Origin of the sequence: Gordonia sp. UBA7860, from assembly GCF_002500165.1 — a bacterium.
Classification (GTDB): Bacteria; Actinomycetota; Actinomycetes; order Mycobacteriales; family Mycobacteriaceae; genus Gordonia; species Gordonia sputi.
In genome coordinates this window covers 1-52,260 of the sequence record NZ_DLSO01000126.1, presented here as the reverse complement: position 1 = coordinate 52,260, position 52,260 = coordinate 1, and the positions used below count along the sequence as shown (strand labels likewise).

61 protein-coding genes are annotated in these 52,260 nt (G+C 66.4%); 20 read left to right on the top strand and 41 right to left on the bottom strand.

The annotated features are described in order from the left end of the window. Nucleotides 1-37: 37 nt before the first annotated feature. The gene (locus B3T59_RS15930; protein ID WP_287004253.1) at nt 38-1,483 is read right to left on the bottom strand and encodes a type IV secretory system conjugative DNA transfer family protein; all 1,446 of its coding nucleotides are present in this window, start codon (nt 1,481-1,483) and stop codon (nt 38-40) included. Then, on the bottom strand, nt 1,483-1,725 hold the full coding sequence (locus B3T59_RS15925) for a hypothetical protein (protein WP_287004251.1): 243 nt from the start codon (nt 1,723-1,725) through the stop codon (nt 1,483-1,485). The genes B3T59_RS15930 and B3T59_RS15925 overlap by 1 nt, the downstream gene beginning before the upstream one ends. 125 nt (nt 1,726-1,850) lie before the next feature. On the opposite strand from B3T59_RS15925, the gene B3T59_RS15920 reads away from it, so the two are divergent. The 9 genes from B3T59_RS15920 to B3T59_RS15880 all read left to right on the top strand — a co-directional run bounded on the left by B3T59_RS15920 (nt 1,851) and on the right by B3T59_RS15880 (nt 7,522). Further along, nucleotides 1,851-2,039 (top strand): hypothetical protein, encoded by a 189-nt coding sequence (locus tag B3T59_RS15920; protein WP_287004249.1) that lies wholly within the window; start codon nt 1,851-1,853, stop codon nt 2,037-2,039. Then, a complete protein-coding gene (locus B3T59_RS15915; RefSeq protein WP_287004247.1) occupies nt 2,039-2,953 on the top strand; it encodes a hypothetical protein in 915 nt (304 codons plus the stop codon). The genes B3T59_RS15920 and B3T59_RS15915 overlap by 1 nt, the downstream gene beginning before the upstream one ends. Continuing rightward, on the top strand, nt 2,950-3,138 hold the full coding sequence (locus B3T59_RS15910) for a hypothetical protein (protein WP_287004245.1): 189 nt from the start codon (nt 2,950-2,952) through the stop codon (nt 3,136-3,138). The genes B3T59_RS15915 and B3T59_RS15910 overlap by 4 nt, the downstream gene beginning before the upstream one ends. 1 nt (nt 3,139) lies before the next feature. Next, on the top strand, nt 3,140-4,117 hold the full coding sequence (locus B3T59_RS15905) for a hypothetical protein (protein WP_287004243.1): 978 nt from the start codon (nt 3,140-3,142) through the stop codon (nt 4,115-4,117). After that, nucleotides 4,110-5,114 carry a hypothetical protein gene (locus tag B3T59_RS15900; protein WP_287004241.1) on the top strand — a complete coding sequence of 335 codons (1,005 nt, stop codon included), beginning with the start codon at nt 4,110-4,112 and terminating at the stop codon, nt 5,112-5,114. The genes B3T59_RS15905 and B3T59_RS15900 overlap by 8 nt, the downstream gene beginning before the upstream one ends. Before the next feature lie 16 nt (nt 5,115-5,130). Beyond that, nucleotides 5,131-5,469, top strand: a complete 339-nt coding sequence (locus B3T59_RS15895) for a hypothetical protein (protein ID WP_287004239.1) — start codon at nt 5,131-5,133, stop codon at nt 5,467-5,469. A 65-nt stretch (nt 5,470-5,534) separates the two neighbouring features. Next, entirely contained in the window at nt 5,535-5,909 is a 375-nt protein-coding gene (locus B3T59_RS15890) for a hypothetical protein (protein WP_287004238.1), read from the top strand. 231 nt (nt 5,910-6,140) lie between these two features. Further along, a complete protein-coding gene (locus B3T59_RS15885; protein WP_287004237.1) occupies nt 6,141-6,431 on the top strand; it encodes a helix-turn-helix domain-containing protein in 291 nt (96 codons plus the stop codon). A 98-nt stretch (nt 6,432-6,529) separates the two neighbouring features. Then, a complete protein-coding gene (locus B3T59_RS15880; RefSeq protein ID WP_287004235.1) occupies nt 6,530-7,522 on the top strand; it encodes a hypothetical protein in 993 nt (330 codons plus the stop codon). A 290-nt stretch (nt 7,523-7,812) separates the two neighbouring features. Here B3T59_RS15880 and B3T59_RS15875 read toward each other — a convergent pair whose 3' ends face one another. From B3T59_RS15875 to B3T59_RS15850, 6 genes are all read right to left on the bottom strand, one after another. Beyond that, the gene (locus B3T59_RS15875) at nt 7,813-8,901 is read right to left on the bottom strand and encodes a hypothetical protein (RefSeq protein ID WP_287004233.1); all 1,089 of its coding nucleotides are present in this window, start codon (nt 8,899-8,901) and stop codon (nt 7,813-7,815) included. Between the two features lie 146 nt (nt 8,902-9,047). Beyond that, nucleotides 9,048-9,617 (bottom strand): recombinase family protein, encoded by a 570-nt coding sequence (locus B3T59_RS15870; RefSeq protein WP_287004232.1) that lies wholly within the window; start codon nt 9,615-9,617, stop codon nt 9,048-9,050. Between the two features lie 151 nt (nt 9,618-9,768). Further along, a complete protein-coding gene (locus B3T59_RS15865) occupies nt 9,769-10,491 on the bottom strand; it encodes a hypothetical protein (RefSeq protein WP_287004230.1) in 723 nt (240 codons plus the stop codon). A gap of 337 nt (nt 10,492-10,828) precedes the next feature. Further along, on the bottom strand, nt 10,829-11,815 hold the full coding sequence (locus tag B3T59_RS15860) for a DUF4928 family protein (protein WP_287004228.1): 987 nt from the start codon (nt 11,813-11,815) through the stop codon (nt 10,829-10,831). After that, nucleotides 11,808-12,590 (bottom strand): GIY-YIG nuclease family protein, encoded by a 783-nt coding sequence (locus tag B3T59_RS15855; protein WP_287004226.1) that lies wholly within the window; start codon nt 12,588-12,590, stop codon nt 11,808-11,810. Before B3T59_RS15855 ends, B3T59_RS15860 begins: the two co-directional genes overlap by 8 nt. Then, complete coding sequence (locus B3T59_RS15850) at nt 12,583-13,731, bottom strand: DNA cytosine methyltransferase (protein WP_287004223.1); 1,149 nt, start codon at nt 13,729-13,731, stop codon at nt 12,583-12,585. Before B3T59_RS15850 ends, B3T59_RS15855 begins: the two co-directional genes overlap by 8 nt. 96 nt (nt 13,732-13,827) lie before the next feature. On the opposite strand from B3T59_RS15850, the gene B3T59_RS15845 reads away from it, so the two are divergent. The 6 genes from B3T59_RS15845 to B3T59_RS15820 all read left to right on the top strand — a co-directional run bounded on the left by B3T59_RS15845 (nt 13,828) and on the right by B3T59_RS15820 (nt 16,567). Further along, a complete protein-coding gene (locus B3T59_RS15845) occupies nt 13,828-14,088 on the top strand; it encodes a hypothetical protein (protein WP_287004222.1) in 261 nt (86 codons plus the stop codon). Then, nucleotides 14,025-14,558: a very short patch repair endonuclease gene (locus tag B3T59_RS15840; RefSeq protein WP_387316166.1), complete on the top strand. Its 534-nt coding sequence runs from the start codon at nt 14,025-14,027 to the stop codon at nt 14,556-14,558. The genes B3T59_RS15845 and B3T59_RS15840 overlap by 64 nt, the downstream gene beginning before the upstream one ends. Next, entirely contained in the window at nt 14,555-14,848 is a 294-nt protein-coding gene (locus B3T59_RS15835; RefSeq protein ID WP_287004218.1) for a Smr/MutS family protein, read from the top strand. Before B3T59_RS15840 ends, B3T59_RS15835 begins: the two co-directional genes overlap by 4 nt. A gap of 77 nt (nt 14,849-14,925) precedes the next feature. Then, nucleotides 14,926-15,078 carry a hypothetical protein gene (locus tag B3T59_RS15830; protein WP_287004216.1) on the top strand — a complete coding sequence of 51 codons (153 nt, stop codon included), beginning with the start codon at nt 14,926-14,928 and terminating at the stop codon, nt 15,076-15,078. Between the two features lie 18 nt (nt 15,079-15,096). Continuing rightward, a complete protein-coding gene (locus B3T59_RS15825; RefSeq protein WP_287004214.1) occupies nt 15,097-15,960 on the top strand; it encodes a hypothetical protein in 864 nt (287 codons plus the stop codon). Nucleotides 15,961-16,018: 58 nt separating this feature from the next. Continuing rightward, a complete protein-coding gene (locus tag B3T59_RS15820; RefSeq protein ID WP_251723401.1) occupies nt 16,019-16,567 on the top strand; it encodes a hypothetical protein in 549 nt (182 codons plus the stop codon). A 1-nt stretch (nt 16,568) separates the two neighbouring features. Here B3T59_RS15820 and B3T59_RS15815 read toward each other — a convergent pair whose 3' ends face one another. Further along, complete coding sequence (locus B3T59_RS15815) at nt 16,569-17,156, bottom strand: hypothetical protein (RefSeq protein WP_287004212.1); 588 nt, start codon at nt 17,154-17,156, stop codon at nt 16,569-16,571. 92 nt (nt 17,157-17,248) lie between these two features. Between B3T59_RS15815 and B3T59_RS15810 the strand changes: the two genes are divergently transcribed. Further along, a complete protein-coding gene (locus B3T59_RS15810; RefSeq protein WP_287004210.1) occupies nt 17,249-17,578 on the top strand; it encodes a hypothetical protein in 330 nt (109 codons plus the stop codon). Here the strand turns inward: B3T59_RS15810 and B3T59_RS15805 are convergent. From B3T59_RS15805 to rsmD, 27 genes are all read right to left on the bottom strand, one after another. Next, nucleotides 17,565-17,909 (bottom strand): hypothetical protein, encoded by a 345-nt coding sequence (locus tag B3T59_RS15805; protein WP_287004208.1) that lies wholly within the window; start codon nt 17,907-17,909, stop codon nt 17,565-17,567. The genes B3T59_RS15810 and B3T59_RS15805 overlap by 14 nt on opposite strands. 130 nt (nt 17,910-18,039) lie before the next feature. Next, nucleotides 18,040-18,603 carry a hypothetical protein gene (locus B3T59_RS15800; RefSeq protein ID WP_287004207.1) on the bottom strand — a complete coding sequence of 188 codons (564 nt, stop codon included), beginning with the start codon at nt 18,601-18,603 and terminating at the stop codon, nt 18,040-18,042. 89 nt (nt 18,604-18,692) lie between these two features. Beyond that, nucleotides 18,693-19,088: a VRR-NUC domain-containing protein gene (locus tag B3T59_RS15795; protein WP_287004206.1), complete on the bottom strand. Its 396-nt coding sequence runs from the start codon at nt 19,086-19,088 to the stop codon at nt 18,693-18,695. Then, nucleotides 19,088-19,336 (bottom strand): glutaredoxin family protein, encoded by a 249-nt coding sequence (locus tag B3T59_RS15790; protein ID WP_287004205.1) that lies wholly within the window; start codon nt 19,334-19,336, stop codon nt 19,088-19,090. Before B3T59_RS15790 ends, B3T59_RS15795 begins: the two co-directional genes overlap by 1 nt. An 837-nt stretch (nt 19,337-20,173) precedes the next feature. After that, nucleotides 20,174-20,515 carry a 50S ribosomal protein L19 gene (gene rplS, locus B3T59_RS15785; RefSeq protein ID WP_005204995.1) on the bottom strand — a complete coding sequence of 114 codons (342 nt, stop codon included), beginning with the start codon at nt 20,513-20,515 and terminating at the stop codon, nt 20,174-20,176. Nucleotides 20,516-20,745: 230 nt separating this feature from the next. Then, nucleotides 20,746-21,774, bottom strand: a complete 1,029-nt coding sequence (locus B3T59_RS15780; protein WP_287004204.1) for a hypothetical protein — start codon at nt 21,772-21,774, stop codon at nt 20,746-20,748. A gap of 8 nt (nt 21,775-21,782) precedes the next feature. Continuing rightward, on the bottom strand, nt 21,783-22,157 hold the full coding sequence (locus tag B3T59_RS15775) for a hypothetical protein (RefSeq protein WP_064862217.1): 375 nt from the start codon (nt 22,155-22,157) through the stop codon (nt 21,783-21,785). Further along, nucleotides 22,154-22,495, bottom strand: a complete 342-nt coding sequence (locus B3T59_RS15770; protein WP_287004203.1) for a YbaB/EbfC family nucleoid-associated protein — start codon at nt 22,493-22,495, stop codon at nt 22,154-22,156. The genes B3T59_RS15775 and B3T59_RS15770 overlap by 4 nt, the downstream gene beginning before the upstream one ends. 182 nt (nt 22,496-22,677) lie before the next feature. After that, on the bottom strand, nt 22,678-23,358 hold the full coding sequence (gene trmD, locus B3T59_RS15765; protein WP_064862226.1) for a tRNA (guanosine(37)-N1)-methyltransferase TrmD: 681 nt from the start codon (nt 23,356-23,358) through the stop codon (nt 22,678-22,680). A 53-nt stretch (nt 23,359-23,411) separates the two neighbouring features. Continuing rightward, entirely contained in the window at nt 23,412-23,933 is a 522-nt protein-coding gene (gene rimM / locus B3T59_RS15760; RefSeq protein ID WP_287004202.1) for a ribosome maturation factor RimM, read from the bottom strand. A gap of 14 nt (nt 23,934-23,947) precedes the next feature. Beyond that, nucleotides 23,948-24,190, bottom strand: coding sequence for an RNA-binding protein (locus B3T59_RS15755; RefSeq protein WP_005176668.1), 243 nt, complete (start codon nt 24,188-24,190; stop codon nt 23,948-23,950). Beyond that, a complete protein-coding gene (gene rpsP / locus B3T59_RS15750; RefSeq protein WP_005205007.1) occupies nt 24,187-24,651 on the bottom strand; it encodes a 30S ribosomal protein S16 in 465 nt (154 codons plus the stop codon). The genes B3T59_RS15755 and rpsP overlap by 4 nt, the downstream gene beginning before the upstream one ends. Nucleotides 24,652-25,085: 434 nt before the next feature. Beyond that, nucleotides 25,086-26,174: an amidohydrolase family protein gene (locus tag B3T59_RS15745; protein ID WP_005205009.1), complete on the bottom strand. Its 1,089-nt coding sequence runs from the start codon at nt 26,172-26,174 to the stop codon at nt 25,086-25,088. A gap of 2 nt (nt 26,175-26,176) precedes the next feature. Continuing rightward, nucleotides 26,177-27,733 carry a signal recognition particle protein gene (gene ffh, locus B3T59_RS15740; RefSeq protein ID WP_064903458.1) on the bottom strand — a complete coding sequence of 519 codons (1,557 nt, stop codon included), beginning with the start codon at nt 27,731-27,733 and terminating at the stop codon, nt 26,177-26,179. 90 nt (nt 27,734-27,823) lie between these two features. Beyond that, on the bottom strand, nt 27,824-30,457 hold the full coding sequence (locus B3T59_RS15735; protein WP_064903460.1) for a [protein-PII] uridylyltransferase: 2,634 nt from the start codon (nt 30,455-30,457) through the stop codon (nt 27,824-27,826). A gap of 5 nt (nt 30,458-30,462) precedes the next feature. Further along, a complete protein-coding gene (locus B3T59_RS15730; protein ID WP_005176661.1) occupies nt 30,463-30,801 on the bottom strand; it encodes a P-II family nitrogen regulator in 339 nt (112 codons plus the stop codon). A 49-nt stretch (nt 30,802-30,850) separates the two neighbouring features. Then, the gene (locus B3T59_RS15725; RefSeq protein WP_005205015.1) at nt 30,851-32,194 is read right to left on the bottom strand and encodes an ammonium transporter; all 1,344 of its coding nucleotides are present in this window, start codon (nt 32,192-32,194) and stop codon (nt 30,851-30,853) included. Nucleotides 32,195-32,369: 175 nt separating this feature from the next. Continuing rightward, a complete protein-coding gene (gene ftsY, locus B3T59_RS15720) occupies nt 32,370-33,971 on the bottom strand; it encodes a signal recognition particle-docking protein FtsY (protein WP_005205023.1) in 1,602 nt (533 codons plus the stop codon). Nucleotides 33,972-34,070: 99 nt separating this feature from the next. Continuing rightward, nucleotides 34,071-37,781 carry a chromosome segregation protein SMC gene (gene smc / locus B3T59_RS15715; RefSeq protein ID WP_287004200.1) on the bottom strand — a complete coding sequence of 1,237 codons (3,711 nt, stop codon included), beginning with the start codon at nt 37,779-37,781 and terminating at the stop codon, nt 34,071-34,073. A gap of 65 nt (nt 37,782-37,846) precedes the next feature. After that, nucleotides 37,847-38,107: an acylphosphatase gene (locus B3T59_RS15710; RefSeq protein WP_005205027.1), complete on the bottom strand. Its 261-nt coding sequence runs from the start codon at nt 38,105-38,107 to the stop codon at nt 37,847-37,849. A 34-nt stretch (nt 38,108-38,141) separates the two neighbouring features. Beyond that, complete coding sequence (locus B3T59_RS15705) at nt 38,142-38,612, bottom strand: OsmC family protein (RefSeq protein ID WP_005205029.1); 471 nt, start codon at nt 38,610-38,612, stop codon at nt 38,142-38,144. A gap of 121 nt (nt 38,613-38,733) precedes the next feature. After that, nucleotides 38,734-39,621, bottom strand: coding sequence for a bifunctional DNA-formamidopyrimidine glycosylase/DNA-(apurinic or apyrimidinic site) lyase (mutM, locus tag B3T59_RS15700; protein WP_005205031.1), 888 nt, complete (start codon nt 39,619-39,621; stop codon nt 38,734-38,736). Beyond that, nucleotides 39,614-40,333, bottom strand: coding sequence for a ribonuclease III (gene rnc, locus B3T59_RS15695; protein WP_039855218.1), 720 nt, complete (start codon nt 40,331-40,333; stop codon nt 39,614-39,616). The genes mutM and rnc overlap by 8 nt, the downstream gene beginning before the upstream one ends. Nucleotides 40,334-40,395: 62 nt before the next feature. Next, nucleotides 40,396-41,010 (bottom strand): YceD family protein, encoded by a 615-nt coding sequence (locus tag B3T59_RS15690; RefSeq protein ID WP_005205036.1) that lies wholly within the window; start codon nt 41,008-41,010, stop codon nt 40,396-40,398. A gap of 52 nt (nt 41,011-41,062) precedes the next feature. Then, nucleotides 41,063-41,899 carry a DivIVA domain-containing protein gene (locus B3T59_RS15685; RefSeq protein WP_372495407.1) on the bottom strand — a complete coding sequence of 279 codons (837 nt, stop codon included), beginning with the start codon at nt 41,897-41,899 and terminating at the stop codon, nt 41,063-41,065. A 174-nt stretch (nt 41,900-42,073) separates the two neighbouring features. Continuing rightward, complete coding sequence (gene coaD, locus B3T59_RS15680) at nt 42,074-42,562, bottom strand: pantetheine-phosphate adenylyltransferase (protein ID WP_005205039.1); 489 nt, start codon at nt 42,560-42,562, stop codon at nt 42,074-42,076. Continuing rightward, nucleotides 42,559-43,122, bottom strand: coding sequence for a 16S rRNA (guanine(966)-N(2))-methyltransferase RsmD (gene rsmD / locus B3T59_RS15675; RefSeq protein WP_005205041.1), 564 nt, complete (start codon nt 43,120-43,122; stop codon nt 42,559-42,561). The genes coaD and rsmD overlap by 4 nt, the downstream gene beginning before the upstream one ends. Before the next feature lie 187 nt (nt 43,123-43,309). On the opposite strand from rsmD, the gene ectA reads away from it, so the two are divergent. The 4 genes from ectA to B3T59_RS15655 all read left to right on the top strand — a co-directional run bounded on the left by ectA (nt 43,310) and on the right by B3T59_RS15655 (nt 46,825). Next, entirely contained in the window at nt 43,310-43,837 is a 528-nt protein-coding gene (ectA, locus tag B3T59_RS15670; protein ID WP_039855190.1) for a diaminobutyrate acetyltransferase, read from the top strand. A gap of 267 nt (nt 43,838-44,104) precedes the next feature. Further along, complete coding sequence (ectB, locus tag B3T59_RS15665) at nt 44,105-45,376, top strand: diaminobutyrate--2-oxoglutarate transaminase (protein ID WP_005205046.1); 1,272 nt, start codon at nt 44,105-44,107, stop codon at nt 45,374-45,376. After that, complete coding sequence (locus B3T59_RS15660; RefSeq protein WP_005205047.1) at nt 45,373-45,798, top strand: ectoine synthase; 426 nt, start codon at nt 45,373-45,375, stop codon at nt 45,796-45,798. Before ectB ends, B3T59_RS15660 begins: the two co-directional genes overlap by 4 nt. 139 nt (nt 45,799-45,937) lie before the next feature. Further along, entirely contained in the window at nt 45,938-46,825 is an 888-nt protein-coding gene (locus B3T59_RS15655; protein ID WP_005205049.1) for a Sir2 family NAD-dependent protein deacetylase, read from the top strand. Between the two features lie 97 nt (nt 46,826-46,922). Here B3T59_RS15655 and proB read toward each other — a convergent pair whose 3' ends face one another. The 5 genes from proB to B3T59_RS15630 form a co-directional block, all read right to left on the bottom strand. Then, on the bottom strand, nt 46,923-48,038 hold the full coding sequence (gene proB / locus B3T59_RS15650; protein ID WP_005205051.1) for a glutamate 5-kinase: 1,116 nt from the start codon (nt 48,036-48,038) through the stop codon (nt 46,923-46,925). Next, entirely contained in the window at nt 48,031-49,488 is a 1,458-nt protein-coding gene (gene obgE / locus B3T59_RS15645) for a GTPase ObgE (RefSeq protein ID WP_005205052.1), read from the bottom strand. Before obgE ends, proB begins: the two co-directional genes overlap by 8 nt. A gap of 171 nt (nt 49,489-49,659) precedes the next feature. Continuing rightward, a complete protein-coding gene (gene rpmA, locus B3T59_RS15640; RefSeq protein WP_005205054.1) occupies nt 49,660-49,923 on the bottom strand; it encodes a 50S ribosomal protein L27 in 264 nt (87 codons plus the stop codon). 63 nt (nt 49,924-49,986) lie between these two features. Continuing rightward, entirely contained in the window at nt 49,987-50,298 is a 312-nt protein-coding gene (rplU, locus tag B3T59_RS15635; RefSeq protein ID WP_005176586.1) for a 50S ribosomal protein L21, read from the bottom strand. A 279-nt stretch (nt 50,299-50,577) separates the two neighbouring features. Then, nucleotides 50,578-52,260: Rne/Rng family ribonuclease (locus tag B3T59_RS15630; RefSeq protein ID WP_287004195.1), on the bottom strand; the 1,683-nt coding region annotated here is incomplete at its 5' end.

Below are 52,260 nucleotides of genomic sequence, written 5' to 3'. Positions count from 1 at the left end.
GCACCGGGGTCTACTGCGTTCTCTGGGCTGTCCGGCCTCAGGTCAGCCCCTTGATGTCGCTCATGTCCGGCACCCGGACGCGGACGCCGGCCATGCCGCCCAGAATCAGGCGGCCCTCGCCGCGCCGAGTCGGGCGCAGCTCGGCCTCGTCGACGGCGGCGGTGACCTCGCGGCCCTGGCTGGTGCGCGCGGTCGCGTCCAGCGAGCTGGTGCCGCGCTCGATCTTGCCGGCGGCCTTCGCAGCACGCTCGAAGAGCTCGTCCTCCGGTGCGCCGGGCAGCACCAGGATCGCGGGGAAGATGTCACGGAGAATCCGCATCCCCGCCTCGCCCCACCGGGGGGCCAGCTGGCTGGACGCTTGCACGGCAACACACATACGTATGAAAAGTCCCCTGGTTTCCCCCACCCAGTTGGCTAGGCGCGGCAGTGGCGTGGTGTTGGGCAGTTCGTCGATGACCAGCAGCAGCGAGGGGAGCTGACCGACTCGCTTGCGCCAGTGGTCGATCATGCTCGTGATGACGGCGACAGCCGGCGGGGCCGACGTGCCGTTGAGCGGTGCGACGACGAATAATGTTCCTCCGTGCTCCAGCATGCTCGGCTCGAAGGGCGGCACGAGCTCGCGGTCGTGATCGGCCACACGCCGGGACGCCCATGACGCGAATGCGTTGCGCATGTTGATGCCGATGCTGTCTCGCTGACGCGGGTCCATCGCGGCCGATGTCATCAGTGTGTCCGCGTGCCAGCTGTCCTGTAGCTTGCCGCGGCGGTAGGCGGTCTCCCACGACGGGGTGTCGAGGTCGTTGTTTTTGCGCTCGGCCTCCTCCTTGTCCTTGGGTTCGCTGATCGCTGAGTTCTCGCACGCGTTGGCAGCCCATCGGGCACCGCCACCCCACACCAGACCGCGTTGGGGGTGCTCGTACCAACCCGACGCCTGGATGATCGCGGCCAGCGATCGCCGGGCGAGGGTCTGCCAGGTCGCCTTGTCTCCTCCCCCACCGGTTCCGTCGCCGGCGCCGAGATCGCCGACCTCCATCAGGAGGCTGGCCATGTCAAGAGCGCTGTCGTCGTCGTAGACCAGTGCGCACGGATCAGCCTGCACGCGGGTGACGGGGACACCCTTGAGTTCGGACTCCCGAACCTCGCCGGACAAGTCCAACAGATAGACCGGACCGAAGCGGGCCCGCTGTCGGATCGTGAGTTCGGCGAGGTCGCCTTTCGAGCTGACGCAGACCACGGGCCGAGCTCCCCAGATGATCGTATTGACGCCCAAAATGGCGCGCGACTTTCCCTGACCCGTTCTAGCACTGACGAGCAAATGTGGCTGAGTGCAGGCTCTTTGGCCCTTTCGACGCCCGGCGTTGCGCTCATCGACGGCGCCCGGGTCGTCGGGGATGTCGTCGAGCAGCACGCCTGCGTACGGCTCGTCGGGTGGTGGTGGGGCCGGTGATGTTACCTGCTGCCTGTCACGGTTGCGGATGCCCATCACTTGTCCCATCGCTGCTGTGCCGCCGCGGCAGCAGCGTCGCTGGAACGCTTTGCGGCTGAGGTCTTTTCGTCGGTGATCGTCTGGGTCAGCGCCGGATCGCCCAGCAGCCGACGCGCGTGGAGGAGCAGGGCACGGGCGAATATGCCCGGCGAGATGCCATGCGCGGCAGCGGTTTCCCGCAGATCAGCACGCTCCCCCGGTGTCAGGGGCACCTGCTGGTGCTCGGTCAGTCGGGCCATGTCGATCGTCTCCTGTCGAAATCGGTGTAGCGGTGCATACCTCTTCAGGGTACTGTATAACTATCCGCATAGCCGCATAATGATGCGACACGAACAGCGGAAACGATCCGGAGGAGTGCATAGATATGGGGAGAATGGCTTTCAAGCTCGCGATCTGGCTGGTGCCGATCGTGCTGATCCTCGGCATCGGCTGGACGCTCGGCGGGACCACCGGAGTCAGAGACGGACGGACCGGCATGTACCACAGCGTCGTGCGGTGCCTACCTGTGACGGATCAGGCGGCACTCGACGCGTGCCTCAACGGTGGTCGGTGATGTTGTCGACGACATGGTGGCAGCCCGCGCACTGGTGGGCGTCGACGCGCTCGCACATCCGCAGCACCGCCGGTGTACTGGTTCACCCACCGGCCACCGATGTGTATCGGTGGGAGCGCGAACGCTCCGCACTGCTCCGGAAGCCCGGAGCCAGGCCGTCGCGGGTGCGCCGATCCGAGTTGCTCGACTACCGGGCGCTGGGCAGTCGACGAGCGGGCGTCGGTGCCGGCGAGTCTTCGATCACACATGAGATTACGCCTCGATGGATCAAACGCTTCCTCGCCGACGACGACTTCACGGAGCAACTCGCTCGGTTCGTCAGCCTGGTCGTGGTCGGCCCCATCGTCGCGGTGTTGGTCGGTCCGGGCCTGGGCATCGGCGCCGTTCTGTACCGCGGCCTCGAGCGGCTATCGCCACGTATCGGCCGACTGTGGGTCTGGCCATGGATCGTGCTCTCAGCTCTGGTGCTGCTGATCACCGGGGGCATCGGATGGTTGACCGGGCCGCGACTCGGCCTGATCCCGTGGTTCCCGATGGTGTGGACGACCCTGCCGCTCTACGACTTCATCGTCTCCTGGGTCTGCTGGCAGCTGGTGATCGCCTTCGCGGCGATCGCCTGGTGGATCTACGCCTGGGGCTGGCGAGCCGTGCCGCGCGACGCGGTCAAAGCACCCAAGCAACTCCCCGACGGTACCTGGCGCGAGACGCCTGAATCCGAGCGCATCGACATCGGCTTCGATCCGCAGCTGATCCCGGCGTACGAGGCACCGGTGACCTACAGCGACGACGGCGTCGACCACGACATCGAGGACGAGCTCGAAGACAGCGACGAAGAGGAGTTTGAGCCCCCCGCCGCCGACGACGACCTGGAGGCGATGGAGGCCGCCGACCTCGCTGAGCGGGGCCGGCCATGACCCGCGGTCACCTGATCGGCATCGCAGCCCTGCTCATCGCCCTCGGCCTCCTCGCTCTGATCATCACCGGTGCCGTGCTCGGTGGCTGGTGGCGATGGGCCGGGACGGGCGCAGGGGCTGTGTGTGCAGCGGTGATGGTCGCCGGGATGGTGTCGGACAAGCGAGATGAAAAGGGAGAGCAGTGAAATGAGCAACCAGCAGCCGATCAACGTGACCGTCCAGACGAGCGGCCGCGAGGGCCAGCGCATCGTGGCCACCATCCTGCTCTTCGGTGGCCTCGGGGCGGTGATGTGGGCGTTCGGCCAGGGTCCGATTGGTGAGTATGCCTCGATCGTGGCCAGCGCCGCGCTGATGTACTTCGCGCGCCGGCAGTGGCGCCGGGGAGTCGGCGCCGATGCGGCCGCTCCCGACACCTCTGGCGGCGCGACCCTGGCACAGTCACTGGCGGCCGGGCTGGCCTCGCAGCGGGGCGGCACGCCGGCGCTGCTGGGCCAGTCACTGCTTGTCGGCCTCGCGTTCCTGCTCGCACGAGAACTGATCTCGATCGTGATGCACCCCGTGATCGGTGCATCTGCTGTGTACGTGAGCATCGTGACCACCGCGGCGCTGTCGTTCCTAGGCCAGCACCTGGTACAGCGCCGATATGGCCGCGCACCGATCGACAGGGGCGGCGTGACCAGCTGGGTCTCGCTGCCGGGCGAGGATTGGCAGCAGCACCTGTGGCGGTTGGGGCGGGAGCTGACCGGCGGCGGCGACGGCTACCTCCGCCGATGCCACCCGGTGGTGCTGGCAGCTGCATCTGTGGCCTATGGCCTGGTGTCTCTGGGGGTCCGACAGGCGCTGGTGACCGCCATGCACCTGATGTCGAACCTGGTGCTGGCCGTCGGGGTGTCGGCGGTGCTCGGCAGCGTCCTGGTGCTGCCGACGCTGGTCCCCGAGATGATGCGCCGCCTGCGCGACCGGACACCGACCACGGACGCGGCGCAGACGCCCGTAACCGCTCAGGTGCTCCCGGTCCAGGCGGCACCCGCTCCGGTCGTCGAGCCTCCGGTTGCCCCCACGCCGCCCAAGAAAGTCGTTCGCCGGGTCGAGCAGCCGGCACCGACCCCTACACCGAAGAAGGTCGTCCGGGTTGTGAAGAAGAAGGAGAACACTGATGTCTGACACTGAGTACGTCGACGAGGACGGGAACGTCGTCGACCCTCGCGATCTCGACGACTACGAGGTGGTCGACGCGGCGATGTACGTCGACGAGGACGGGAACGCTGTCGATCCGGCCGAGCTCGATGCCGGTGGGTACCAGATCGTCGATAAGACCGACACTCCGGTGCCCGGATCACCTGCCGCGCAGGTGGAGAGAGCGTCGAAAGTGCCCAAGGCGCTGCTCGCGGTCGCCGCGGTCGCGGTGCTGGCCGTCGGCGGTGGCGCTGTGTACGCGCTGCACAGCATTGGCGACCAGCACACTGCCGCCGACATCAAGGCGGGGGCCGAGCGCAAGAAGGACGAGGTCGAGGCCGGCGTGCAGGACCGCGCCGCGGACGAGCGCGCCGAACTCATGCCGGTCACGGCATGCGGTGGGTACACAGGGTCGGGCCTGGCCGCAGCGCAATGGACCGGTGACGAGCGGCCGTCGATGCAGCTGGCCATCACGTCGGTCACCGACCTGCCGAGCGGTTTCAGGTCGCACGCTGGTGATCTGCTGACCGATGGCGCACAACCAGCCGCCCCGGTGACCACGTGGGCTGATCCGTCGCAGGGTGCGGGTACCGAGGGCGGCAGCGGCCCCCGGCTCGTATTGCTGCAGCTGTCGACGTCCCAGATCGGTGTGTACACCGGCAGCGGAGGCAGCGTCGAAGACGGTGGATCGTGGTGGAAGGCAACGTCATCCGTATCTCCCGTCCGCATCACCGGCGAGGGACCTGGCACCGGGACCGACATGGCGATGCGGGGGGCATGCCGGACTTCGTTCGAGGCTGGTGACTACCTCGTCACCGGCGACGGATCGACCGGCGATCGCACACGCCTGAGCGCTGTGATCGCCAGCGGTGAATCGAAATCCGCGACGGCCTGGGCCATCGTCGGCACCAGACTCGCCCAGCTGACCCTCGAGCGCGACAGCAACGCGGCGAACTCGAACTCCACCACGACCCCCGAGAACTGAAGGAGCACAACGAATCATGAAAACCCGAACTCGCGTCATCGCAAGTACCATCGCCGCTTCGGCAGCAGTCGGACTGGCCACCATCGGCGTCGGACAGGCATCGGCCGCGATCCCCGACGGGGCATACACGCTCACGAGCACGGCGGGAGCCCACGCACCGGCGAGCGTCTCACACGGCCGTTTGCACTACCTCGGCCAGGCGTTGCCGATGGTCCCAACGCCACGCGGCGCGACGGTCGAGGTGGCGGGCGACGCGATCACCTACAAGCTCGCCAAGCGCGGCCGTGGATACGTCGGCACGTCCACCATCCTCGGGATTCCGACGGGGGTGGTGATCAGCCTGACGCCACGCTAGCGAAAACGAACCCGACAGCCGCACAACGTAATCCGACGAAACAACATCAACAGAGGAGCCAGAGAGTGAACACCAACAAGATCAAGGCAGCCACCGTCGCGCTCGCCGGAGCCGCTGCCATCGCGGGCCTCGGCGCACTCGGCACGGGCACCGCCGCCGCGTCGCCGGTCCCCCACGACGGCTCGTACACGCTTGTGGTGCACAACCCGATCGTGCCGGTGGGTACACCGCCGATCGGCTCGGTGCCGGCCAGCATCCACGGCGGTGTCCTGACCATCGCCGGGCAGTCGGGCACCCTGCACGCGTCGGCCCCGGGCGACAACGATTTCGGGCCGACCGCGACCATCGCGGGCGTGTCGATCTCGCTGCTCGGTGATGGCAGCGACGGTTACGGCGTCGTCGCCAACGGATCGAGCTGGGGTCGGCTCGTGCCCCGCTGACGGGCTGAATCAAGAACCCCCGCACCTCGGTGCGGGGGTTCTTGTGTGTCTGCGACCTGCCGCACGGACCTCGGCGCGACGAAGTAGACCTCCCGAATGACCCGAGGCGGAGCGCTGCTTTCGTGCGCCTCGTGGGTAGGCTACGGTCAGCCGTGAATCACAAGTGATTCATACGAGGACGTACACGGACGGGGAGAGCGATGTGGACAAATGCCGTGACAAGATGTGCAAATGCCAGCGCCGTCGACCCACCTCACGCAGCACCAGCTGCGGGTGCGTGACGTGCGGCGCAAGGCCCTTGGGGCCGCACTGGCCGCTGCTCGCCAGCGAGCCGGCATCACCCAGGACGAGCTCGCCGACGCGAGCGGGGTCTCACGCCCGACGATCAGCCGTATCGAGCAGGGCACCAGCTCCATCTCCAGCGACCGCCTGTGGGACCTCGCCTACTGCTGCGGCACCACGCCCGCCGATCTCTTCATCGCCGCGCAGATCGACGCGGCGCGCAACACACCGAAGCAGTAGCTCGCCGTCGGGCAGACGCACATGTCGGCGTCGAGCCGTGTAGACGCCGACTCCATCTCGCGCACAGCGCAACTCAAACCATGACGGGAGTGATCCACATGCCCAAGCACATCGACCTCTACGCCATTTACAGCCTCGACCGCCGAGCACCCTCGCCGGTGCTGGCGCAGCACCTCTCCGACGAAATCAACGCGGTTGATCCGCGAGATGCTCTGACGCGCACCAGGATCGACACCGCGCGCGTCATTCTCGGCGATCCGCAGCGCCGTGCCCGCTACGACGCCCAGCTCGCCGATCCGTCCGCCCCGGTCATCGACGAGCGCACGCTGGCCGCCCTGTCCGGCCGCCCCGCGCCGTCCGCACGCCCGTCGGGCCAGCAAGCGAAAATCCTGACCGGGATCGCCGCTCTGGTGGCCGCCATCATCGTGATCGGCGTGGTGGCGGTCGCATGCAGCCGCGGTGGTGGTGATGACAACGGCGGTGGTGACAAGACCACGACTGCCGCCTCCCAGGCCCCCGAAGACGACATCCCGTCGGGACCGCTCCCGGTGAAAGCCAATCTCTACCACGCCGCGTGGGACGAAACCGTTTCCCGCACGCCGCTTTTCGCGGTGCGGTTGACCAAGGCCATCCAGCTGCCGGCCGAATTTCGCAACATCAACGGTGGTTCGAAGTGCCTCGACTCCGCCAACGCGGCCAACGGTGGTATCGCGCAGGTGCAAGGCGGCGACATCGCAGTGACCGCACTGGACGCCGAGGGCAAAGGCGTGCGGACCGATCTGTGGACGTATCCGCAGGTCAAGGTGTCGGCCGACGGAAAGGTCGGCCCGGTAGCGGTGTACGACAGCAGGACCATCGATGCGGCCACCGAGCCGTTCGACCTGGCCGAGGAGTCGCAGTGCGGCTACTACCGCATCGACACGACGACCGGCATCAGCATCCCGGCCGACGCGAAAGGCGTGGAACCCGAACAGGTTTTCGCCACCCTGGTTCTGCCTGATGCCTACAACAAGAAATCGGCGTGGGTGTCGCTGCGAGGTCATTCCGATGTGCTCTACCAGGCGGAAGTCATCTACCCGCCCAGGAACTGAGAGTGTGATCTCCATGGGACTGCGTGAGAGCAATGATCGAGCTAATGGGCGGGCGCTGCCGGTGAGGCCGCTGAGAATCAGCAGTCGGCGTTGGGCCAGGTGCCGAAGGACGAGATTAACGGGCGGCCGAGCCGGCGCCGACCGTCCAGGCACGGCTATCGCGAGATCGCCAGCGGGATTACGGCCACGGGGCTGATACGGAGGACGCGTGTGAGAGGGCTAGCGGAGAGCGCAACCCCGGCAACGGAATTCCGTTGCCGGGGTTGCTGTTCGTCGGGGCGATACCGGAGTCAGACAGACTGCTGACCAGCGTCGAAATCGGAGTTCGCCATGCGGGAATTCACAAACTCCCGCAACACCCACTCCGCTGCTGCGGTGGGAGTGGTTGCTTCGTATACGCCGATCGGGAGATTGCAACTCTCTGGAAGTGCGGACGCGTCCCCATGACCGAGACCGAATACGACTTCGACACCGAGTCCGGTGAAGTCCAGAGCGAGCTCCAGGAGCTCTGCGCGATCACGATCTTCGGACCGTTTGGACTTCTCGTACTTCACGCCGCCTCCTCGATAGACGAGTAGGACGTCGAACGGCGGGTCGTCTACCGAGTAGTCCTCTAACCAGCAGTCCATCGTCGCGATTTGCGGCTCGTAGGTCTTCCACTCCAGCCCCGGCGTACACAGTTTGTGCTTCACCTTCAGGAGGCCGCCAGCGCGATCAAGGACACGCTTCACATCGACTTTGGTGGACCCTCCAGTGGCAGGCCCTAGGGTTCTGATCCGGAGTGGATCTGTCCTGATGTCGATGTCGCCCCAGTCGTCGAACGACGCTGTTACGTCGTCGGTTTGAGTGGGAACACCTCCGACCACCGCAGATGCGATCGAGCCGAGAGCATCCTTGCGGAATCCCTTGAACGATGAGGGTAGATCGGTGGCTTTCAACCATTCGTCGACCACCGGTGTCCACCAGAACAACACGTCTCGGACTTTATCCATGTCAACGGGCTCGCCTTGATCTATGAGCCTTCGGACCTCAGCGTGGTCGACGCTAACGCGGCAACGAGTATGTCGGGCAAGGATGGTCAGCTGGCCCTCGTCCAGGGGCCCGGAGCCGTCTCCTGCGAAGCTATCGAGCCGACGCGTGGAGTCTGGCGGTACGTCGTATCGCCCCAGCAACCAGTTGTCGTCATCGGCTCGGATCTTTTGGGTGCTTACAGACACCGCCTTCGTGAAGCCGCCAAGACTCTTGCTCAGTTCCCTACAAAGGGTGCTAGCCTCTTTGCCGGTTTCCCTGTCGTGCTTTGCCCTGTCGTCGTCAATCAAACGGCGATCATCGTCGTCATAGACACCGAGATCGATGACGAGATCCTGCGTGTCCCACACATGATGCGGGGAACGACGTAGGCCGAGTGCTTCACATCCGTACAGTGCGCGGCCGAGCTTCCGACTTTCGACCGCATCCGCGTCGTCCCCAGTGGTCGCTATGAGTCGCGAAGCGGTTTCGGCTACCAGCGAGGCTAATGACCGTCTCATCGCGCAGCCCTCTCGACGGCGCGGTGCACGGTCGCGCGGGACACGCCGAAGTCTGCAGCCAGCTCGGTGATCGAGTGCTCACCGGTGGCGTGCAACTCGACCAGTCTGCGTTCCTGGTTCGGCGGCAGCTTGGGCTTCTTGCCCTTGAGCCGACCACGCGCCTTGGCCACGGCCATACCCTCCTTGGTTCGTTGGCGGATCAAGTCGGCCTCGAACTCGGCGAAGGTCGCCATGATGTTGAACATCATCTTTCCCATCGCGTCGTTCGGATCGTAGGCGCTGCGCCCGATCTGCAGGACGGCTCCGTTGGCGACGAGTTGGTCGGCTATGTCCTTGGCGTCGCGGATCGAGCGTGCCAAGCGATCGAGTTTGGTGACGACGAACTCGGCCCCGGGGTGGCTCGCCGCCGCGAGCGCTTGGTCGAGACCCGGCCGCTGGCGGTTGGTCCCGGTAAATCCGGGGTCGGAGTAGATGTTCTTCTCCTCGACGCCGAGGGACACCAGCTCGTTGATCTGGGCGGTGAGGTCCTGGCGGTCGGTGCTCACGCGGGCGTAGCCGATCTTCATACCCCAAGTGTACGTTAGAGGTACCTTGATTGCGACTCTCAAAGTACACCCCTTACGGACACGTTATCGGCCAGGTCGGGGTCGGCTGACGAAGGTGTCCGCTCACCGACCGGCTTACGGACGGGCGGTTTCGGAGGCGGTTCGCGACGCTTCAGTCGAATACCCAGATCACTTCTGTCGCGAGATACTCGCGAATCACCGAGCGCACCCGTGTCGCGGAGGGTTCATTGTCGATGGCGAAGCGGTAGCGTCCGCGCTGCACCACCACCCATCCGTCGACGACATCGGGCGTGAACGCTCGCACGAGCGCTCTCGTGCCGAGCTTTGGGAGCAGCGGCGGTGACGTGGCGTCGTGGGAGCCGCGCTCGAAGGCCTGCCGCTGGTCGTCGGTCAGAACGGACAGCGCGCTGAAGGCCACAGAATCAGGTGCCCGATGCAGCGGCGCGCCGGTCTTGAGCATGACGTGGCCCCGTGCGTTCTTCACGATCACGGTGTCAACGCGGGCGCTCTCGGGCTCCCACCACACCGTGTCGTCCTCGAACGGCAGCGTCAGAACCTGCTGATCGGCGATGCGGTTCGCGAGCTTCGGAGCCTGACGCAGCCGCTCGGCGGCGCGAGGGTCGGATTGCTCGCTCGCGTCCGCGCTGCCGCTGAGGACACAGTCGAGCAGCAGGAAGAGGTACCGCTCGTCATCGCTGAACCGGTTGTTGCACTCCGCGCAGATGCCCACCGTGGGCAGGTTCTCGGGATAAGGGCGTGTGAGCAGCCCGCGCGAGGGGACGTGGTCCCGTGTGGGTTTGGCGTCCAATTCTTGGTCGCAATGCAGGCACCGGTCGTAGCGGTCAGCGCCCGTGGGGTCGGCTATCTGCAGCATGAGCTGACACTACGAGGACGCGCCGGCAATGCGGGTTCAATCCCACCGGTCGGTCTCGATGAAACACCAGCCGATCTGGCCGAGGTCGTAGTTGCCGTCGGCGTCGGGGCGCAACTTGTCGCCGGAGATGACCGCGACGTCCTCGATGGGCGGCGGCGACCACTGACTCGAGCACTTCGCGGTTGACGACCGGCGTGACCCAGCCGTTCCAGCGACGGCCGTAGCGCACGGCTGTCCAGACGTGCTTGGGCGCGAAGCCGTCGATGGTGAAAGTGCTTGTCATGATTGAAGATACCTCTCTAGACCGACAATGGAGATCGGAGAATCTTCGGGTCGATCACAAATTGCCGGGAATGGCAATGAGCAGGGCTGGATCGGGCTCCACGGCTTCGACTCTCTCGTTGTACGTCTCCAGCAGCTTCTTCAGCTCGGCGCGCACCCCAGATGCGATGAGACCGCCGATCTCCTCGACGTTGTTGCCGATGTAGTCCTCGATCGCCTGCACTGACGTACGAGTGCCCAGGCCGGTGGTCTCCGCGATTTGCCGTCCCGCGTCGAGTCGGTTCTCCGGGACCAGGACCATCGGCCGGTACCCATCGGCCAGGTTCTGGCCACACTTGGCGAACAGTGCCTCAGTGGGCGACATCGTCACATGGATCGCCGTGTCGCCGATCGAGAAGTCCCCGGGCCTGCTGGTCTGGGCGTCCGCGGTCGTGTAGCCGTGGTTGGACACCGTCTCGTCGGGGAATCTCATCGCCAGCTTCGCTCCGACCAGGTGCTGGGCGACGGCGCCAGCGTTGTTGCCACCCTGGGTGCGTGCGGCTTCGAGCAGCGTGGCGACGTTCGTCCGAACCGGCAAAGCCGGGTCTATCGCTGCGCTGAGGCGCTGCCTGGCGAAATAGTCTGCCTGCACCTTGCCGACGAACCACGCCTGCAGGGCGTTACGGACACGGGCCTGGCCGTCGTCTGAGAGCTTGTCGTAGCCAGCGGCACCGGCTGCGTCAGAGATGATCGGGGCCAGGGCGTTGGCGAGGGGTAAGCTGCCGCGCGAGGTGCGCCCACCCTCTCTGAGGAACTGTCGAGTCTCGCCGTGGCGGGCCAGGATCTGGTGGATTCGGGCTGCTCCTATGTTCTTGACCTGCGATTCAGCGCGATAGGTGCTTTCAAGGATCGGCACGCCGTTGGCCATGTGGTCAGCGAGGATCAGCCCGACGCACATCACATTCGTGTTGACTCTCCCCTTTTTGCTCCGCCTCGACTCGTACCAGGGGTCCACCGCGTCCTCGATCGCGGCCCAAACAGACTTCCAGCTCGGCTTAGGCATTGTCGACATCCCCATCGGCGTACTCAGACATCACGTTGCCCACCAGCGCGGGCACGTCGATGGCGTCGTCGGGCGGCCGCTTGCGGCCCTCGGCGTACGCCAGCCGGGCGGCGGCGAGGTCGGCCAGTCGCACGGCCTGGATGACGATGACGCGGCGGAGTCCGGCAGAGACCTCGCCGCGCTCGTGGGCGACGGCAGCGACCCGAGCCAGCGTCTCGGCCCGCCGGGCGATGCGGACGTCGGGGTGCTCGCGGTCCTCGCGCAGATCGTCGGGGATCAGGTTGAAGCGGTAGGACTTCGGCAGCTCGACCGGTGGCGACACCGGCGGGATCTTCTCGTTGAGGATGGCCTTGTACTTGGAGTTCTGGATCGCGCTGACGTAGGCCGAGTACTCGATGGCATCGACTTGGGCGCGACGTTCCGCGGCTGTCTCCGCGCGCAGGTGCTCGACCGGGTAGAGCTCCATCTCCGCGACCTCGAAGGGGTCGAGGATGCGGTAGGCCAGGGTGTCCGAGCGCTGGCCGCGCAGGTGTCGGCCAATGCGGGTGCCGAAGTCCTCGGTCGTCTGGCCGACGTAGATCGGCTCGCCGTCGTAGTCGTAGAAGGCGTACGCCCCGATGCACTTGCCGAGCTTGACGCCGCTGGCCGGGTCCACGGTGTCGAGGGCCTGCGTGAGCAACTCTCGGAACTCGCGGACGAAGCGGGTGGGCATCGACTTCTTGGTCGGCGGCTTGCGGTCCGGGTCGTTGTGGCTGGCGATCCCTCGGCTACCCATGGGCCACCGCCGCGTCCGTAGCCCCGTTGGCGGCGAACTCACCGGCCACCAGCGGCTTGAGGTAGTGCTCTGCGAGCCAGCCCACGGCGGGCACGGCCACCGCGTCTCCAAAGGCGAACTGCACCTGGTTGTCGCGGAACCCCTCGATCTTGTACTTCTCGGCACCCATGAGCCTGGCGTACTCCGCGCCGGTCATCCAGCGCACGTCGACCTTGCCGTAGCCCATCCGCACGACGGCTTGCTTGGAGGAGCCGCCCCTGGCGGTGCGCAGGCAGCCAGCGATTTCGTCGGGCCGCATCTCCCACACGGCGACGCCGGCGCGGGTGCGCCGGTAGGCGGTGCGCCACTGGTATCGCCTCTTCTGGTCGCGCAGCTTGTTCAGCCGGTCGCGCTGCACTGTCGACATGGAGTCTATGAAGCTCTGGACCCGGTCGCCGTCCCACCAGCGCGGGTCGTCGTTGGCGAGCTTCTCCAGACTGTCGGCCAGGCCGTCGGCGCGGTAGTTGGGCGGGGTCGGCAGCGCGACCCGGTGCGTGTCGAGGGTGGGGTCGGCGAAGAACGGCTCAGCCCACGCCGGGCGCAGCGGGTGCTCGGCGTCGTCGGTCTCGACCGGCTCGCGCGAGCCCACCAGGAACATGCGGGGACGCGACTGCGGCACGAAGCGGCGGGCGTCGATGGCCAGCAGGTCCACCGAGTAGCCCAGCTCGTTGAACTCGCGGATCGCCGCGGTCAGGTCGTCGCCGCCGTGCGAGGTGGCCAGACCGACGACGTTCTCGAGCACGACGGCCGTGGGCCGGTCGTCCTCGTCGAGGGCGCGCAGGACCGCGGTGAAGGCGTAGAACGCCGACGACTCGCGGCCGGCGAGGCCGGTGCGGTTGCCCGCCAGCGACAGGTCGGTGCACGGCGAACTTGCCCACGCGAGGTCGGCCCGCGGCAAGGATGACGGATCGACGTCGTTGATGTCGCCGACCTCCATGACGTCGTCGTCGAACTGCGCGCGGTACATCGCGGCTTTGTCCGGCGAGATGTCGTTGGCCCAGGCGGTGTCGAATCCGCACTGGTCCAGGCCCATTCGGGCGAGCCCGACGCCGGCGAAGAACTCGAGGACGCACGGCCGTGGGCGCAGAGGAATCACAGGCATGTGGTTCAGCTTAGGGCGCCGGTGATCCGCTCAATACCACATCGGTGCGACAAGTCGCGGCTGTCACAGTCAAGACCTGTGGATAACATACGGGGCGTGGCGCTCTCAGACCCCGATGACCCCCGGCACGGGACGGTCAACGGATACGGCAACCACGGTTGCCGCTGCGAGGCCTGCCGCGACGCGCACCGCGTGAAGCACCACGAGTACATCGTCCGCAAACGCGCGGAGGGCCATGTGCTGGGCGAGCACGGCTCGACCCTGGCCTACGACACGGGATGCCGCTGTGATCTGTGCCGCGAGGCCCACAACAAGAAGTCGCGAGAATACAAGCGCCGCAGACGGGCCGCGGGGTGACCACGAGCTGGGCGTCAACGCCGGCGGCGCGTGCGTCGATGCGATCCAACCGGCGACGGGACACCAAGCCCGAGATCGAGGTCCGGAAGCTGCTGCACGCCAGCGGCCTTCGCTACAGGGTCGACTACGCGCCGGATCGCGGCCACCTGCGCAACCGCGCCGACGTTGTGTTCACCAGGAGGAAGGTCGCGGTGTTCATCGACGGCTGCTTCTGGCACGGCTGCGAGGCGCACCACCGGCTGCCCGCCGCGAACCGCGGCTACTGGGCGGCCAAGGTCGAGCGCAACCGCGAGCGCGACAATCGGGTCGACGCGATGCTGCGCGATGGAGGGTGGACCGTGCTGCGGTTCTGGGAGCACGAAGACTCGGCCATCGTGTCGGAGGCGATCATCGACGCGGTGCGTCAGTCTGTGTACGAGGCTGTGGCGAACACGGACCCCGCCGGCGATTGGCGGAGGGCCGGCGGATGACCGACCCTATCCCCGACCCGCCGCCCGGACTCTGGCAGCAGACCGAGCAACTGCTGCGCCACGAGCGCGAGCTGTGGGAGGCGGGAATCGACGCGCCGGCGTGGTATCCGGGGTCCAGGCGGTCTGAGACAAGGACGTACCGCGTCGGCGACCGGGTGCGGGTGATCGACATCGACGCCGCGGGCGTGGTGGCCGAGGTCATCGGCGATCAGGAGCTGGTGGTCGTCGACTTGCACGGACAGTCAGACAGGATCACGTCACGGCCAGCGAACCTCGAGCACCTGGACTAATCGCGGCATTAATTCGCTCGACCTGGCCGCTAGGGTAAGTGAACAGCCGACGGCCGAAAGATGCGGAGGTAAGCGCGGTGTCGCAAGCAGATGAGAACACGAGCGGGATCGAGCGTGCGACGCCGGCGCAGATCGCGGAGATGACGCCTGAGGAGCGGCGCGCCTACATCGAGGCGATCGCCCGCGAGGGAGCGAAGTGGTCGGCCGAGCTCAACCGCCGCTTGGCCTGATCGATCCGATCGGCTGTCGTGACGAACCCGGAGACAGGGATGCTGTCCGACGAGCACCGCGAACGGTGGGCTGCGGCGACCTACTGGGTACGCGGATGCGAACTGGCTCTCAAGGAGGCGGTAGACCCTCGCCCCGACAGCTGGCTGGCGCACGCCGACCGCCTTTACCGATGGGAAAAGGTGTCCGCGTGGTCGCGGAGCTACCTGACTGCCGCGATTGACCATCTGTTGCTCTGGGCTGACCTGGTGGCTCCGTACAAGTTCGCCGAGGACCACATCAACCACATCAGATTCCGTCCCTACGTGATGCTCGGTCGTGCCGGTTTGGAATCGAGCGCGCATGGCGTGTGGCTGTTGGCCGACGTCGACGATCCGCGCGATTGTGTGCGTCGGCACTTGCGGCTCATGCACCGGGATTTCGAGTACCAGCGGAAGGCGCAGGAAGCGGGTGGTTACGGCACGAATGCCGTCGTCGCGCGTATGGAAGCGACGGTCGAACGGGCCGAGCGACTGGGGGTCGGGGTTTCGCCGAAGGACAAGCCGCCCGGCTACGAGAACCTGGTGAGAGCGGCAGCAACGACGGTCGGTGGCGATGCGCAGCGGTGGGCGTTCCTATGGAACGCGGCGAGCGGTGCGGCGCACGGACAGAACTGGTTCGGCATGGTCGGTTACGACACCAAGATCGGCGAGGAATACGAGCCGGGGCACTACCGAAGCATCCAGACCCCCGATCCCGTATTCATCACGGAGATCGTAGAGGCCGCCGTCACCGTGCTCGGCTGGGGTGTCATCCGTTGGCTCCTGCTCGCTGGTTTCGACGGGAACTCATTGGTCACCGACGCGATGACAGCGATCCATCGGAACATGCCGAAGAAGGAGTGACGTTCATCCGTGTGGACGACACGGGTCGGCGAAGCAGCGAATAGTGAATGATGTCGGCATGAGGAAACTGGGCATTTGCGGCATCGTGGCCGCGACGGTAGCACTGGTCGCCGGTTGCGGCAGCGGTGAGAACTCGGCGGACAACGCAGCGGCACCGAGCAGCGTGGCTCCTAGTACTGCTGCTGGCGAGTGCCGGCCGATGGTGCCCTTCAGCGAGGGTGGGCGGGCCGCTGCTGGCCAGGCGGCCGCAGCCCAACAGGTCGCCGAGTCGGTGAGCTTGCCGACGGGAGTGTCGATCGTGACCGGACGGCTGAGCACCGACAGCGACCATCCCGACGAGTTCGCGGTGGCGATCGACCTGTGCGGCGGGGACATCGGCACCGCCGACGAGCTCAAGCCGCTGGCCACGAAGTTCGCCAAGGCGTACAAGGCCGCACCTGTCGGGGCTCGCATCTTCGCGCTCTACGTCGCGCACTACGCGAGCTACACCACGACCGGGACCACCGGGGGTGTCAAGATCAACGACCCCGACTTCCAGCTGCACCTGTGGAACGGCAAGCCGTCCGAACAGGCGGAACTGGACAACTGGGAAGTCGTGGGCCAGTAGGTCAGGCGACTGCGCCGCACGCACATGTGGGCACCAGTTCGCGCAGTACCTGTTCACACGCTGAGGCCGGGGTGATCGCCTCGTGGACTCCGAGCGGCAGCGCCTGCCATGGCGGCAGGCAGCTCTGGCCGGCGTGCCCCATGCCGAAGATGACGGTGATGCCGAGGTGGGTGAGCGCGGTCGCGCCCTCCAGCAGCGCCATCCGGTCCACGTCGATGGAGCGGGGCGACCCCGCGTAATCCACACCGCCGCCGCGGTACACGACGAGCACGTGTCGCCAGCCGGGCTCGGGCGGCGTGCGGCGCGCCGACCGCACGAGAGCCGCGAGCGTGACGACCTGGGGCTCGAAGGTGCGGTGGTCGAGCCCGGCGAGGCACACGAGATGCGCCTGCTGCAGTCGCCGCGGGTCCGCCCGGGCCAGGGTGTGCCGCACGTCGGCGAGGGTCGCCCCGCCGGTCGCGGGCCCGAGCGTCGTGACACGCAGCGGTAGCGGGCTGGGCACGGCGGACGGCAGTGGCGGCGGAACCGCCAGACGCGCGCGGTCCGGCGCAGCGGTCGTGAGTGTCGGGACTGTGGGGGTGGTCGGCATGGTGGCACCCTTGGGATGGGGATATGCGGGTTGAGGCCAGCATAACCGCAGCTCAGCGAATTGGGCGAGAGGCTGGGGTTAACCTCGTGCCCATGGCGAAGGTGTGGCACACGCAGGTGGGCACCTGCCACGGGGTCACGGTCGACGAAGGGATGGTGCGGATCATCGAGTCCTGCTGGGCGCTGGGCTGGCGCACGCGGTATTCGTGCCAGGGTGGGCCGACGTGGGGGCGAGGCGAGCGCCTGGCGTACGTCATGTTCACAGATCGGACGGCGATGACGAGGTTCATCGGCGCTGTGGCACAAGACCTTTCGGAAAACGCTCTCGTTGTTGATGAAGCTTGCGAGGCCGTCGTCCGCTTCGACCCGGTGCAGATACCGGAGATCGAGCGGGTGCTGCTAGCCAAGATCAGTCGCGCGTAGGTGGACCATGCTGGTCAAGCGGCGGTACGAGGCCGATTTTGTCGATCTCGTCGGCGTACTCCGTCGGCTCGCACGTGGCACAGGGGGCCGTGTGTGGCTCCCACGACCACTCCCAATTCGTCCGTCGCAGAATGTATTTCCCATCTGCGGTGACAAACTCGGCGTCCTCGTACGGGTCGGCGGGCAGCGCACCGTGCGGAGCGTCGAGGTCCACCCCGACCGTTGTGGCGAGGAGATCGGCGAGCGGCTGATAATGATGGCGCGCTCTATGGGCTGCGTCATAGTCCTCGAGCCGGCGGGTGAGCGTGTCCATCTGCTGAGCTGGAGTCATACGCGCCCACTTGCGCTTTGCCCGACAGGTGCGGCATCCGAAGCGGTCGTGGACTGTGCGGCGCTCGCACCTGGCGCACTCACGCAATTCCTGCGCTGGTGGGGGTGTCGGTGACCCGTCGGGCTCGATCTCAGGCAGCATCGTCGGCCTCCCCCACGCCCGCCGAGATGATCACGCGGTGATCGCCAGGGTGGGCGACGTCGTACAGCACGGCCAGGTGCTCGGCGGTGGTGCGGTCGTGAACGGCGAGCGACACGAGCAGTTCCTCTGAACTCATCGTGTAGATGCTTAGAACACGGCCGACGATGGAATCGCCAAGGTCGAGGAGCGTGTCGCCGGGGGCCAGTTCGTGTGCGAGTACCTGTATCGCGGTATAGGCATAACCAGCAGCGGTCGTCCTGTCAGCGGCGTCGCGGACGCACTGGATGACGGCGTCATCGGCGCCGAGGACGGCCAGCTCCGCGAGCAGCCCCTCGAGGTGGCGTGGTGCAAGTGGCCGGTGAAGAAGCACGTCCGCGAGTCGCTCCGGCTGGCTGGCAGTGACGAGTGTGGCGGCGGCGCTGGCGACGACCTTGGCTGACGCCTGGATGACGACGATGTTCAGATCAGTGTCGGGGTCAGGGTCGTGGTCAGCGAGGGCCTCGTGGACGGCGGCGGTGATGGACTCGGCGAGGGTGACGGTGGTGGAAGACATGAGGGCTCCATGTCGGGGTGATGGCGTGATGGTGTGATGGAAGACCCACACTAGCGCGCCCCGCCGACACCCACCGACGAGCCGTTCGGCTACGGCTGCAGGGCCACCAGCACATGCGGTCGCTGACCCGGTAGCGGTGCGTCGTGCGGATCGCGCTCGGCGATCGGCACTGACGGATGCGTGAAGTATTCGTCGAGCAGCGCGTCCACAGAGGCGCGGGAGTCAGCGACGACGGCGTGCGCACCGTGGTCGCGCATGGTGGTGATCATGCCGACCTGTGACGGACGAGGGCGCTCCCCCGGCCTCTTGACCTCCACGAACAACGTCACTGCTGCGCCGCTGGAGTCGTGGCCCAACAGCAGCCGGTCCGGCACCCCGGCGTGCCCGGGCGAGACGAATTTGAAGCACGCGACACCCAGCTCACGGCACCGGTCGACCAGATGCCGCTCGACAGTGCGCTCCAGCGGTCGGGGTCGGCCGGCCATCAGGCGGCGAGGTCGCGGAGTGCCTTGCGACCGTCGACACCGAAATGCGGCCGGTCACCGATGATCGTCACCGGCGTCGACGGGTGGTGGCCCGGCCGGTAGGCGCTGTAGATCGAGCGCAGCAGCGCCTCGGCGGCAGGGTCTGCACGCACATCGCGGACGTCGGCGGTCAGACCGGCCTGCTCGATGGTTCTTTCCACGAGGCGGCAGGCGGGGCACCCGGGCTGGGACAAGATTGTGATCGTCATGCTTCATTCTACCGCGAACTACGTTGTGGCACAACGGTTTTAGACACTATCACGAGCGTTTCCGGGCGCTAAGTGCGCTTCTGGCAACAGGCAACAGCACGGCGCGCTGCCAGGCGACAAGCCATCCCGCCGTGTCTGGTCCGCCGGGCCTTCGGCCCTTCGGACCGACCACGTCGGGTCAGGTTGCGCACCAGGTGCCTCAGATGACGCCTACCGGTGCGGTGAGTGGATGGCTCTGTGGCGGGCCGACGTCAGTCCCGGCTGTCTGTCAGTCCCGTCTCCCACCGCTGTGTCCACTGCCGTGAGCGCTGACGTGGGAGGCCTCGTGGTGCGGTGAGGGCGATAGCCATCGCTCAGCGGGGGGATCAAACCCGTTTCGGGGGGATCACGGGGGGATCAGAAAACACGATCCCCCCGCTGTTCACGCAGGTGAGAGGGCACGTTTAACCATCTGGGGGGATCGGGGGGATCAAACTGACATTCACGGCCTATAGCGATGTCGTCTGCACGCATACCTGTGTGTATGCGTTTACGCGCGTATAGGGAAGCGAGATGGCGTCTGATCCCCCCGATCCCCCCGGTGGCGTCAGCCAGATGGATTAACGCTGGTCAAGGCCAGTTTTCGAGTGGGGGGTTCACCTTCCGACGATCCCCCCGCCAACCCCCCCGACAGCTCCCCGATCCCCCCGGTGGCGTCGGCAAGCGCCGTCGTGATGCGCGAGGTAGTCACCACGACCGACTATTGACACAGCAAAGACCCGCTACCTGTGCGGCGGTAGCGGGTCTTAACCGTAGTCTATACCGTAGTTTCTGGCCTTACCGGCGAGAATTTGCAGGTCAGCGCTTTTCCTTGATCTTTGCAGCCTTGCCGCGCAGATCGCGCAGGTAGTAGAGCTTCGCGCGACGCACGTCGCCGCGAGTCAGGACGTCGATCTTGGCGATGTTGGGGCTGTGCACCGGGAAGGTACGCTCCACGCCGACGCCGAACGACACCTTGCGGACGGTGAAGGTCTCGCGGACACCGCCACCCTGGCGACGGATGACGACACCCTTGAAGACCTGGACGCGCTCCTTGGAGCCTTCGATGACCTTGACGTGAACGTCGAGGGTGTCACCGGGGCCGAACGCGGGGATGTCGTCGCGCAGCGACTGCTTGTCGAGGAAGTCGAGGGTGTTCATGATGTCGTTGTTCCTTAATGTGGCTACTGATGAACAGAGGAACCTGGCGACCCCCGCCATTGGCGTCGACGTTCCGACGATACGGCGTGAACGGTTCGAACCGGTTCGTGCTCCGAGTCATGCCCGAGACGTCGGTCGACGGCCTCAGGCAACCCGTCCATTGTGCCAGAGCACCACGGTGGAAGTGAAATCGCGCGTCCGCGGTACGAGCAGGCACCCCACACGTCGGCTCACGTTCGCGGCGACGGCGGCGATGCCACCGCAACACCCTCTGCCACCAGCACCGATGCAATTCCCTGCGGCATCGTCATGGCCGACGCCACGATGACAGGTGTCAGCCGCGCGCGTGCCATCTCGGCGACGATCGCGTATTCGGGCGGGCCTCCATCGCCCGCGAGCAACTCGCTGGGTGCGATCGCGAAACCCGGGCGCTGATACGGCTGCGGGTCGCTGGTCGCGACCACCCTGACCTGGCCTCCGTCCGCGTCGGTTCCGACGCCGATCGCCACACGCATCCACTCGGAGAAGGGCGACGGCAGCGACGTCTGCAGTATCGCCGCACGCTCGATCAGCCATGTCGGGTCGATGTCGGGGGTACTGGCCTGGCCTCCCACGGCGCGGGCGCCCTGCAGCGCACCACCCGCCGACGCCCCCAGCGCACCGAGCGCCCCGAAACCTCCCGCCGTCATCATGCCGCTGGTCGCAGTCGGCGGAGTCGATTCGGTTCGCTGTTCCGAATCGGCCACCTGTGCTGCGGAATCGCCCGCATCCCCGGCGCGCCCGGTGTACTCGTCACCCGCGGCGGACAGCGCGTATCGACCCGCGCTCGCCGCCGACACCCGAGCCGAGTCGTCGCCGAGTGCGTCGGCCACCGAGCCCGCCAACCGGTCGCGATCTGCGATGGACGCGAGCAGTGTCATCTCCGCACGCGCGTCGACGGTCGCCAGTGCAAAGGCGTCGAGCGACGTGGCGAATGCGGCGAATCTGTCGGCAACGCCGCGCATGCCGGTGACGTCCGACGTCACCTGCGTGAGGGCGTCGATCAGCCCGTCGCGGAAGCGTCCCGACCCGTCGTGATCGCGTCGTAGGGCGTCGATGACGTCGGCGAGGTCGCGCAGTTCGTCACCGATTCCGCGGAGGCGGCGGCCACAGTCGACGAGCGCGGTCTCGTCGGCGCTCGGCCAGCACCCGGGTGCGAGCGATTCGGCAAGACGTCGAAGCTCCTCCGTCGCGCCGGCCGCGGGGTACGTGGTGTTCACGCGTCCGTTCATGGCGCGCCCCTGTCTGATCCGGCGATCTGACCGGATGTGCGGAACTGAGCGTCGAGTTCGCGGTCGACCTCGACCACTTGCGTCGCCCCGGCGACGGCGTTGTCGGCGATGACCGTGAGCGCCTGCGACAGCCCCTCGACTCCACGCGAGCACCCCTGTTCCGCACGCAGCGCCCCCGGACGAAACGCCGCGGCGGGCGCGCCCTGACCCATCGCGTCACCGACGACGAGTCCGACGGCCATCACTTCGTCGCCCATCGCGTCGACGCGTCGGGCGATCTCGGACAGTCGGCGCCTCAGATCGGCGGTCGCCGTGCCGTCGACACGCATCGTCGACGCGTCGTCGTGAGGTGTGCGCGACGGCTCGTTCATCGGGGCACCTCGTCTCGACGCGTCGGCGCCTCGTCGTGGCTTCGCCGGACGTCGGAGTAGGTGGGTCCGAGCTCGGACACGGTGCGCAACAGGCGCTCTCGCTGGTCGTGGAGCTCCAAGTCTGCGCGCGTGGCTAGTTCGACAATGGTCGAGGAGAGCTGATCAGCACGGTAGTGGCGCAATGCGGCAGGGCGAATGTCGACGTCGCGCACGAGTCCCCGCGAACCGACGGTCACGCTCACCAACCGATCGGGAGTCGACGCCTGCGCGGTCAGCCGATCGAGTTCGCCTGCGACTCTTGCCAATTCGACGCGCTGATGGTTGACCTCGTCGAGCATGCGTGTCCATGGATCCCGCACAGCACTCCCCTCCCCACCCCGGCCAACCGCTTCGCTGTCACTGCCCGGTTTGCGGAGATCATAACCGGACGCCGACCGGCACATGCCGTCTCGACGCACACCTGTGGAAATCGCGGACCGCCGAGGAGGCCCCGGAGAGCCCGCCATGGAAGCCAGGAGAGTCAGTCGTCGAGCAGGTCGGGTCTGCGCTCGCGAGTTCGTTCCAGCGACTGCTCGTGACGCCAGGCGGCGACTTTGGCGTGGTCGCCACTGAGCAAGACCGGCGGGACGTCGAGTCCGCGCCACTGCACGGGGCGGGTGTAGCTCGGACCTTCGAGCAGCCCGTCTGAGAACGAATCCTCCTCGTGCGAGCGCGGGTTGCCGAGGACACCGTCGATGAGCCGCACGGTCGCCTCGATCATCGCCATCGCGGCCACTTCGCCACCGATCAGCACGAAATCGCCGAGGGAGACCTCTTCGACGCGGACGCGCCGGGCGGCGTCGTCGAAGACTCGCTGGTCGATTCCCTCGTACCTGCCGCACGCGAACACGAGATGCTTTTCGCGGCTGTAGCGTTGCGCGGTTTCTTGTCGGAATGGAACGCCGGCGGGCGTCGGGACCACGAGGAGGGCGTCGTCTGGGCACACCTCATCGAGACACGGCCCCCAGACGTCGGGTTTCATCACCATGCCCGGCCCGCCACCGTACGGCGAATCGTCGACGGCGCGGTGGATGTCGTGGGTCCAGTCACGGAGATCGTGAACCCCGACCTCGATCGCCCCCTTGTCGATCGCCTTGCCCAGCAACGCAATACGCAGGGGATCGAGATACTCGGGAAAAATGGAGACGATATCGATGCGCATGGGACCGGTGCGCAAAGGATCCGCGCGTACCGAATCCGTACGCGGTGATTCGCTCATGACTCGCCGACGTCGAGCAGCCCGTCGGGCGGGTCGATCACGATGCCGTCGAGTCCGACGGTCGGCACGATCTCGCGCACGAACGGCACCAGAACCTCGCGCCCATCGGCTGTCTTCACGGCCAGCAGATCGTTGGCAGGCAGATGCAGCACCGAGCCGACAACGCCAACCCGTTCGCCTTCGATGGTGGTGACCTCGACGCCTTCGAGTTCGTGGTCATAGAACTCGTCCGGGTCGTCGCCCGAGTCGACGTCGGCGCTGTCGATGAGGAAGAGCGTGCCGCGCAATGCGTCGGCCGCGGTGCGGTCGGACACCTCGGCCAGCGACAGCAACAGCCGCCCGGCATGCTGCCGGGCGGCTGTCACCGTGAAATTCTTTTCGTCTCCCCCACGACCGGGTCGGCCACGGACGACCGAGCCGACCGCGAAGCGATCCTCCGGAACGTCGGTACGCACGTCGACAACTACTTCACCACGAATACCGTGTGACTTCGCGACACGTCCGACGACGAGATCCATCGTGGAGCGTCTACTCAGCGATCGGTGTCGACGATGTCGACGCGCACACCACGGCCACCGATTCCGGAGACCAGGGTGCGCAACGCGGTTGCCGTGCGACCGTTACGACCGATGACTTTTCCGAGATCCTCAGGGTTGACGTGTACCTCGACGAGGCGGCCTCGCCGACCGGTGATCAGTTCGACGCGCACGTCGTCGGGGTTGGCAACGATTCCGCGGACGAGATGTTCGACCGCGTCGGCGACGACAGCGCTCACGCCTGGTCCTTGGCGTCGCCGGCAGCAGCCTCAGCCGGAGCCTCGTCTGCGGCAGGCGCATCGTCAGCCTTCTTGGCGGCCTTCTTCTTGGGGGTGGTCGCCTCGGCGACGGGCTCGCTGTCGGCGGCGGCGAGTGCCGCGTTGAACAGGTCGAGCTTGGAGGTCTTGGGCTCGGCAACCTTCAGCGTGCCCTCGGCGCCCGGCAGACCCTTGTACTTCTGCCAATCACCGGTGATCTTGAGGATCGCGGCGACGGGCTCGGTCGGCTGTGCGCCGACACCCAGCCAGTACTGCGCGCGCTCGGAATCGACCTCGATGAGGCTCGGCTCTTCCTTCGGGTGGTACTTGCCGATGGTCTCGATCACCCGGCCGTTGCGGCGGGTCCGAGAATCTGCGACGACGATGCGGTACTGCGGGTTGCGGATCTTGCCGAGCCGCGTGAGCTTGATCTTGACAGACATGTGTTGCTTCTCCAGTGGTCACTGCGCAATTCAGCGGCCCGCCGGAAGTGGCGGACCCGGTTTTGCGATCTATTCGGGTGTGACCGTCGGGCGGTGCGTAACCGGTCCGACGAACCGAGGATCCATTGTGCCAGACGGCACCGGGGAGGAGAAATCGCCGCGACTGCGGCGCTGTCAACGCGTATGGAGCATGCGGATGCCCACCCCGCGACAAGGCAACCGCATGCTCCATACGACAGAAACGGACCCACAGGCCACACAACCGCGCTCGGCCCCCCAGAACGAGCGTTGCGCGTGGCCCGACCGAAGTCGGGACCGCCGACGCGCCTCAATGCAACGTGAGTGCCACCCTACTAGGCGGTAACAAGGGAAACCACGGCATGAAAGGTGGCGTACCTCACACCGGATTCGTCGCCGGCCCGAAAGCGTGACCGTCAGACGACATGACCGCCTGCGCACACAACGGCGCGGGGGCGTCGAAGCGTCGAGAGATCCGCCCGAGGATCGTCATCGAGGACGAGGAAGTCGGCGCGGTCACCGTGCTCGAGAGTTCCCGCTCCGAGCCAGCGTCGGGGTTCGGTGGTCGCCGATGCGAGAGCACCTGCGGCACCGAGGCCGATACCCGCGAGCCGCTCGATCTCGTCGACGATGCGCCCATGCCCGATGAATCCACCGGCATCGGTACCCGCGTACATCGCAACGCCCGCCTCGCGCGCCGCGGCAAATGTCGCGGGCGCATCGGCATGCAGCTTGCGCATGTGCGCGGCGTATGTCGGGTATTTGTCTGCGCCCGCGGCGATCTCGGGGAAGTTGTCGACCTGAATCATGGTGGGCACCAGGGCAATCGACTTCTCGACCAGCAGGTCGATCTGATCGGCGTGTAGGCCGGTGCCGTGCTCGATGCAGTCGACGCCAGCCGCGATGAGGTCGTCGAGCCCGTCACTGCCGAACACATGCGCCGTGATGCGAGCACCCGCGTCATGCGCCGCAGCAACGGCACCGTCGAGTTGGGATCGGGTCCACAGCGGGGCGAGGTCGCCCACCCCGCGGTCGATCCAGTCACCGACGAGCTTGACCCAGCCGTCGCCTGCAGCAGCCTGTCGGGCCACCTCAGCGGGTAGGTCGTCGGGCTCGTCGAGTTCGATGCCGTATCCGCGCAGGTACCGCTTGGCGCGCGCGATGTGCTTGCCGGACCGGATGAACAGGGGGCCGGCGTCGGCGTCGAGTGGGTGGGTGTCGAGCGGTGAACCGACCTCGCGGATGAGCAGTGCCCCGGCTTCGGCGTCGGCGCGCGCGAACGCGCGGGCCTGCTCGATGGTCACGCCGAGTCCCGGCGCGATTCCCACGTGATTGTGGGCATCGACGAGTCCCGGAACGATCCAGCCGTCGGTGGCGACGGTCGTGGCGTCGGGCACCGGCTCGCGCGAGATGGTCTCACCGACCACCCACAGCTCGACGAGCTCATCGGTCAACGGATCGTGACCGCGATAGTGACGTGCCGTCGACGATCCGCGACCGCTCACGGCTACTTCTTCTTCGGCTGCTGGAACTGCGAGATATCGATGCCTTCGAGGCCCGGGGGCAGTTCGTCGAGACCAGCAGGCATGCCCGAGAGATCGGGGAAACCACCGGGCATACCGGGGAAACCGCCGCGCACCTTCGGTGGTGTCGGTCCACGTCCCTTGGCTTTGCCCTTCTTGCCCTTGCCCTTTTTACGGTTGGTCTTGCGAGAACCGCCGCCCAAGCCCATGCGACCGGACATCTGAGCCATCATCTTGCGAGCCTCGAAGAACCGGTCGACAAGCTGATTGACCTCGCTGACCGTCACACCCGAGCCGTTCGCGATGCGAAGTCGGCGTGAGGCGTTGATGATCTTCGGGTTGTCGCGCTCGGCGGGAGTCATGCCCCGGATGATGGCTTGCACGCGGTCGAGTTGCTTGTCGTCGACCTGCGAGAGAGCGTCTTTCATCTGGTTGGCGCCCGGCAGCATCCCGAGGATGTTGCCGATCGGTCCCATGCGACGCAGCATCTGCATCTGCTCGAGGAAGTCCTCGAGTGTCAACTCGCCCTGGCTGATCTTCTGTGCGGCGGCTTCTGCCTGCTCGGCATCCCAGTGCTGTTCGGCCTGTTCGATGAGGCTGAGCACGTCGCCCATACCGAGGATGCGGCTCGCCATTCGGTCGGGGTGGAAGACGTCGAAGTCCTCGAGCTTCTCACCGGACGACGCGAACATGATCGGCTGACCGGTCACCTCACGGACCGACAGGGCAGCACCGCCGCGAGCGTCACCGTCGAGCTTGGTGAGCACGACACCCGTGAATCCGACGCCGCTCTGGAAGGCTTCCGCGGTGGCCACCGCGTCTTGGCCGATCATCGCGTCGACGACGAAGAGCACTTCGTCGGGCTGAGTTGCCTCACGGATGTCGGAGGCCTGGCCCATCAGCTCCTCGTCGATACCGAGGCGACCGGCGGTGTCGATGAGCACGACGTCGTAGTGGTGATCGCGGGCCTCGGCGACGCCTGCGCGCGCGACGGCGACGGGATCGCCGTGGCTGACCGTGCCCAGATCGCCCGTCTGGCCGATGCTGGTCCCGGGATCGGGCGCGAACACCGGGACACCCGCGCGCTCGCCGACGATCTGCAGCTGGGAAACGGCACCTGGCCGCTGGAGGTCGCAGGCGACGAGCAGCGGAGTGTGGCCCTGTTGCTTGAGCCAGTGGCCGAGCTTGCCCGCCAGCGTGGTCTTACCCGCGCCCTGCAGGCCCGCGAGCATGATGACGGTCGGCGGGTTCTTGGCGAACCGCACGCGGCGCGTCTCGCCGCCGAGGATGCCGATGAGCTCCTCGTTGACTATCTTGACGACCTGCTGGGCGGGGTTGAGCGCCTGCGAGACCTCGGCGCCCTTGGCGCGCTCCTTGATCCGGGCGATGAAGGCCCGCACCACGGGAAGAGAGACGTCGGCCTCGAGTAGGGCAAGACGGATCTCACGTGCGGTGCGGTCGATGTCGGCGTCGGACAGGCGTCCCTTGCCGCGCAAATCCTTCAGCGCACCGGTCAAGCGATCGGAGAGGGAGTCGAACATTGTTCCAGTGTCCCATGAGCCGACGTGTGCTCGCCGCAGCGGTGCGTCTCTCGTTCCCCCTGCCGACCGTCGACAGAGGGAACGCGATCGTCAACTGATCGGGACGCCTGATCGTCCGGAGCCGGTCGTGCCCGCGGGGCCGCCGTCGCTGTCATCCTCCGAACGCGGCTGAGGCGGTGGACATGCCGCGATCACCGCATCGGCCAAGGCGGTACGCGCCTGCGGGGTGTCGTCGGCCAGACGTAGACAGAAGTTGTCGACGACGGTCGGCCCGAGAGTCGTCACCTTCGCCCACCGGACGTCGGCTCCCTGCTGCTCGATGACCTTGCTGACGCGACTGAGCAGACCAAGGCGATCGTCGGTGCGCAACTCCATCAGCACCTCGTCGTCGGACGGCGCGGAGGCCCACAGGACCCGCGGCGGAGCGATGGCGAACAGCGCGGGTACGGCGTTCTTGGGATGCCCGGCACCATCGACGGCGGGATCGGTGCTTCCCGCCGCGGCACCGGCTCCGATCCCCGGCGCGGCATTGACCGAGCCGATCGTCGGGATCGGCGAACTGCTTTCGCGCGCGTCGAGACGCTCGATGACGTCGATCTTGCCCTCCACGGCCGCGATCAACTGCTGGCGAAGCAGACCGGCCTCCGGCGGCGAGCCGAATGTCGGGACCACGACAAACGTGTTGACCGCGCGGCGTTGCCCGTCCGACGTCTCGATTCCCTGAACCGTCGCGGAGTGCGACCGCAACCCGTTCAACGCGACGACTCCCGCCATCTTCGACAGCAGACCCGGCGTGTCGGGCGCGACCATCACCACGGTGAACGTGTGCGGTCCCTCCCCCTGCGTGATGCTGACCGCATACTCACCGGACTCTGCGAGCGCACGCGTCTGCGCACTGAGCGGTTCGGGCTCCTCGGGGGTCTCGCCGTCGATCAGGCGCATCGTGCGTCGGACGAGATCGTTGATCAGCGACGCTTTCCACTCACCCCAGACACCGGGACCCGTGGCCCGTGAATCCGCTTCGGCAAGTGCCGCAAGTAGTTCCAGCAGCACCCTGTCGTATCCGAGAGTCTCTGCGACCTCTGTCGCGGTTGCCGGATCGTCGAGGTCGCGTCGCGTCGCAATCGACGGCAGCAACAGATGATGACGCACCAGCTCCGACAGCACGTCGACATCTTGCGGCCAGAGTCCGAACCTGTTGCCCACCTGTACGGCGAGTTCGGCTCCGACGATGCTGTGGTCGGCACCGCGTCCCTTGCCGAGGTCGTGGATCAGCGCACCGAGCACCAGCAGGTCGGGTCGCGAGACGCGGGTGGTCATCGAGCTCGCGTAGGCAGCGGTCTCGACGAGGTGGCGGTCGACGGTCCAGGTGTGCACCGCGTCTCGTGGCGGAAGATCACGGACCGCACCCCACTCCGGCAGGAGTCGGCCCCACAGCCCGGTGCGGTCGAGCGCCTCGATGGGATCGATCATGTGATGCCCGGAACCGAGCAACACCAGCAGGTCGCTCAGCGCTTCTGCCGGCCACGGCTCGCGCAGTTCTGGTGCGTAGTCGGCGAGCCGCGAGAGCGTCGAGGCGCTGATCGGCAGTCCGGTACGCGCCGACGCCGACGCGACGCGAAGGATGAGTCCTGGATCTTTGCTCGGAATCGCGTTGCGCGCCAACACGATCTCACCGTTGTGCTCCACCACGCCCTCGTCGAGCGGACGTCGGATGGGCGATCGCCTCAGCTTCGAGAGACCGCGGCGCGGTAACGCATTGCCCGCAGTCCGCAGGCCGACGTCGATCGAGTAGCTGATCGTGCGGGCGGAGTCGCTGATGACGCGCGCGAGGTCGAAGCGGTCGCCGATGCGCAGCGATGCACCCATCTCGTCGGCGTCCTGTGCGCGCACCTGCTCCCGGGGACGCCCGGCGATCCGGTGCAGTTCGGTACGGATGTCCAACAATCGGTGATAGGCCATCTGCGGCCCCGCATTCGGCGAATCGGGACGCAGGCCTCCCATGCCGTCGGTGAGTTGCGCGATGGCCAGCGCGCCGAGGAGTTGCACGTCGCGCAGGCCCCCGCGACCGTTCTTCAGGTCGGGTTCCGCGCGATGCGCGATATCTCCCGCGCGACGCCATCGATCCTGTGCGTGCTCGACCACTTCGGGGAAGCGGTGTCTGATCTCGGTGCGCCACTGCTGGCGCACTCCCCCGATCAGCAGCGACGACAGATCCTCGTCGCCCACGATGTGGCGCGCCTCGAGCAATCCCAGCGCGGCCGTGGTGTCCTCGGCGGCGACCTGCAGGGCCTGAGGGACCGTGCGCACGCTGTGATCGAGCGGAATGTTGGCGTCCCACAGCGGATACCAGAGTCCGTCGGCAACTTCTGAAAGCCGTTCGACGGCGAGGTCGTCGTGCAGCAGGATCAGGTCGAGGTCGGAATGCGGAAGCATCTCCCCGCGCCCGAGTCCGCCGACGGCGACGATCGCCAGTCCGCTGTGCGGCCTGATCCCGAGCTCGGCCGCCTTGCTTGTCAGCCAGAATTCGTGCAGGTCGACCAGAACCTGCCGTAACCCGGGGGCGTCGAGCCTCCCGGCACCGGTGGCCTCGGTGAGTTGCTTACGGGTACGTGCCAGGTCGGTCGCTGCGAGAGGGCCACCGCCTGGTCCCATTCCGGGCCGTGGCCCCGCACCCGACGAATCGTCGGACGCAGGGCCACGGTCGGAGTTGACGAAAGGCAACGGGCCTACAGCGCGTCTGCGCCGCGCTCGCCGGTTCGGACGCGAACGACCGACTCGACCGGGGAGACCCACACCTTTCCGTCACCGATCTTGCCGGTTCGCGCGGCCTCCACGATGACATCGACGACCTTGTCGACAGCCGCGTCGTCGACGACGACCTCGACTCGTACCTTGGGAACGAAGTCGACCGAGTATTCAGCGCCGCGGTACACCTCGGTATGGCCCTTCTGGCGACCGTAACCCTGCACCTCACTGACGGTCATTCCCAGAATCCCGGCCTGCTCCAGGCCGGCTTTGACGTCCTCAAGCGTGAACGGTTTCACGATTGCGGTGATGAGCTTCATTGGTTATCCCTCTCCACAGGATTCAGCGTAGTAGTCAACGACCGGGGATTCATGCCAGTTCGTACGCGGTCTCGGCATGTTCTGCCTCATCGATGCCACTCTTCTCCTCATCGGGCTTGATGCGCCAGCCGAGCGGCTTGAGCACCAGAGCGATGATCGCGGTGAGAACACCGGTGAACGCGAGTGCGAATGCGGCGATCACGATCTGCACCACGAGCTGCTTGTAGTCGCCGCCCCAGAACAGGCCCGTGTCCTTGGCCAGGAAGCCGATGCCGATGGTGCCCCAGAGTCCTGCGACCAGGTGAACACCGACGACGTCGAGCGAATCGTCGTATCCGAACTTGTTCTTGAGCCCGATGGCAACCGCTGCGAGAGCACCCGCGATCACGCCGAGGATGAGCGAACCAACCGGCGTCAACGCGCCACAGGCAGGGGTGATGGCGACAAGACCGGCAACGATGCCCGACGCCGCGCCAACGCTGGTGGCGTGCTTGTCGCGCACCCATTCAACCCCGAGCCAGCCGATCATTGCCGCCGCGGTTGCGGCAGTCGTGTTGACCCAGACCTTGCCTGCCGTCATGTCCGCGGCGAGCTCGGAGCCCGCATTGAAGCCGAACCAACCGAACCACAGCAGTGCGGCACCGAGCATCACGAACGGGATGTTGTGCGGCCGGTAGGCGGTCTTGCCGAAGCCGACACGTGCACCGACGATAATGGCCAACACCAGACCGGCCATACCGGCGTTGATGTGGACGACCGTGCCACCGGCGAAGTCGATCGGCGCCACGTTGGCGGTTCCGTCCGAGTTCGTGCCGAACATCCATGACGCGAAGCCCTTTTCGGCGTTCGACATCAGGCCGCCGCCCCACACCATGTGGGAGAGCGGGAAGTAGACGATGGTGGACCACAGCACCGAGAACACCAGCCAGGTGGAGAACTTCACGCGCTCTGCAACAGCCCCCGAGATCAGGGCGACGGTGATGACGGCGAAGGTGAGCTGGAAGGCAAGGAAGACGATGGCGGGAACGTGGGTGTCGACGCCGGTCCACAACACGTATGTCGGCTTGTCTTCGGTACCCGCCGTGTTCATCAGCTGATCGGATCCGAACAGCGAGAACGGATTCGAGAAGATGCCCCAGATGTCGGAGTCACCGGTGACGGTATTTCCGAACGACTCCGAAAACCCCCACAAGACGTAGACGATGCTGACGGTCGCAACCGAGCCGAACGACATCATCATCATGTTCAGAACTGCTTTACCCCGAGACAAACCCCCGTAGAAGAAGGCCAGCGCTGGAGTCATCAGAAGAACCATCGACGCACTGGCCAGCATCCATGCTGTATTGCCGGCGTCAGGCTCTCCGAAAACACTATCCGGTAGTGCAGAGACCACTGTAGAAAACCTCCTCAGAGCGCGCCGACGGCTCGGCGCCTGCAAAGACTCTGTCGGGAAGTGGTTTCAGCTGTGGTGCTCCCGTGTTTCGAGCGTGTGAACCAAAGCCCGATTCACATTTCGCGAAGGTAAATCGCCAGGTGAATCGGACATGGCCTCAAAGGTTTTTCGCAGCTCACAGAAGCGCGTCGATGAACGCTTCCGGGTCGAACGGCGCAAGATCGTCGGCTCCCTCACCGAGTCCGACGAGCTTCACCGGGACGCCGAGCACCTCTTGGACGTTGAACACGATGCCGCCCTTGGCGGTTCCGTCGAGCTTGGTCAATGCGACGCCGGTGATGTCGACGACCTCGGCGAAGACCTTCGCCTGAGTCAGTCCGTTCTGGCCGACGGTGGCATCGAGGACGAGGATCACCTCGTCGACGGGAGCCTTCTTCTCGACGACTCGCTTGACCTTTCCGAGCTCGTCCATCAGACCGGTCTTGGTGTGCAGACGTCCCGCCGTGTCGATGAGCACCACATCGACGCCCTCGTCGATCCCCTTCGCGACGGCGTCGAATGCCACTGCCGCCGGGTCGGCCTGTTCCTTGCCGCGCACGATATCTGCACCGACGCGCTCGCCCCATGTCTGTAGCTGATCTGCCGCCGCGGCTCGGAATGTGTCGGCCGCGCCGAGCAATACGCGCCTACCGTCGGCGACGAGGACGCGCGCGAGTTTGCCCGTCGTCGTGGTCTTGCCGGTTCCGTTGACGCCGACGACGAGTACCACCGCCGGTGTGTCGGCATGAGGCAGCGCACGGATCGAACGGTCGAATTCGGGGTGTAGTTGTTCGACGAGCACCCTGCGCAGCAGTGCGCGAGCGTCGTCGGCGTTGCGCACCGGATTGGTGGCCAGCTCGGTGCGGAGCCGTTCGATGACCGCTTCGGTCGCGGCCGAGCCGAGGTCGGCCATGACCAGGGTGTCCTCGATCTCCTCCCAGCTCTCCTCGTCGAGGTCGCCTGCACCGAGCAGCCCGAGCATGCTCTTGCCGATCGCGCCCTGCGACCGCGACAGGCGCCCACGCAGCCGACCGAGTCGGCCTGCCGTCGGCTCGATCTCCTCACGCGGCGGAGCTGTGGCCGCAGCCTCCTCGTCCTCGATCTCGTCGATCTCTTCGATGATCTCGTCGGGACTCTCACCGACCGACTCGACGATCTCCTCGAACAGCGGGGTGGTGACCGACGAATCTGTGTACTCGTCAAGCGGCACCGATTCGCTGGTCAGCGCCGACTCTTCGGTGGTCGCACCGGTGTCGGTGCCGTCCGCGGTCGGTGCAGCGGTATCGGTGGTGTCTGCGGCCGGTGCAGTGGTGTCGCTAGTCGCAGTGTCGGTAGTCGCAGTGTCGGTAGTCGCGGTGTCTGCTGTCTCAACATCGGCGGTATCGGGCAGCGTGACGTTGGTGATGCCGCGACGTTCCGAGTCGCGCGGGACCGATGCGTCGTCGCCGACGCCGGGCTGACCGTCAACCTCGGTCCGCTCGGTGGGCGCGATGGTCGGCTCGGGTGGTTGCGCGACAGCGGTTCCCGACGCCGCGCCACCCTGGCTGAAGCTGAAGCCCGACGACGCCTTGTACCCGCCTGAGCGATCGACCTGCGGTTTCGAGCCGTCTACGACTTGCGTCTGCTCGTCGTCGTGGAGGGAGATGCGTCGTCGACGCGCGAGTACGAGACCCGCGACGATCAACGCGAGGATGACGACGACCGCGATGACGATTCCGATGATGATTCCGGTGTTCACTGCTTCTCCAGTTCTTCCCGCATATCTCGGGCTGCGTTGTCCATCGTGCTCCTCCGCCGACTAGCGGAAGGGGCGTTCTCTATGTTGGCGCCCTGTTTGTCATGTTGGCGCCCTGTTAGTCGTCGCTGTGGTCACATCCGGCACGTCGGTCTCCTGCCCGCCGACGCCGTCTCCCCCATCTGTGCCGCCTCCACCCACTGCCGGCTGCGCGGTTGCCGTGACCGCGACGTTCTGGCCGCGCAGACGCTGTGAGATCACCGTCGTGATGCCGTCACCACGCATGCTGACGCCGTAGAGCGCATCCGCGACCTCCATTGTCGGCTTCTGGTGGGTGATCACAATGAGCTGCGACCGTTCACGCAACTGCTCGAAGAGGGTGATCAAGCGGCGCAGGTTGGTATCGTCGAGCGCTGCTTCGACCTCGTCCATCACGTAGAACGGTGAGGGTCGCGCGCGGAAGATCGCCACGAGCATCGCCACCGCGGTCAGCGACTTCTCGCCACCCGAGAGCAACGACAGCCGCTTGACCTTCTTACCCGGTGGACGTGCCTCGACCTCGACTCCGGTGGTCAGCATGTCTCCGGGTTCGGTGAGGATGAGTCGACCCTCGCCACCGGGGAACAGCGTCGAAAAGACTTGGGAGAACTCACGTTCGACGTCGGCGTAGGCCTCGGTGAACACCTGCAGGATGCGCGCGTCGACGTCCTCGACCACGTCGAGCAGATCCTTCCGCGCGGCCTTGACGTCCTCGAGTTGTGCAGACAAGAAGCTGTAGCGCTCTTCGAGGGCGGCGAACTCCTCCAGCGCGAGGGGATTCACCTTGCCGAGGGTGTTGAGGTCTTTCTGCGCCTTCTTCGCGCGCGCTTCCTGCGTCGCACGGTCGTACGGCAGCGGCGCGGGCGCGACGACGCTCTCCCCGCGCTCCTTGGCCTGCTCGTACTCGGAGATCTCCAACGCCGACGGCGGCATCGGGACGTCCGGGCCGTACTCGGCGATCAGATCGTCGGGCGACATCGCAAAGTTCTCGAGAATCTGCTCCTCGAGCTGCTGGATGCGCAACGCGGACTGCGCTCGGGCGACCTCATCGCGGTGCACGGAATCACGCAGGGCGTTGAGCTGATCGGTGAGTGCCGCCGCTCGACTCTTCAGCGCTTCGAGGGTTTCGGTGCGCGCACCTTTGACCTGCTCGAGCTCGTCGCGACCCGCCTGTGCTGTTGCGACCGCGCCGACGAGACGTTCGGAGACCGCGGTGGCAGCCTGGGCGACCTCGGCCGCCACCTGCGCCGCAACCCGACGAGCCTCGTCCTGGCGTCGGGCACGCTCACGGGCATCGCGTTCACGTTGGGCTGCACGACGAAGCGAATCGGCGCGGCCACGCACAGATGCGAGGCGCTCCTCTGCGGTACGCAGTGCCAGACGCGCTTCCATCTCACTCGAACGCGCACCAGCGACGGCAGCGGCAGCGGCAGCCGCCGAGCGTTCGCCCCCATCTCCCCCGACCTCGTCGGGTTCAGATGTCGACTCGTCACGCGCCAGGCGCAGGCGTTCCTGCAGCTCGGCGAGGGTGGCGAGCATGTCGCCGCGACCGTCTTCTGCGCGGTCGCGCTGCCGCGTGAGCCGGTCGGCCTCCGACTGTGCCGCGCGGACTTCCTGACCCAGTCGGGCGAGTTGCTCGTAGGCTCCGCCGACGGCCGCATCCGACTCGTGGAGCGCGGCCAACGCCTCTTCGGCGGCCTCGCGGCGGGCGCGCTGTTCGGTCAGTGCACCTTCGAGGGCCGCCTGCGTCTCCTCGGTGGTCCGATGCGCCGCAGCGAGATCTGCGGTTGCGGTGTCGATCGCCGAGGTGACCTCCAACGTCGACGGGCGACGCGACGATCCGCCCTCCACCGACGCGGGGCCGATGCGGTCGCCCTCCCGCGTGACGCATCGAAGGCCGTGCCGTACCGCGAGGTCGACGCCTTGCTCGGCGTCGTCGACCACGACGACATCGGCGAGCAGATGCTCGACGGCACCCTTGATCTGTGACGGCGCGGTGACCACCGAGCTCGCCCAGACGGCGCCGTCGGGCAACGTGACCTCGCGACGCGGTGCGGCGTCGTCGAGTCCGCCGAGGAGCAACGACGCCCGGCCTCCGTCTCCGGTCTTCAACGCCTGCAGCGCGCGGACGGCAGCCAGCGCGTCGACGGTCGCAATCGCGTCGGCGGCCGGCCCCATCGCTGCGGCGATGGCCGCCTCGAAACCCGAGTCGACAGCCAGCAGATCGGAAACGGAGCCCGCCAATCCCTCCGGCGCATTCTCGAGCAGCCACGCACCGCCGTCGTTGCGTTCGAGGCCCACCGAGAGCGCCTCGATACGGGCGCTCAGTGACGCGATCCGCTGCTCCGCCTCACGTTCGGCGGCCTGCAGCGACGCAACCCGCTCGTTCGACAGATTCAGCGCCGCGACGCACCGCTCGTGGTGTTCGTCGAGGCCCCGCTCCGAGGCCTCCATCTGGCTCAGTGATTCGGCTGCCGAATCCTGTTGCTGCGCAGCAGTTTCGGCGCGTTCGACGGCGGCTGCGATCGCAGCGGTGAGGCGCGACGCCTCGGCGTCGACGCCGTCGGCCTTGGTCTGCAGACTCTCGACCTGTCCCTCGAGTCGCGCCAGCCCCTCACGGCGATCGGCCACCGCACGCACCGCGGCCATGTGAGCCTGCTCCGCCTCCGCGGCGACACGCTCGTACTCCTCGAGTTCGAGCTTGGACACCTCCAGCGACTCGGCCGCGAGCGAGACCGCCTCGGCCATTTCGGCCTCGGTGAGTGCGGCCTCCTGCGCCTGGCGTTCGAGTTGTTCTGGATCGGGACCGCCGGAGCTGACCGTGGGCTCCGCGAGGTAGCGGCTGCGTTCGGTTGCGACCCGATTGGTCGCGTCGACACGCTCGGCGAGCGCCGACAACCGGAACCACGCCTGGCCTGCCGCCGCGGCAGCGGGAGTGACCTGGGCGAGATGGTCAGAGTGCTCGGCGACCTCGGCATTGACGGCGTCGAGCTCTGCGGTGACCTCGTCGGAGCGTCGTCGAATCTCTTCTTCGACTGCCGTGTGCTCGGCCATCTCCGTGCGTCGGGTCACCAGATCGTCTGCCGCCAACCGCAGTCGTGCGTCGCGGAGGTCGGCCTGCACCGTCTGCGCTCGGCGGGCGACCTCAGCCTGCCGTCCGAGCGGTTTGAGCTGGCGTCGCAGTTCGGCGGTCAGGTCGCTCAGACGCGCGAGATTGGCCTGCATCGAGTCGAGCTTGCGGACGGCCTTCTCTTTGCGCTTGCGGTGCTTGAGGACTCCTGCCGCCTCTTCGATGAACGCACGACGGTCCTCCGGCCGCGATTCCAGAATCGCCGCGAGGCGCCCCTGCCCGACGATGACGTGCATCTCGCGCCCGATACCCGAGTCGGACAGCAACTCCTGCACGTCCATCAACCGGCACGAACTCCCGTTGATCTCGTACTCGCCCGCACCGTCGCGGAACATCCGTCGCGTGATGGAGACCTCGGAGTATTCGATCGGCAGAGCGCCGTCGGAGTTGTCGATCGTCAGCGTCACCTCGGCCCGACCGAGAGGCGGCCGACCCGACGTCCCGGCGAAGATGACGTCTTCCATCTTGCCGCCACGCAGCGCTTTCGCACCCTGCTCGCCCATCACCCACGTCAGTGCGTCGACCACGTTCGACTTACCCGAGCCGTTGGGGCCCACCACGCAGGTGATGCCGGGCTCGAATCGCAGAGTCGTGGCCGACGCGAAGGACTTGAAGCCCTTCAGGGTCAGGCTTTTCAGGTGCACGACCGTTAAGCCTACCCATCACCCGATGCAGGCAGGCGCAACCGGGCAGGCGGTTGAGCGGCGGATCAGCGTTCGACGAATCCTTGCAGGTCACCCCGTGGCGCATCGAAACGTTCGACGACGAGGTCGACCCGACCGGGAGTATCGCCCGAACGGAGCAGGTCGAGCAGCGTGTGCACCTGCGGCTCGGCACCCTCCGCGACGACGAGCACCCGCCCATCGGCGAGATTCGTCGCAGAACCGACCAGACCGAGCTCCAGGGCGCGCGAGCGCGTCCACCAGCGGAATCCGACGCCCTGGACCTGTCCGTGAACGTGTGCGGTCATCCGAACGACCTGGTCGGAGCCATTCATCGGGGAGTCAGTCGCTCTCGATGACGAGTTCGACCTCGGTGCCCGCCTTGAGCGTGCGACCCACCGTGCACACCGAGTCGATCGCGCGCTCGACGACCACAAGCAGGCGCTCTGCAGCGGCGGGATCGAGTTCGGACAGGTCGACGTCGAGCACCTCGCGTAGGCGCGGGTACACCTCGTTCTCGCGGTCGGCGTCGCCCGAGACGCGGATCGTCGCGTCGTAGTCGTCGCCGAGGCGACGTGCCAGCGGGCGGTCCGACGACATCCCGGTGCATGCGGCAAGCGCGATCTTCAGCAATTCGCCGGGCGTGAACACACCGTCCACGTCTTGCGAGCCGATCAGGACTTCGGCACCCCGCGAGCTCTTGCCGGTGTAGCGGCGTGTTCCGGTCCGCTGCACCCACAACTCGGTGTGCGCCGAGCCGGCATCCGACTCCTGCGGCGCCGATGTGGTCGCGGACGAATTCTCGCTGGTCATCTGCGCGATGACTCCCTTCGCAATCGACTCTCGGCGCACCCGAGGCGCCGCTGGCAATAGTAGAACTGCTTCCGATGCCGTCTTATGCCGCGACATCTCTCATGCTGCGAGCAATGAACCGCTACTGCCGAGGCCTGGGCTGGCACTTCGGACAGAAGAACGAACCCCGGTTCATGAACTCCTCACGCCGCATCAGCGTCCCGCATCGGCGGCAGGGCTGGCCGGCCCGGCCGTAGGCGTTCAGCGAACGCTCGAAGTAGCCGGACTGCCCGTTGACGTTCACGTACAGCGCGTCGAACGACGTGCCGCCCACCGCCAACGCGTCGCTCATCACCGCGGTCGCGGCGTCGAGCAATTCGGCGAGCTTGCGTCGTGAGATGCCGTCGGTGACGCGCGCGCCGTTCAGTCGCGCTCGCCAGAGCGCCTCGTCGGCGTAGATGTTGCCGACACCGGAGATCAGCGACTGGTCGAGGAGTGCCCGTTTGACCTCGGTGTGCTTGCCGCGCATCCGACGCACCACGTCGTCACGGTCGAATGCGGGATCGAACGGATCGGGGGCGATGTGGGCGATCGAGCGGGGCAGCGCTCCGGAGTCGCCGGGCAGTTCATCGCCTGCGTCGACGTAGTCGTCGAGATGCCAGCCGCCGAAGGTTCGCTGGTCGACGAACCGCAGCTCATTGCCGTCATCGAGTGCCGCGCGCACCCGCAGATGCGTGTGGTCGGGTGCGCCGACACGGGCGACCAACATCTGCCCGCTCATGCCGAGGTGGACGACGAGCGCGAACCGGTCGACGCCGTCGGGCGCCGCGACGTCGAGCCACAGATACTTTCCGCGTCGGCGAGCAGCGAGAATCGTTGCGCCCCTGAGCCTTCCGACCAGATCGGGCGCATCGCCGACGTGTCTGCGGACGGCCCGCGGGTGTAGGACCTCGACGTCGGTGATCGTGCGCCCGACGACATGCTTCTCGAGACCGGCACGGACGGTCTCGACTTCGGGAAGTTCAGGCATCGCTCACGGCGTCACGCTCGGTGAGCGCCTGCCATGCCAGGGATGCAGCCTTCTGCTCGGCTTCCTTCTTGGTGCGTCCCACACCTTCACCGAGTTCTTCACCTGCGATCACCGCACGCGCAGTGAACTCCTTGCTGTGATCGGGGCCGGTCGAGCTGATCTGATACTGCGGGGGGCCGTAGCCACGCTCGGCGGCCAGCTCCTGCAGCGAGGTCTTCCAGTCGAGTCCCGCGCCGAGTTGTCCTGCGCGGTCGAGGATCTCGTCGAAGAGGTCGAGGATGATGCGCTGCGAGGTCTCCAGGCCGTGGTCGAGATACATTGCGCCGAAAAGTGATTCGAGGCCGTCGGCCAGAATGGAATCCTTGTCGCGGCCGCCGGTCATCTCTTCGCCGCGCCCGAGGAAGAGGTGACGACCGAGGCCGCCCTCGCCGAGACCACGTGCGACGTCGGCCAGTGCGTGCATGTTGACAACGCTCGCCCTGATCTTGGCCAGCTCTCCTTCGGGACGTTCGGGGTATCGCAGGTAGAGCCGCTCGGTGATCACCACGCCGAGGACCGAATCGCCAAGGAATTCCAGCCGCTCATTCGTGGGCAGACCACCGTTCTCGTAGGCATACGAGCGGTGCGTCAGTGCGAGTGTGAGCAGTTCATCCGCAATCGGTGTCCCGAGCGCTTCCAGCAACGACGCGACACCCCCGGAGTCAGCTCCCAGAGAGGCGACAGCGTCACGGTTGTCTGGTTGGGGTGCAGGCGACGCCGCGTCGTCGACACCGGTCACGCCGAGCCCCGTTCGCCGCTGTCGGAGTCCTGCGACCCCTTCTGCTCCAGCGAACCGAATTTGTCGGCGAGCTTGGCCCAGCGGGGATCGATGATCTCGTGGGAGTGGCCGGGTTCCGCGACGGCAAGCCGGACACCGCACTCAGCGCACAAGCCCGCGCAGTCCTCACTGCACAGCGGTGACATCGGGAGTTCGAGCGCGACGGCGTCGATGACGGCCTGCTCGAGGTCGATCCTGTCGTCGACGATCCGGTGGATGTCCTCGGAGTCGGTCGTCTGCTCTGTCTCACTGTCGGGGTAGGCGTACAGCTCGGTCAGGAACACCGTCACCGTGCCGTCGACGGGTTCGAGACAACGCACACATTGGCCCTCGGTCTCGCCGGAGACGGTGCCCGTGACCAGGACGCCCTCAGACACAGACTCCAGCCGTAAGTCGAGGTCGACGTCGGAATCCGCGGGTATCGCGATCATCTCCACGCCGATCCGATGGGGAGCGACGACCGTGCGATGGATCTCTTCCATCGTCCCCGGACGCCTGCCCAACGATCGGATGTCGAGGACGAAGGGATCGCGCTGCGCCTGCGCACCTTGAGTCACTGCATTCTCGGCCACATGTGCACCATACGCCCGACCAGGTCATTCATCGAACGACCCGACGCGCCGCTCAGACCGCGAGCGGCGAGCTGTGGTCGTGCAGGTCTGCCGAACCGGGTCGTGCCTGTTCAGCACTCGTCCGACGAGCACCTGCATCGTCGACGCTGCGCGGGTATTCGACGTAGTCGTGCATGCCCGCGCCGGTACGCAACTGGTGGCGTCCACGGTTGACCGAGCGCAGGGTTCCGGTGAGGATCTCCTCGAACTCGGCGAGCTTCTCGTCGACGTACACATCGCAGTCGCCGCGGAGTCGATCGGCCTCGGCGTGCGCGGCATCGATGATCCGCTCCGCCTCCGACTTCGCAGCCGCGACGACCTCGGTCTCCGAGACCAGGCGCTGCTGCTCGGCGATGCCGTCGGCGACGGACTTGTCGTAGGTGTTGTTGGCCGAGTCGATGGTCCGCTGTGCCTCGGCACGCGCACGCCCGGTAACGGCGTCGAACTCGCGTGCCGCGCTCGTCGACAGCCGGTGGGCTTCCGCGCTGGCCTCGTCGACCAGGTTCTTGCCGTGCGCGCTGGCCTCGTCGACCATCCGGTCGGCCTGCGCCTTGGCGTCGGCAAGAAGGCGGTCGGCCTCGGCGCGGGCGTGCGCGAGCATGGCGTCGGACTCCGACTCCGCAGTGGTCACGACCTTGTCGGCGTGATCGGCGGCGTCGCCGAGCATGTTCTCGCGCTGGTCGAGAACGTCCTGAGCGTCGTCGAGCTCGCCCGGAATCGAATCCTTGATGTCGTCGAGCAGTTCGAGGACGTCGCCCCGCGGCACGACACAGCCGGCCGTCATGGGAACACTTCGTGCCTCTTCGACGATGGCCACGAGTTCGTCGAGAGCTTCAAATACCCGGTACACAGCTACCCCAATCCGGCTCATGCCATTACTTGTCAGTGAGACCTGTGTCGTCGTGACGCGGGTCCGCCTGAGACTGATGTGACTATTGTGCCGAATGTGATCGCTGGGATTACGGAGCCGGATGATATGGGCGTGTCGCCTGTGGCGATTGTGACTACGGGTCAGCAGTGAACGTCAGACTGTCCGCTCCCCCGCAAGGACCGCCTCGAGACGTCGGTGGATGTGCGGTGCGAGGTACGGCGACGCGTCGCCACCGAGCTTCGCCACCTCTTTGACCAGCGAACTCGAGACATGAGCGAAGCGCGGATCGGTGAGCATGAAGACCGTCTCGACATCTGCGAGCTCGCGATTCATCTGCGCCATCGGGAGTTCGTAGTCGAAGTCGACGCCAGAGCGCAGCCCCTTCACCAGGACTCCGATGTTCTTCTCGGCCAGATAGTCGACGAGCAGACCGGTCCATCGGTCGACGCGGACGTTGGGCAGATCGGCACAGTCCTCCTCGATCAACGCGATGCGTTCGTCGATGCTGAACAGGCCATGTTTGTTGGGATTGACCACGACGAGAACCACGATCTCGTCGAAGGCCGACGCCGCACGTTCGACGATGTACCGATGTCCCCTGGTGAACGGATCGAAGGAACCTGGAATCACTGCGCTGCTCATGGCGTAAACCTACCGATCTCCACGCGGGTCTCCCCGTAGACCTTCTCCACGATGAGATCGAACTCCTCGGGCCATCTCGGCGCCGACGACCGCGCGTCTCGTTCGACGACGACGAGCGCGTCGTCCGCGAGCCACCCGTCGGAGCTCAAGCGCTCGAGATCGGCCTCGACGTCCGCGGTGTCCAGCGCGTACGGAGGGTCGGAGAAAACCAGGTCGAACGGCCGGCCTGCTCTCGCTGTCGCGAGGTACGACCCGACCGAGGACGTCACCACCTTCGAGCGACCGGACAGATCGAGCGACCGCACATTCGCGCTGATGACCGAGGTGGCCCGCTTTCGGCTGTCCACCAATACAGCCGACGCCGCACCGCGCGAGAGGGCTTCGATCGCGAGCGCCCCCGAGCCCGCATAGAGGTCGAGGACTCGCGAGTCGTCGAAGTCGATGCGCGCGGCGAGCGCACTGAACAGAGCCTCGCGCACCCTGTCGGAGGTCGGGCGGGTGCCGTCGTCGGGCACGGTCAGCCGTCGCCCACCGAGAGCGCCTGCGATGATCCTCGTCATCGTTCGTATTCTGCTCGCCATACTTACCCGATGAGAACGCCGGGTCTCAGCCGTCCGACACCGACAAATCGCACAAACGTGACCCCTATCACAACCGGCGTTGAACAGTGCCGACGGCGGGGTTTCGGTGTCCGATTCCGGCAGCAGCATGACTTCGCCGACACACATTGTTAACGTCAGGAACGTTATGAGCCCCTCCACAACGAGAACGGCCCCATCAACTGTCCTGACGATCGACTACCGGACGCCGACGGTGTCCGACGGAACCAGACTCTGGGAAATCGCCTCGGATTCACAGGTTCTCGACGTCAACTCGAGTTATGCCTATGTGCTGTGGTGTCACGACTTCGCCGACACCTCGATTGTCGCCGAAGTCGATGGTCGTGCAGTCGGTTTCGTCACCGGTTATCGACGCCCCGCTGACCCGTCGACCCTCATGGTCTGGCAGGTCGCCGTCGACGATGACTTCCGCGGACACGGAATCGCAGCAAAGATGCTGCACCAGTTGTTCGATCGCGTCCGGCGCAGTTCGGTGGTGGCCATGCACACCACCATCAGCCCCGACAACGTTGCGTCCCAACGTCTTTTCGCGTCGGTCGCACGAGATCGCGGCCTGGACTTCGTTCGACGCGACCTGTTCGCCGTCGACGATTTCCCAGATGCACACCAGCCGGAGGATCTCTACATGCTCGAACCGAAGGTCGGCGAGCCCTAGTACTTCTGGCGCGGGTTTTCTCACCGGCGGACGTGTTTCCCACCGGTACGTTCTCGCTGGTAGCGGCTAACGCGGTCTTACTGACGAACAGTCTTCGGCGAGACGATCCGCGACGGAGAGCCGTTGCGCCCGAACACAATCCGCACGCGTCGAACAGTGGCGCGCCGCTTTAGTAAACGCGTATATGCGCGTCCCCACAGCACTTCTCGAGAGCTCCGCTCCGAAGTGGACTGTGGCCCAGATATTTCCCACATTGGAGGATGCACGATGCAACTTCTCGACACCACCATCGACGACTCGGTCTTCACCCAGAACGAGTCCGAAGTCCGCAGCTACTGCCGCAACTGGCCGACCGTGTTCGGTCGCGCGCGTGGCTCGTGGATCACCGACACCGAGGGCCGCGAATATCTCGACTTCTTCGCGGGCGCAGGCGCCCTGAATTACGGGCACAACCATCCGGTCCTGAAAGAGGCTCTCCTCGAGTACATCTCGGCGGACGGCATCACCCACGGGCTCGACATGGCGACCGTCGCCAAAGGGCAGTTTCTGGAGACGTTCCACGACAAGATCCTGGCGCCCCGTGACCTCGACTACAAGGTCCAGTTTCCCGGACCGACAGGCACCAACGCCGTCGAGTCGGCGCTGAAGCTGGCTCGCAAGGTGACCGGCCGCGAGTCGATCGTGAGCTTCACCAATGCTTTTCACGGCATGACGCTGGGATCGCTCTCGGTGACCGGCAACTCCATGAAGCGCGCGGGCGCGGGCATCCCACTCGTGCACGCCACGCCGATGCCCTTCGACAATTACCTTGACGGCACCGTCGAGGACTTCAGCTGGTTCGAGCGCGTGCTCGAGGACTCCGGCAGCGGCCTCAACACCCCGGCCGCGGTCATCGTCGAGACGGTGCAGGGCGAGGGCGGCGTCAACGTCGCACGTGCCGAGTGGCTGCGTGGGCTTGCCGACCTGTGCAAGCGTCGCGACATCCTGCTGATCGTCGACGACGTCCAGATGGGCTGCGGTCGCACGGGCGAGTTCTTCTCCTTCGAGGAGGCGGGCATCGAGCCCGACATCGTCACCATGTCGAAGTCGATCAGCGGTTACGGACTGCCGATGGCACTCGTGTTGATTCGTCGAGACCTCGACGTCTGGGCACCCGGCGAGCACAACGGCACATTCCGCGGCAACAACCCCGCATTCATCACGGCCACCAAGGCCATCAACGAGTTCTGGTCCGACGACCAGCTCACCCGCGACGTTCACCGCAAGGGACGCCAGATCGACGAAGTCTTCTCGGCGCTGTCGGAACGCCACGAAGGCTTGTCGACGCGAGGACGCGGGATGGTGCGCGGCCTCGTCTTCGACGAGCCGACGCTCGCGGCCAAGGCATGTGCGCGGGCCTTCGGGTCCGGACTGCTCGCCGAGACGTCGGGACCGTCGGATGAGGTTGTGAAACTTCTTCCGCCACTGAATATTTCCACTGAAGAACTTGACCGCGGGCTCGGCATTCTCGTCGATTCCGTGGAGGAGGTGATCGCATGATCGTCCGTACCACCAATGAAATCACCGGCACCGAGCGCGAGGTCGCCGACCCCAAGGGCAACTGGGTCTCCAAGCGCATCGTCCTTGGCGGCGACGGCGTCGGATTCTCGTTCCACGAGACCACCATCAAGGCCGGCAGCGTCAACGAGTTCCACTACGCCAACCACATCGAAGCGGTGTGGCTGGTGGAGGGCGAGGGAACTCTCCTCGATCGCGAGACCGGGCAGACCTATCCCCTGGCCGCTGGATCGATGTACCTGCTCAACGGACACGAGCGCCACACGGTGACGGCTGAGACGCAGATGCGCATGCTCTGTGTGTTCAACCCGCCGGTCGTCGGCACCGAGGTACATGACGAGAACGGCATCTACCCGCTCGTCACCGTCCCGGAGCAACCGAACGGCAAGCACGCGAACGCCTGACCGCGCGAGCACTAATCCGCCTGCGGGCCCCGCACTCCCCTCGGGAGTCCGGGGCCCGCAGGCGTCTGTTCCACCCCATCTGCGCCGTCTGAAGCCTCGGCCGCGCCTGAGGGCTGCGACGCGGCGCTAACCTGGATGTATGCGCACGCGGTTACAGATCGGCTGGACGCCGGCCGAACCGACCCCACTCGACGACGATCTTGATGCCCGCATCGAGCAGATGCACAACCTCCTCGACGGCCGACGCGTCGTTGCGCTCACCGGCGCAGGAATCTCCACCGACTCGGGCATCCCCGATTACCGCAGCCCAGGCGCGCCGGTTCGGACGCCGATGACGCTGGAGATGTTCCTGTCGTCACCCGACTTCCGCCGCCACTACTGGGCACGCAATCACCTCGGCTGGCGCCACATGGACGCTGCGCGGCCCAACGCGTCGCACCACACGCTCACCCAACTGCAGCGTCGCGGCGCACTGACGACGGTCATCACGCAGAACGTCGACATGCTGCACACCAAGGCCGCTACACGCGGGGTGATCGAACTGCACGGCTGCTATGGACGTGTGCGGTGCCTCGACTGCGGCGACACCATCTCTCGACGAGGCCTCGCGCAGACCCTGGAAGCCCTCAATCCGGGATTCGCCGAACGCGTGGCCGGCCGCGGCGCGATCGAGGTGGCGCCGGACGCAGACGTGACACTCGACGACACAAGTGACTTCGTCGTCGCCGACTGCTCGATGTGCGGCGGAACCCTCAAACCCGACATCGTCTACTTCGGCGAGAATGCGTCGAAGACCACCGTGCAGCAGGCATTCTCGGCAGTCGACGACGCCGACGCGATGATCGTCGTCGGCTCGTCGCTCACCGTCATGTCAGGCTTGCGGTTCGCCCGGCACGCGCACCGCACCGGCAAACCTCTCGTAGTGATCAACCGGGGCATCACGCGCGCCGACGACATCGCCGATCTCAAGATCGACCACTATTGCGGCAGTGTGCTCGCCGCGCTGACCCCACACGCTGCCGCCTGAGCGGTCCCGCGGCGCAGATCGTTACAGCTTTCAGACCGCCAACCTGTACCGGTACATATCGACACGCCACGGCGCGTGGTTTTCTGTGCGGAGCAGACTAGACGGCGACCAGGTCGTCGGCGTGAATCACGGGGCGGTGCAACTCGTTCGGTAGTTCCGACGTCGACCGCCCGACCATGCGGGCGACGTCGTCGGAGTCGTAGCTACTGACGCCTCGCGCGCGCACGGTGCCGTCGTTGTCGACCAACTCGACGACGTCACCGTCGTAGAAACGCCCACGCACCCCGACGACCCCCGCACCGAGCAGCGAGCGCCGCCTGCGTGCGACAGCCGCGACGGCGCCGTCGTCGAGCACGATCTGTCCCCGCGCGTCGGCGGCATGCCTGACCCAGAAACGCCTGGCGGACAAGCGTTCCGGCCTCGCTGCGAACACCGTGCCGACCGATCCGTCGCCGAGCGCGCGATCGGCGTCTGCGGCGGCGGCCAGCAGGACCGGAACGCCCGCGTCGGCCGACAGTCGCGCTGCGGCGAGCTTCGACGCCATGCCGCCGGTGCCCAGCGTGCCGCCCGAGCCCGCGATCACGCCGTCGAGATCTTCGGGCCCGTTGACCTCGTCGATGAAACGTGCGCGCTGACCGTCGGGGCCCACCTTGCGCGGATCACCGTCGTAGAGGCCGTCGACGTCGGAGAGCAGCATCAGAGCGTCGGCGCCCGCGAGATGCGCGACCAACGCGGCGAGACGGTCGTTGTCACCGAAGCGAATCTCGTTGGTGGCCACCGTGTCGTTCTCGTTGACCACCGGGACGGCGTGCAATGCCACGAGTCGGTTGAGCGTGCGCTGTGCATTGGCATGGTGCGCGCGGTTGGAGATGTCGTCCGCGGTCAGCAGTACCTGCCCGACCGTGCGCCCGTACCGGTGAAAGGACGTGCCCCAGGCGTGCGCGAGAGCCAACTGCCCGACGCTCGCGGCAGCCTGTTTGGTGGCAAGATCTGTCGGTCGCTTCTTCAGGCCGAGCGGCGCGATACCCGCGCCGATGGCACCCGACGACACCACGATGACGTCCGAGCCCGCTCGCATGCGCGCTTCGAGTGCATCGGTGAGCCGATCGAGCCGGTCACGGTCGAGTCCGCTGTCGAGGTCGGTGATCGCCGACGACCCGATCTTTACGACGATGCTGCGAGCTGCAGCGATCGATTCGCGAACGTCACTCACCGTCGGTCTCGTCCTGCAGTCCACGACGCAGACGTCGCGCTTCCTTACGCTCGGCGGCACCCACACGCTCCGACCGATCAAGCCGAATGTCGGTGCCGCGCCCGGTGATCGGCACATCGTCGCCCATCGGGGTCGTCGGCTCCCAGTCGAAGCTGACGTCGCCGATGGTCACCGGCGCGCCCGGCTCCGCACCGAGGCGGACCAACTCGTCCTCGACGCCGAGACGGTTGAGACGGTCGGCGAGATAGCCGACGGCCTCGTCGTTGTCGAACTGCGTTTGCGCGATCCAGCGCTCAGGCCGCGTACCGCGCACGATGAAGCCGCCAGGCGTGGCGGGATCGGCAACGACCGTGAAACCACTGTCGTCGATGGCCTTCGGACGGATCACTGGACGACGAGCGACGGGCTTCGGATGTGCCTCGCGGTACTCGTCTACCATTCTGGCGAGCGCGTCTGTCAGTTCCTTGAGCCCCTGATGTGCGACGGCGGAGATCCGGTATACGGGCCAACCACGTTCTGCGAGTTCGGGTTCGACGAGATCGGCCAGTTCGTTGGCCTCGGGCACGTCCGTCTTGTTCAGGATCACCACGCGCGGGCGCTCGGCGAGGTCGCCGAGACCGTGATCGGTGTGCAGAGCGGGTTCGTACGCGGCGAGTTCGGCTTCGAGCGCGTCGATATCGGAGATCGGATCACGACCCGGTTCCAGCGTGGCGAGGTCGACGACGTGGGCGAGAACCGCACACCGCTCCAGGTGCCGCAGGAATTCCAGCCCGAGTCCTCGGCCACTCGATGCGCCCGGAATGAGGCCCGGCACGTCGGCGATGGTGAACACACCACCGGCGGTCTGCACGACGCCGAGGTTGGGCTGCAGTGTGGTGAACGGATAGTCGGCGATCTTCGGCTTGGCCGCAGAGAGCACCGACACCAGCGACGACTTGCCCGCCGACGGGAAGCCAACGAGTCCGACGTCGGCGACGGACTTCAGTTCGAGAACGAGATCGCGGTGCTGCCCCTCCTCACCGAGGAGCGCGAAGCCCGGCGCCTTGCGCGCCTTGGACGCCAGCGCCGCGTTGCCGAGTCCGCCACGTCCGCCCGAGGCGGCGTCGAACGTCGTACCCTCCCCGACCAGGTCGGCAAGGATCGTTCCGTTCTCGTCGAGCACGACGGTGCCGTCCGGCACGTGGAGGACCAGATCGTCGCCATTGGCGCCGCTGCGGTGATCGCCCATGCCGGGCGTCCCGTTACCCGCCTTGGCATGCGGCCGGAAGTGAAAATCGAGCAGTGTGTGCACCTGAGGGTCGACGACGAGCGTCACGGACCCACCGTTGCCACCGTTACCACCGTCGGGTCCGCCGAGCGGCTTGAACTTCTCCCGATGCACCGACGAACAGCCGTGGCCACCATTGCCCGCAGCGACGTGAATCGTCACCCGGTCGACGAACCGCGACATGACGTCCTTTCTCGTTCGTAGGCCGTGAGCGCGGATCGCGCTGTCGGACCATCGAACCTGATCTTCTCGTTGTGGAAATACAACCTCGTTGTAGAAATACAACAGGGCGGGCCGGGTGCATATGCCCCTGGCCCGCCCTGTCGTTGAGAGCTGTGCTCGAAAACCGCTAGGTCAGGCCTGTGCGGTCTCCGGAACGATGTTCACGGTCTTGCGGCCACGCTTGGTGCCGAACTGCACCGCGCCCGACTCGAGAGCGAACAGGGTGTCGTCGCCACCGCGACCGACGTTGACGCCCGGGTGGAACTTGGTGCCGCGCTGGCGGATCAGAATCTCGCCTGCGCTGACCTGCTGGCCACCGAAGCGCTTCACGCCGAGGCGCTGCGCGTTGGAATCGCGACCGTTGCGCGAACTGGACGCGCCCTTCTTGTGTGCCATTTTCTCGTCCTCCTGGCTACCTGAGTGTGTTGCAGTTGGGGATCAGGGGCTGGGCCCCGGAAATTACTTGATACCGGTGACCTTGAGGACCGTCAGCTTCTGACGGTGACCCTGGCGCTTGTGGTAGCCGGTCTTGTTCTTGAACTTGTGGATACGGATCTTGGGGCCCTTGACGTGCTCGACCACCTCGCCGGTGACCGAGATCTTGGCGAGCTTGTCCGCATCGGTGGTCAGGGTCGAGCCATCGACGACAAGCGCCACGGGCAGGCTCACGCTGCTGCCGGGCTCGCTGTCGATCTTCTCGACCTTCACAATGTCGCCCTCAGCGACCTTGTACTGCTTACCGCCGGTCTTGACGATCGCGTACGTTGCCATCGAAGCTGTCCTCTTACTCATCATCGGGCTCGCTGCGCGTACGTCGCGCACGAGCGTTGTGGGTGTGTGCGTCCCGGTGCGGTCCGCACGGCATCGGGCATTGCTGCCCGGGATGCTCACGGATCACACCAGAGGGCCTGTCCGCGGGTCTCGTCAGCAGTGCTCATCGCATGATCGGCACAGCTCGAACCCTCCGCGGAAGGCGACCAATCAAGATTACGGGACCGGTCGCCGCTGGGTCAAACTCGCCATATCATGCCGGGCCTGCCGACGTGGTGGTCAGTCCTCCACAGGTGGTCCAGCGGGACGTCCGGCCGTGCGCCTACGTGGTCGGCGTCGCACCGCAACGGTGGTCGGCGACGACGAGACCGGGCCGAACGTGGTCAACGGGGCACGCGTGGGCGCATCGTCTGCGAGAACCACCGGCTCGGCCGCTCCGGTCGGCGACGCCGCCCGACGGACCGCACGGCGTCGACGCTTCGGCGCCTCTGCCCCGTTGGTCGACTGTGCGTCCTGTCCTGCCGGCTGTGCACTCTCTCCGGTCGACTGTGCGTCCTGTCCGGTCGTCTGTGCGTCCTGTCCGGTCGACTGGGCGTCCTGACCCGCCGACTGTGCGTCCTGACCCGTCGACTGTGCGTCTGCCGAGCCATTCGACGACGACTCGTCATCGACAACGACTGCCTCGACGTCGATGACCTCGCCGTCCTCGTCGTGCGTGTGGGCCGCCATCGCGCGGAACATCGGGTGCTCCGCCGGGTTGTGAGCGGGCTTCTGCTCGGCCGGTTCCGCCTTCTTCTTGTTGCGTCGCGAGCGCTTCGAGCCGGTGTTCTCCGACTTTGCGCCGTCGTCGGACGTCACCTCGACAGGACTCGAATGCACGATGATCCCGCGGCCGCCGCACGTCGTGCAGGTCGTCGAGAAAGCTTCGAGCAGGCCGGTACCGAGGCGCTTACGTGTCATCTGCACGAGGCCGAGCGATGTCACCTCGGACACCTGATGGCGCGTGCGATCGCGCGACAACGCCTCCGTGAGTCGACGCAGCACCAGGTCGCGGTTGGATTCGAGCACCATGTCGATGAAGTCGACGATGATCATGCCGCCGATATCGCGCAGACGCATCTGCCGCACGATCTCTTCGGCCGCCTCGAGGTTGTTGCGGGTCACCGTCTCTTCGAGGTTGCCCCCGGAGCCGGTGAACTTGCCCGTATTGACGTCGACGACGGTCATCGCCTCGGTGTGCTCGATGATCAGCGTGCCGCCCGACGGCAGCCACACCTTGCGGTCGAGTGCCTTGGCGAGTTGCTCGTCGATGCGGTGCACGACGAAGGAGTCCGGTGCGTCGGCGCGCGGACGCTCGAAGCGCTCCACCCGATCCATGAGGTCGGGCGCAACCGAGCTCACGTAACCCTCGACGAGGTTCCACGCCTTATCGCCTTCGACGACGAGCTTCTTGAAGTCCTCGTTGAACAGGTCGCGGACCACGCGGACCAGCAGGTCGGGCTCCTCGTAGAGCGCGCGCGGCGACACCGATCCCTTGTTGGCCTTGCCGAACGCCTCATCGATCGACTTCCACTGCTTCTCGAGTCGCTCGATGTCGGCAGCGAGGTCGTCGGCGCTCACACCCTCCGACGCGGTACGGATGATGACACCCGCATCGTCGGGGACCAGCTTGGCGAGGATCTGCTTGAGCCGCTTGCGCTCGACGTCGGGAAGCTTGCGGCTGATACCGGTCGACGTTCCACCCGGCACGTAGACCAGGTAGCGACCGGCCAGCGAGATCTGCGTGGTCAGTCGAGCGCCCTTGTGCCCGACCGGGTCCTTGCTGACCTGCACGAGCACCGGATCGCCGGGCTTAAGGGCCTGTTCGATCTTGCGTGACCCACCGTCGAGTCCTGCAGCGTCCCAATTGACCTCGCCTGCATAGAGCACGCCGTTGCGACCGCGACCGATGTCGACGAACGC

Excerpts from the sequence above, each read along its gene's own strand:
- B3T59_RS15895 (WP_287004239.1), top strand. The coding sequence starts at position 5,131 with ATGAAAACCCGAACTCGCGTCATCGCAAGTACCATCGCCGCTTCGGCA.
- B3T59_RS15915 (WP_287004247.1), top strand. The coding sequence starts at position 2,039 with ATGTTGTCGACGACATGGTGGCAGCCCGCGCACTGGTGGGCGTCGACG.
- B3T59_RS15900 (WP_287004241.1), top strand. The coding sequence starts at position 4,110 with ATGTCTGACACTGAGTACGTCGACGAGGACGGGAACGTCGTCGACCCT.
- coaD (WP_005205039.1), bottom strand. The coding sequence starts at position 42,562 with ATGAGCAGCGCAGTGATTCCAGGTTCCTTCGATCCGTTCACCAGGGGA.
- B3T59_RS15770 (WP_287004203.1), bottom strand. The coding sequence starts at position 22,495 with ATGCTCGACGAGGTCAACCATCAGCGCGTCGAATTGGCAAGAGTCGCA.
- B3T59_RS15705 (WP_005205029.1), bottom strand. The coding sequence starts at position 38,612 with ATGACCAGCGAGAATTCGTCCGCGACCACATCGGCGCCGCAGGAGTCG.
- B3T59_RS15885 (WP_287004237.1), top strand. The coding sequence starts at position 6,141 with ATGCCAGCGCCGTCGACCCACCTCACGCAGCACCAGCTGCGGGTGCGT.
- obgE (WP_005205052.1), bottom strand. The coding sequence starts at position 49,488 with ATGTCGCGGTTCGTCGACCGGGTGACGATTCACGTCGCTGCGGGCAAT.
- B3T59_RS15920 (WP_287004249.1), top strand. The coding sequence starts at position 1,851 with ATGGGGAGAATGGCTTTCAAGCTCGCGATCTGGCTGGTGCCGATCGTG.
- B3T59_RS15790 (WP_287004205.1), bottom strand. The coding sequence starts at position 19,336 with ATGACGATCACAATCTTGTCCCAGCCCGGGTGCCCCGCCTGCCGCCTC.
- trmD (WP_064862226.1), bottom strand. The coding sequence starts at position 23,358 with ATGCGCATCGATATCGTCTCCATTTTTCCCGAGTATCTCGATCCCCTG.
- B3T59_RS15660 (WP_005205047.1), top strand. The coding sequence starts at position 45,373 with ATGATCGTCCGTACCACCAATGAAATCACCGGCACCGAGCGCGAGGTC.
- B3T59_RS15710 (WP_005205027.1), bottom strand. The coding sequence starts at position 38,107 with ATGACCGCACACGTTCACGGACAGGTCCAGGGCGTCGGATTCCGCTGG.
- B3T59_RS15805 (WP_287004208.1), bottom strand. The coding sequence starts at position 17,909 with ATGACTCCAGCTCAGCAGATGGACACGCTCACCCGCCGGCTCGAGGAC.
- B3T59_RS15775 (WP_064862217.1), bottom strand. The coding sequence starts at position 22,157 with ATGAACGAGCCGTCGCGCACACCTCACGACGACGCGTCGACGATGCGT.
- rpsP (WP_005205007.1), bottom strand. The coding sequence starts at position 24,651 with ATGTCTGTCAAGATCAAGCTCACGCGGCTCGGCAAGATCCGCAACCCG.
- B3T59_RS15835 (WP_287004218.1), top strand. The coding sequence starts at position 14,555 with ATGACCGACCCTATCCCCGACCCGCCGCCCGGACTCTGGCAGCAGACC.
- B3T59_RS15930 (WP_287004253.1), bottom strand. The coding sequence starts at position 1,483 with ATGGGCATCCGCAACCGTGACAGGCAGCAGGTAACATCACCGGCCCCA.
- rplU (WP_005176586.1), bottom strand. The coding sequence starts at position 50,298 with ATGGCAACGTACGCGATCGTCAAGACCGGCGGTAAGCAGTACAAGGTC.
- B3T59_RS15850 (WP_287004223.1), bottom strand. The coding sequence starts at position 13,731 with ATGCCTGTGATTCCTCTGCGCCCACGGCCGTGCGTCCTCGAGTTCTTC.
- B3T59_RS15820 (WP_251723401.1), top strand. The coding sequence starts at position 16,019 with ATGAGGAAACTGGGCATTTGCGGCATCGTGGCCGCGACGGTAGCACTG.
- B3T59_RS15865 (WP_287004230.1), bottom strand. The coding sequence starts at position 10,491 with ATGCTGCAGATAGCCGACCCCACGGGCGCTGACCGCTACGACCGGTGC.
- rimM (WP_287004202.1), bottom strand. The coding sequence starts at position 23,933 with ATGGATCTCGTCGTCGGACGTGTCGCGAAGTCACACGGTATTCGTGGT.
- B3T59_RS15815 (WP_287004212.1), bottom strand. The coding sequence starts at position 17,156 with ATGCCGACCACCCCCACAGTCCCGACACTCACGACCGCTGCGCCGGAC.
- B3T59_RS15855 (WP_287004226.1), bottom strand. The coding sequence starts at position 12,590 with ATGGGTAGCCGAGGGATCGCCAGCCACAACGACCCGGACCGCAAGCCG.
- B3T59_RS15910 (WP_287004245.1), top strand. The coding sequence starts at position 2,950 with ATGACCCGCGGTCACCTGATCGGCATCGCAGCCCTGCTCATCGCCCTC.
- B3T59_RS15800 (WP_287004207.1), bottom strand. The coding sequence starts at position 18,603 with ATGTCTTCCACCACCGTCACCCTCGCCGAGTCCATCACCGCCGCCGTC.
- ectB (WP_005205046.1), top strand. The coding sequence starts at position 44,105 with ATGCAACTTCTCGACACCACCATCGACGACTCGGTCTTCACCCAGAAC.
- B3T59_RS15905 (WP_287004243.1), top strand. The coding sequence starts at position 3,140 with ATGAGCAACCAGCAGCCGATCAACGTGACCGTCCAGACGAGCGGCCGC.
- B3T59_RS15880 (WP_287004235.1), top strand. The coding sequence starts at position 6,530 with ATGCCCAAGCACATCGACCTCTACGCCATTTACAGCCTCGACCGCCGA.
- rplS (WP_005204995.1), bottom strand. The coding sequence starts at position 20,515 with ATGAACACCCTCGACTTCCTCGACAAGCAGTCGCTGCGCGACGACATC.
- rsmD (WP_005205041.1), bottom strand. The coding sequence starts at position 43,122 with ATGACGAGGATCATCGCAGGCGCTCTCGGTGGGCGACGGCTGACCGTG.
- ectA (WP_039855190.1), top strand. The coding sequence starts at position 43,310 with ATGAGCCCCTCCACAACGAGAACGGCCCCATCAACTGTCCTGACGATC.
- mutM (WP_005205031.1), bottom strand. The coding sequence starts at position 39,621 with ATGCCTGAACTTCCCGAAGTCGAGACCGTCCGTGCCGGTCTCGAGAAG.
- B3T59_RS15810 (WP_287004210.1), top strand. The coding sequence starts at position 17,249 with ATGGCGAAGGTGTGGCACACGCAGGTGGGCACCTGCCACGGGGTCACG.
- B3T59_RS15795 (WP_287004206.1), bottom strand. The coding sequence starts at position 19,088 with ATGGCCGGCCGACCCCGACCGCTGGAGCGCACTGTCGAGCGGCATCTG.
- rpmA (WP_005205054.1), bottom strand. The coding sequence starts at position 49,923 with ATGGCACACAAGAAGGGCGCGTCCAGTTCGCGCAACGGTCGCGATTCC.
- ffh (WP_064903458.1), bottom strand. The coding sequence starts at position 27,733 with ATGTTCGACTCCCTCTCCGATCGCTTGACCGGTGCGCTGAAGGATTTG.
- B3T59_RS15860 (WP_287004228.1), bottom strand. The coding sequence starts at position 11,815 with ATGCCTAAGCCGAGCTGGAAGTCTGTTTGGGCCGCGATCGAGGACGCG.
- B3T59_RS15655 (WP_005205049.1), top strand. The coding sequence starts at position 45,938 with ATGCGCACGCGGTTACAGATCGGCTGGACGCCGGCCGAACCGACCCCA.
- B3T59_RS15730 (WP_005176661.1), bottom strand. The coding sequence starts at position 30,801 with ATGAAGCTCATCACCGCAATCGTGAAACCGTTCACGCTTGAGGACGTC.
- B3T59_RS15870 (WP_287004232.1), bottom strand. The coding sequence starts at position 9,617 with ATGAAGATCGGCTACGCCCGCGTGAGCACCGACCGCCAGGACCTCACC.
- B3T59_RS15925 (WP_287004251.1), bottom strand. The coding sequence starts at position 1,725 with ATGGCCCGACTGACCGAGCACCAGCAGGTGCCCCTGACACCGGGGGAG.